This window comes from Agaribacillus sp. DX54, from assembly GCF_056858335.1.
On the sequence record NZ_JBXEQE010000002.1, the window covers coordinates 285,787 to 342,455 of the forward strand.

At 40.8% G+C, this 56,669-nt stretch carries 62 protein-coding genes, 1 tRNA gene and 1 pseudogene (1 of these 64 running past the window's edge); 37 read left to right on the forward strand and 27 right to left on the reverse strand.

The annotated features are described in order from the left end of the window. Positions 1-135: 135 nt before the first annotated feature. Positions 136-444: a PepSY-like domain-containing protein gene (locus AC04NP_RS03900; RefSeq protein ID WP_482858141.1), complete on the forward strand. Its 309-nt coding sequence runs from the start codon at positions 136-138 to the stop codon at positions 442-444. A 115-nt stretch (positions 445-559) separates the two neighbouring features. On the opposite strand, the gene AC04NP_RS03905 is transcribed toward AC04NP_RS03900, so the two are convergent. The 5 genes and pseudogenes from AC04NP_RS03905 to aroQ all read right to left on the reverse strand — a co-directional run bounded on the left by AC04NP_RS03905 (position 560) and on the right by aroQ (position 5,378). Continuing rightward, positions 560-2,764 (reverse strand): ATP-binding protein, encoded by a 2,205-nt coding sequence (locus AC04NP_RS03905; protein ID WP_482858143.1) that lies wholly within the window; start codon positions 2,762-2,764, stop codon positions 560-562. 346 nt (positions 2,765-3,110) lie between these two features. Then, a pseudogene (locus AC04NP_RS03910) lies at positions 3,111-3,245 on the reverse strand (tRNA1(Val) (adenine(37)-N6)-methyltransferase); the annotation flags it as partial. A 1-nt stretch (position 3,246) separates the two neighbouring features. After that, on the reverse strand, positions 3,247-3,696 hold the full coding sequence (rnhA, locus tag AC04NP_RS03915) for a ribonuclease HI (protein ID WP_482858144.1): 450 nt from the start codon (positions 3,694-3,696) through the stop codon (positions 3,247-3,249). Between the two features lie 193 nt (positions 3,697-3,889). After that, positions 3,890-4,951 carry an aminotransferase class V-fold PLP-dependent enzyme gene (locus AC04NP_RS03920; protein WP_482858146.1) on the reverse strand — a complete coding sequence of 354 codons (1,062 nt, stop codon included), beginning with the start codon at positions 4,949-4,951 and terminating at the stop codon, positions 3,890-3,892. Between the two features lie 4 nt (positions 4,952-4,955). Then, positions 4,956-5,378: a type II 3-dehydroquinate dehydratase gene (gene aroQ / locus AC04NP_RS03925; RefSeq protein ID WP_482858148.1), complete on the reverse strand. Its 423-nt coding sequence runs from the start codon at positions 5,376-5,378 to the stop codon at positions 4,956-4,958. Positions 5,379-5,422: 44 nt separating this feature from the next. On the opposite strand from aroQ, the gene xerD reads away from it, so the two are divergent. Then, complete coding sequence (gene xerD / locus AC04NP_RS03930; protein ID WP_482858149.1) at positions 5,423-6,322, forward strand: site-specific tyrosine recombinase XerD; 900 nt, start codon at positions 5,423-5,425, stop codon at positions 6,320-6,322. Here the strand turns inward: xerD and AC04NP_RS03935 are convergent. Beyond that, entirely contained in the window at positions 6,319-6,720 is a 402-nt protein-coding gene (locus tag AC04NP_RS03935) for a hypothetical protein (protein WP_482858150.1), read from the reverse strand. The two genes, xerD and AC04NP_RS03935, sit on opposite strands and share 4 nt — an antisense overlap. A 129-nt stretch (positions 6,721-6,849) precedes the next feature. Here AC04NP_RS03935 and AC04NP_RS03940 point away from each other — a divergent pair, with 129 nt between their 5' ends. From AC04NP_RS03940 to AC04NP_RS03975, 8 genes are all read left to right on the forward strand, one after another. Next, positions 6,850-7,887, forward strand: coding sequence for a quinone-dependent dihydroorotate dehydrogenase (locus tag AC04NP_RS03940; protein ID WP_482858151.1), 1,038 nt, complete (start codon positions 6,850-6,852; stop codon positions 7,885-7,887). A gap of 131 nt (positions 7,888-8,018) precedes the next feature. Then, on the forward strand, positions 8,019-10,496 hold the full coding sequence (locus AC04NP_RS03945) for an FtsK/SpoIIIE family DNA translocase (protein ID WP_482858152.1): 2,478 nt from the start codon (positions 8,019-8,021) through the stop codon (positions 10,494-10,496). A gap of 79 nt (positions 10,497-10,575) precedes the next feature. Beyond that, positions 10,576-11,220: an outer membrane lipoprotein periplasmic chaperone LolA1 gene (gene lolA1 / locus AC04NP_RS03950; RefSeq protein ID WP_482858153.1), complete on the forward strand. Its 645-nt coding sequence runs from the start codon at positions 10,576-10,578 to the stop codon at positions 11,218-11,220. 30 nt (positions 11,221-11,250) lie between these two features. Further along, positions 11,251-12,069 carry an orotidine-5'-phosphate decarboxylase gene (gene pyrF / locus AC04NP_RS03955; protein WP_482858154.1) on the forward strand — a complete coding sequence of 273 codons (819 nt, stop codon included), beginning with the start codon at positions 11,251-11,253 and terminating at the stop codon, positions 12,067-12,069. A 57-nt stretch (positions 12,070-12,126) separates the two neighbouring features. Further along, positions 12,127-13,404 (forward strand): DUF2851 family protein, encoded by a 1,278-nt coding sequence (locus AC04NP_RS03960; RefSeq protein WP_482858155.1) that lies wholly within the window; start codon positions 12,127-12,129, stop codon positions 13,402-13,404. Further along, complete coding sequence (locus AC04NP_RS03965) at positions 13,401-14,705, forward strand: hypothetical protein (RefSeq protein ID WP_482858156.1); 1,305 nt, start codon at positions 13,401-13,403, stop codon at positions 14,703-14,705. Before AC04NP_RS03960 ends, AC04NP_RS03965 begins: the two co-directional genes overlap by 4 nt. Before the next feature lie 143 nt (positions 14,706-14,848). Further along, positions 14,849-15,487 (forward strand): NeuD/PglB/VioB family sugar acetyltransferase, encoded by a 639-nt coding sequence (locus AC04NP_RS03970; protein WP_482858158.1) that lies wholly within the window; start codon positions 14,849-14,851, stop codon positions 15,485-15,487. 95 nt (positions 15,488-15,582) lie between these two features. Then, positions 15,583-16,440, forward strand: a complete 858-nt coding sequence (locus AC04NP_RS03975; protein ID WP_482858159.1) for a nucleoside phosphorylase — start codon at positions 15,583-15,585, stop codon at positions 16,438-16,440. Here AC04NP_RS03975 and AC04NP_RS03980 read toward each other — a convergent pair. The 8 genes from AC04NP_RS03980 to AC04NP_RS04015 form a co-directional block, all read right to left on the reverse strand. After that, positions 16,437-16,871 carry a hypothetical protein gene (locus AC04NP_RS03980; RefSeq protein ID WP_482858161.1) on the reverse strand — a complete coding sequence of 145 codons (435 nt, stop codon included), beginning with the start codon at positions 16,869-16,871 and terminating at the stop codon, positions 16,437-16,439. The genes AC04NP_RS03975 and AC04NP_RS03980 overlap by 4 nt on opposite strands. 211 nt (positions 16,872-17,082) lie before the next feature. Beyond that, entirely contained in the window at positions 17,083-17,217 is a 135-nt protein-coding gene (locus tag AC04NP_RS03985; protein WP_482858162.1) for a hypothetical protein, read from the reverse strand. Then, positions 17,193-17,486 carry a hypothetical protein gene (locus tag AC04NP_RS03990; protein ID WP_482858163.1) on the reverse strand — a complete coding sequence of 98 codons (294 nt, stop codon included), beginning with the start codon at positions 17,484-17,486 and terminating at the stop codon, positions 17,193-17,195. Before AC04NP_RS03990 ends, AC04NP_RS03985 begins: the two co-directional genes overlap by 25 nt. A 171-nt stretch (positions 17,487-17,657) precedes the next feature. Then, positions 17,658-18,419: a LytR/AlgR family response regulator transcription factor gene (locus AC04NP_RS03995; RefSeq protein WP_482858164.1), complete on the reverse strand. Its 762-nt coding sequence runs from the start codon at positions 18,417-18,419 to the stop codon at positions 17,658-17,660. Beyond that, on the reverse strand, positions 18,416-19,453 hold the full coding sequence (locus tag AC04NP_RS04000; RefSeq protein ID WP_482858165.1) for a sensor histidine kinase: 1,038 nt from the start codon (positions 19,451-19,453) through the stop codon (positions 18,416-18,418). Before AC04NP_RS04000 ends, AC04NP_RS03995 begins: the two co-directional genes overlap by 4 nt. Positions 19,454-19,466: 13 nt before the next feature. Continuing rightward, entirely contained in the window at positions 19,467-20,666 is a 1,200-nt protein-coding gene (locus AC04NP_RS04005) for a hypothetical protein (RefSeq protein ID WP_482858166.1), read from the reverse strand. A gap of 260 nt (positions 20,667-20,926) precedes the next feature. Beyond that, positions 20,927-21,376: a hypothetical protein gene (locus AC04NP_RS04010; RefSeq protein ID WP_482858167.1), complete on the reverse strand. Its 450-nt coding sequence runs from the start codon at positions 21,374-21,376 to the stop codon at positions 20,927-20,929. Positions 21,377-21,547: 171 nt separating this feature from the next. After that, on the reverse strand, positions 21,548-23,095 hold the full coding sequence (locus tag AC04NP_RS04015; RefSeq protein WP_482858168.1) for a hypothetical protein: 1,548 nt from the start codon (positions 23,093-23,095) through the stop codon (positions 21,548-21,550). Between the two features lie 181 nt (positions 23,096-23,276). On the opposite strand from AC04NP_RS04015, the gene AC04NP_RS04020 reads away from it, so the two are divergent. Continuing rightward, positions 23,277-25,157 carry an ABC-F family ATP-binding cassette domain-containing protein gene (locus AC04NP_RS04020; protein WP_482858169.1) on the forward strand — a complete coding sequence of 627 codons (1,881 nt, stop codon included), beginning with the start codon at positions 23,277-23,279 and terminating at the stop codon, positions 25,155-25,157. After that, positions 25,157-25,741, forward strand: a complete 585-nt coding sequence (locus AC04NP_RS04025) for a CPBP family intramembrane glutamic endopeptidase (protein WP_482858170.1) — start codon at positions 25,157-25,159, stop codon at positions 25,739-25,741. Before AC04NP_RS04020 ends, AC04NP_RS04025 begins: the two co-directional genes overlap by 1 nt. 57 nt (positions 25,742-25,798) lie before the next feature. On the opposite strand, the gene AC04NP_RS04030 is transcribed toward AC04NP_RS04025, so the two are convergent. After that, a complete protein-coding gene (locus AC04NP_RS04030; protein ID WP_482858172.1) occupies positions 25,799-26,227 on the reverse strand; it encodes a hypothetical protein in 429 nt (142 codons plus the stop codon). Next, positions 26,224-26,796, reverse strand: coding sequence for an RNA polymerase sigma factor (locus AC04NP_RS04035; protein ID WP_482858174.1), 573 nt, complete (start codon positions 26,794-26,796; stop codon positions 26,224-26,226). Before AC04NP_RS04035 ends, AC04NP_RS04030 begins: the two co-directional genes overlap by 4 nt. A gap of 175 nt (positions 26,797-26,971) precedes the next feature. Here AC04NP_RS04035 and AC04NP_RS04040 point away from each other — a divergent pair, with 175 nt between their 5' ends. The 6 genes from AC04NP_RS04040 (at position 26,972) to cls (ending at position 32,516) form a co-directional block, all read left to right on the forward strand. Further along, on the forward strand, positions 26,972-27,331 hold the full coding sequence (locus AC04NP_RS04040; RefSeq protein ID WP_482858176.1) for a DUF6249 domain-containing protein: 360 nt from the start codon (positions 26,972-26,974) through the stop codon (positions 27,329-27,331). Positions 27,332-27,447: 116 nt separating this feature from the next. Next, a complete protein-coding gene (gene icd / locus AC04NP_RS04045; protein ID WP_482858178.1) occupies positions 27,448-28,674 on the forward strand; it encodes an NADP-dependent isocitrate dehydrogenase in 1,227 nt (408 codons plus the stop codon). Positions 28,675-28,934: 260 nt separating this feature from the next. Then, a complete protein-coding gene (locus AC04NP_RS04050) occupies positions 28,935-29,564 on the forward strand; it encodes an LON peptidase substrate-binding domain-containing protein (RefSeq protein ID WP_482858180.1) in 630 nt (209 codons plus the stop codon). 441 nt (positions 29,565-30,005) lie between these two features. Next, the gene (gene greA, locus AC04NP_RS04055) at positions 30,006-30,479 is read left to right on the forward strand and encodes a transcription elongation factor GreA (RefSeq protein WP_482858182.1); all 474 of its coding nucleotides are present in this window, start codon (positions 30,006-30,008) and stop codon (positions 30,477-30,479) included. Then, a complete protein-coding gene (locus AC04NP_RS04060; protein ID WP_482858184.1) occupies positions 30,480-30,875 on the forward strand; it encodes an HIT family protein in 396 nt (131 codons plus the stop codon). A 21-nt stretch (positions 30,876-30,896) separates the two neighbouring features. Continuing rightward, entirely contained in the window at positions 30,897-32,516 is a 1,620-nt protein-coding gene (cls, locus tag AC04NP_RS04065; protein ID WP_482858186.1) for a cardiolipin synthase, read from the forward strand. A 13-nt stretch (positions 32,517-32,529) separates the two neighbouring features. On the opposite strand, the gene ruvC is transcribed toward cls, so the two are convergent. Next, entirely contained in the window at positions 32,530-33,102 is a 573-nt protein-coding gene (gene ruvC / locus AC04NP_RS04070; RefSeq protein ID WP_482858188.1) for a crossover junction endodeoxyribonuclease RuvC, read from the reverse strand. Positions 33,103-33,182: 80 nt separating this feature from the next. Between ruvC and AC04NP_RS04075 the strand changes: the two genes are divergently transcribed. The 15 genes from AC04NP_RS04075 to AC04NP_RS04145 all read left to right on the forward strand — a co-directional run bounded on the left by AC04NP_RS04075 (position 33,183) and on the right by AC04NP_RS04145 (position 43,680). Next, complete coding sequence (locus AC04NP_RS04075) at positions 33,183-34,103, forward strand: lysylphosphatidylglycerol synthase domain-containing protein (RefSeq protein WP_482858190.1); 921 nt, start codon at positions 33,183-33,185, stop codon at positions 34,101-34,103. After that, positions 34,103-35,236, forward strand: coding sequence for a glycosyltransferase (locus AC04NP_RS04080; RefSeq protein ID WP_482858191.1), 1,134 nt, complete (start codon positions 34,103-34,105; stop codon positions 35,234-35,236). Before AC04NP_RS04075 ends, AC04NP_RS04080 begins: the two co-directional genes overlap by 1 nt. 4 nt (positions 35,237-35,240) lie before the next feature. Then, positions 35,241-35,495, forward strand: a complete 255-nt coding sequence (locus tag AC04NP_RS04085) for a transporter (protein WP_482858193.1) — start codon at positions 35,241-35,243, stop codon at positions 35,493-35,495. Positions 35,496-35,774: 279 nt separating this feature from the next. After that, positions 35,775-36,995: a PP2C family protein-serine/threonine phosphatase gene (locus AC04NP_RS04090; RefSeq protein WP_482858194.1), complete on the forward strand. Its 1,221-nt coding sequence runs from the start codon at positions 35,775-35,777 to the stop codon at positions 36,993-36,995. Positions 36,996-37,093: 98 nt separating this feature from the next. Next, positions 37,094-37,696, forward strand: a complete 603-nt coding sequence (locus AC04NP_RS04095; RefSeq protein ID WP_482858196.1) for a polysaccharide deacetylase family protein — start codon at positions 37,094-37,096, stop codon at positions 37,694-37,696. Next, the gene (locus AC04NP_RS04100) at positions 37,693-38,793 is read left to right on the forward strand and encodes a glycosyltransferase (RefSeq protein ID WP_482858198.1); all 1,101 of its coding nucleotides are present in this window, start codon (positions 37,693-37,695) and stop codon (positions 38,791-38,793) included. Before AC04NP_RS04095 ends, AC04NP_RS04100 begins: the two co-directional genes overlap by 4 nt. A 34-nt stretch (positions 38,794-38,827) precedes the next feature. Next, positions 38,828-39,598, forward strand: a complete 771-nt coding sequence (locus AC04NP_RS04105) for a TatD family hydrolase (RefSeq protein WP_482858199.1) — start codon at positions 38,828-38,830, stop codon at positions 39,596-39,598. Beyond that, complete coding sequence (locus AC04NP_RS04110; RefSeq protein WP_482858201.1) at positions 39,595-40,656, forward strand: asparaginase; 1,062 nt, start codon at positions 39,595-39,597, stop codon at positions 40,654-40,656. Before AC04NP_RS04105 ends, AC04NP_RS04110 begins: the two co-directional genes overlap by 4 nt. Positions 40,657-40,748: 92 nt before the next feature. Continuing rightward, a tRNA-Ser gene (locus AC04NP_RS04115) sits at positions 40,749-40,836 on the forward strand. 83 nt (positions 40,837-40,919) lie between these two features. Next, the gene (locus AC04NP_RS04120; RefSeq protein ID WP_482858203.1) at positions 40,920-41,771 is read left to right on the forward strand and encodes a MotA/TolQ/ExbB proton channel family protein; all 852 of its coding nucleotides are present in this window, start codon (positions 40,920-40,922) and stop codon (positions 41,769-41,771) included. 24 nt (positions 41,772-41,795) lie between these two features. Beyond that, the gene (locus AC04NP_RS04125; protein ID WP_482858204.1) at positions 41,796-42,125 is read left to right on the forward strand and encodes a hypothetical protein; all 330 of its coding nucleotides are present in this window, start codon (positions 41,796-41,798) and stop codon (positions 42,123-42,125) included. Then, positions 42,125-42,712 carry an ExbD/TolR family protein gene (locus tag AC04NP_RS04130; protein ID WP_482858205.1) on the forward strand — a complete coding sequence of 196 codons (588 nt, stop codon included), beginning with the start codon at positions 42,125-42,127 and terminating at the stop codon, positions 42,710-42,712. Before AC04NP_RS04125 ends, AC04NP_RS04130 begins: the two co-directional genes overlap by 1 nt. 1 nt (position 42,713) lies before the next feature. Beyond that, on the forward strand, positions 42,714-43,175 hold the full coding sequence (locus AC04NP_RS04135) for an ExbD/TolR family protein (protein ID WP_482858206.1): 462 nt from the start codon (positions 42,714-42,716) through the stop codon (positions 43,173-43,175). Between the two features lie 79 nt (positions 43,176-43,254). After that, positions 43,255-43,389, forward strand: coding sequence for a hypothetical protein (locus AC04NP_RS04140; protein WP_482858207.1), 135 nt, complete (start codon positions 43,255-43,257; stop codon positions 43,387-43,389). Positions 43,390-43,416: 27 nt separating this feature from the next. Then, positions 43,417-43,680, forward strand: a complete 264-nt coding sequence (locus tag AC04NP_RS04145) for an MFS transporter (protein WP_482858208.1) — start codon at positions 43,417-43,419, stop codon at positions 43,678-43,680. A 107-nt stretch (positions 43,681-43,787) separates the two neighbouring features. Here AC04NP_RS04145 and AC04NP_RS04150 read toward each other — a convergent pair whose 3' ends face one another. Further along, complete coding sequence (locus AC04NP_RS04150; protein ID WP_482858209.1) at positions 43,788-45,578, reverse strand: SLC13 family permease; 1,791 nt, start codon at positions 45,576-45,578, stop codon at positions 43,788-43,790. 164 nt (positions 45,579-45,742) lie between these two features. On the opposite strand from AC04NP_RS04150, the gene AC04NP_RS04155 reads away from it, so the two are divergent. Next, positions 45,743-46,207, forward strand: a complete 465-nt coding sequence (locus AC04NP_RS04155) for a type I restriction enzyme HsdR N-terminal domain-containing protein (protein WP_482858210.1) — start codon at positions 45,743-45,745, stop codon at positions 46,205-46,207. On the opposite strand, the gene ald is transcribed toward AC04NP_RS04155, so the two are convergent. Beyond that, positions 46,177-47,292: an alanine dehydrogenase gene (gene ald / locus AC04NP_RS04160; RefSeq protein ID WP_482858296.1), complete on the reverse strand. Its 1,116-nt coding sequence runs from the start codon at positions 47,290-47,292 to the stop codon at positions 46,177-46,179. The two genes, AC04NP_RS04155 and ald, sit on opposite strands and share 31 nt — an antisense overlap. Positions 47,293-47,397: 105 nt before the next feature. Further along, complete coding sequence (locus AC04NP_RS04165) at positions 47,398-47,550, reverse strand: hypothetical protein (RefSeq protein WP_482858298.1); 153 nt, start codon at positions 47,548-47,550, stop codon at positions 47,398-47,400. On the opposite strand from AC04NP_RS04165, the gene AC04NP_RS04170 reads away from it, so the two are divergent. Then, positions 47,500-47,631: a hypothetical protein gene (locus tag AC04NP_RS04170; protein ID WP_482858211.1), complete on the forward strand. Its 132-nt coding sequence runs from the start codon at positions 47,500-47,502 to the stop codon at positions 47,629-47,631. The genes AC04NP_RS04165 and AC04NP_RS04170 overlap by 51 nt on opposite strands. Before the next feature lie 102 nt (positions 47,632-47,733). On the opposite strand, the gene AC04NP_RS04175 is transcribed toward AC04NP_RS04170, so the two are convergent. The 7 genes from AC04NP_RS04175 to AC04NP_RS04205 all read right to left on the reverse strand — a co-directional run bounded on the left by AC04NP_RS04175 (position 47,734) and on the right by AC04NP_RS04205 (position 54,797). Next, positions 47,734-48,117, reverse strand: coding sequence for a hypothetical protein (locus AC04NP_RS04175; protein ID WP_482858212.1), 384 nt, complete (start codon positions 48,115-48,117; stop codon positions 47,734-47,736). Between the two features lie 138 nt (positions 48,118-48,255). Continuing rightward, positions 48,256-49,026 carry a LytR/AlgR family response regulator transcription factor gene (locus AC04NP_RS04180; protein WP_482858213.1) on the reverse strand — a complete coding sequence of 257 codons (771 nt, stop codon included), beginning with the start codon at positions 49,024-49,026 and terminating at the stop codon, positions 48,256-48,258. A 30-nt stretch (positions 49,027-49,056) separates the two neighbouring features. After that, on the reverse strand, positions 49,057-50,178 hold the full coding sequence (locus AC04NP_RS04185; protein WP_482858214.1) for a sensor histidine kinase: 1,122 nt from the start codon (positions 50,176-50,178) through the stop codon (positions 49,057-49,059). Between the two features lie 9 nt (positions 50,179-50,187). Beyond that, a complete protein-coding gene (locus AC04NP_RS04190; RefSeq protein WP_482858215.1) occupies positions 50,188-51,999 on the reverse strand; it encodes a fasciclin domain-containing protein in 1,812 nt (603 codons plus the stop codon). Positions 52,000-52,679: 680 nt separating this feature from the next. After that, the gene (locus tag AC04NP_RS04195; RefSeq protein WP_482858216.1) at positions 52,680-53,165 is read right to left on the reverse strand and encodes an SRPBCC family protein; all 486 of its coding nucleotides are present in this window, start codon (positions 53,163-53,165) and stop codon (positions 52,680-52,682) included. Further along, positions 53,165-53,665: an RNA polymerase sigma factor gene (locus AC04NP_RS04200; protein WP_482858217.1), complete on the reverse strand. Its 501-nt coding sequence runs from the start codon at positions 53,663-53,665 to the stop codon at positions 53,165-53,167. The genes AC04NP_RS04195 and AC04NP_RS04200 overlap by 1 nt, the downstream gene beginning before the upstream one ends. 250 nt (positions 53,666-53,915) lie before the next feature. After that, on the reverse strand, positions 53,916-54,797 hold the full coding sequence (locus AC04NP_RS04205) for a MerR family transcriptional regulator (RefSeq protein ID WP_482858219.1): 882 nt from the start codon (positions 54,795-54,797) through the stop codon (positions 53,916-53,918). 379 nt (positions 54,798-55,176) lie between these two features. On the opposite strand from AC04NP_RS04205, the gene egtB reads away from it, so the two are divergent. After that, entirely contained in the window at positions 55,177-56,421 is a 1,245-nt protein-coding gene (gene egtB / locus AC04NP_RS04210; protein ID WP_482858220.1) for an ergothioneine biosynthesis protein EgtB, read from the forward strand. A gap of 22 nt (positions 56,422-56,443) precedes the next feature. Further along, positions 56,444-56,669, forward strand: partial view of an L-histidine N(alpha)-methyltransferase gene (locus AC04NP_RS04215; protein WP_482858221.1) — the 5' end (the start) only. The gene runs 722 nt beyond the window's last position; the window shows 226 of its 948 coding nt (coding positions 1-226); it begins with the start codon at positions 56,444-56,446; the stop codon falls past the right edge of the window.

Below are 56,669 nucleotides of genomic sequence, written 5' to 3' on the forward strand. Positions count from 1 at the left end.
AAATTTTAAAAGAGTAATGTTTGGAATGGAGCTTAAATATATGATAATCAATTGATTATAGATAATTCTATTTTTTGGTACAATTTTTCGCTTATCTAAAGACAAATCAAAATGAAAATCAAAATAAAAACTGTTATGAAAGCTAAACTCTTGTTATTATTCATGTTGCTTTTTGCATACGCCTATGCACATGAGCAATCGAATGTTTTAGTTCAGGAAAGTAAAACCGAGATTACCAAAGAACAATTACCTGAAGCGGTAGCTACTGCTATGGAACAAAGCGATTATGCTGCCTGGACCGTTGGAAAAATTTATGAAGTAGCCCCTCAGCAAGAAGGTGGTACCAAACTTTATGAGATTCACGTAACAGGGGATGATAAGGCCATTGCATTGACTTATGATCCTGAAGGTAACCTCCTCAAAGCAGAAGAGCAGGAAGGTTAAGGATAAAATATTTAATCTGCACAAATGTTAAATAGGTGAGGGAGAATATGGCTGACAGGCCATTTTCCCCCTCATTTGTATTTTTGACCTTTGTCATTCAAAAGCATATCTTCATTTAAACAGGTAAAGTGGGCATCGGTTCTTCCACCAGTTCAAAAAGCACTATAAATTTGGCTCCGTGGCCGAATTGACTTTTACACAAAACTTCACCTCCCATAGCGTTGGCATATTTTTTTACAATAGCTAACCCCAGACCTGTTGATTTTTCTTTATTAGTTGGTTTTGCACTTAACTGCTGGTAAGGGATGAACAGCTTTTTTTTATCCGTTTCGCTTAAACCGGGGCCTTCATCGATAATTTCCAGTTTTGCCCTGTTATCTTCCTGATACACCAGCACCTCCACCTTTGATTGCTTGTTTGAGAATTTGAGCGCATTACACAATAAATTTTCAATAATTTGGATGGTATAATTCCTATCGACATTCACGAAGCAGGAATTTTTAGCCAATTTATCGAATATGGTGATTTGTTTTTCTTCCGCCGCTTGCTGCTGGTTATCTACCACACACTGGGCCAAGGCGGCCAGGTCGACAATTTCCTTGTTTAAGTTTATTTTTTTTGATTCGATAGCCTGTAAGTCCAAAGTACGATTGACCAGTACTCTTAGCCTGTCTGTTGAGCCATCAATTTTTTCAATAATTTCTTTACCGCTAATATCCGTTTTGACTGTGATCTTCAGAATATTGATTAAACCTTTAATTTGATTCAGCGGGCTTCTCAGATCATGGGCTACCATGCCGATAAGCTCATTTTTGTCTTCATTCAGTGACTCAAGGTGCTTGTTTTTTTCCATCAAAGCCACCTTTTGCATTTCTATTTCTTCATTTTTTGACCGGATTTCAACAGATTGTTGTTTTAAAAGCCTGTTGGCCTTGGCCTTATTGTTCCTGGATATCAGTAAAATGAGACTTACAAGCCCCAGGGTAATCAATCCTGAAGTTAGCAAATAACTTAAAGTACGTTTTTTGTCCTCATTGAGTATTTGAATTTGTCTTTCTTTTTCAAGTAGCGCCACTTCTTTTTCTTTTTCCTTTAACTGGAGTGTGGTCTTCAACATCCCAATTTGCCGGGAGTTTGCGCTATTAAACAGGCTGTCATGGTATTTTTGATATTCCTTAAGGGCCGGATAGGCTTTTGCGGGTTCCCGCATATCGTTATAGATGCCGTGTTTAATACCCAGGGCCTCTTCAATAGTCTCGGTAGAGGAAATTGCTTTGCTTATGGCGATGGATTTATCAATGTGAGAAAGGGCCCTTTCATGCTTGCCTTGCTTTTGACATATCTTGGCAAACTGAATATGATTTTTACATTTAACCCGCTGGTAATTATATTTATCTGCCAATGCCTGTGATTGGTTCAAATAATACAAGGCGCTGTCTATCTGGTTATCGTTTAAATATACTACGCTTAAATTATGGTACAACTGGCTATGCGAGTAGTAGTAATCTGTGGTAAGGAAAAACTTCAATGACTCTTTTAACAATGTTCTGGCGCTATCCAGTCGATGATTATCCTTGTGAATCAATGCGATGTTTGCATTGGTTACAGCGATCATAATTTGGTTATCAAATCTTCTGGCTATTTCCAGCGACCTGTTGTAATAGGTCAAAGCATCCTTGATATTTTTTTGTTTTTTGTAAATAATAGCGATGCTATTGTAGATATCAGATAGAGATCTGGTATCATTCATAGACTCTATTATTTCAAGTGCTCTGAAATTGTTTTTTAATGCCTCCACATATTCACCCTGGTTACTGTATAACATGCCTGTTCTCTTATATGCCTTGATCAACTGATGCTGATCATCTGCCTGTATGAATAGTTTTTGGGCATTTTTATAGCTGGTAAGGGCCAGGGTGGCATCATCGGTATAGGCATAATAATTACCCAGTTCCAGGTATTGTGTGCCCTGACTGGCCAACAATTTGAATTTTACGGCGGCTTCTATGGCCATTTGATAATGATCGACGACCTTTTTCTTATCATTGAGGTATTCGTAACCGCGGGCCATAAGACCGTAAGCATTTACAATGCCCTGTTCGTAACGGAGTTTATTGGCCAAAGCCAAGGATTGTTCAAACACCCTGATAGCGGAGTCAGGTTTACTACTCATGACGGCATACCCAATATCCTGCAGTACATTTACCCTCGTGGTGTCCGTTGCGGTTTGCAGTACCTGATTAACGCTATTGAGCCGCTGGGCATAGACCAGAATCGGAAAAAACAGTATGCCCCAAACAAGTGAAAAAAATCTATTCATATGATAATGAGGTACTTGTATTATTAAATTTAGGAATGCCAAGATAATAAATGAAGGTTAATTGGCAGCAAAACTTACAACCGATAAATGTCATAAACTGAGATAGTAGGGTTGTAATAATCTTTGAAATCCGGGACTATAATCACCATTTGGGCTTTTAATAAAAAGATGCCATTCGAAGGATTCGACTTTTACATGCTGAATTCTTAGAATTACCCTTAAAACATTACTTCTTTCACGATCCCTTATTAACAATTTTTCATTGACAAACAATTGACAGTCTCCGGCTGTTTTTTCTAATTGCTTACTTTCTTTTTCCGGCAACATGATGTAAAAATTTCCTTGTTCCGATATCAAGTATTCGATTCGCCACTTTAGTACTCACCCAGGCCCCCAGAATGCATGAGTCTGTGCAAACTTTCATGGCAGTTTTGTTTTGCCATACAGTGAATTTTTTGAATTGAAAATAATCGTTAGGCATATTAATTTTGCGTAAACCCACGGTCTTCCAATAACCGGTTTCCTTGCGCAGCCGCCACCGCCAGTGCATCACACCTTTCATTTTCCGGATTACCGGCATGTCCTTTTACCCATTTGAATTTTACTTTTTGTTTTTTATAGGCGGGAATAAACCGTTTCCATAGGTCCTTATTTTTTTTGTCTTTGAAATCCTTTTTAACCCAGCTCCACAACCAGCCTTTATCTACCGCATCCACCACGTATTTGGAGTCAGAATAGATCGTAACCGGTAACTTTTCTTCTTTCAGGGCCTCCAAACCTACAATCACTGCCAGAAGTTCCATTCTGTTATTCGTTGTTTTTTTGAAGCCTGCGGATAATTCTTTGCGATGTTTTTTATATTTTAACACCACCCCGTACCCCCCGGGACCTGGATTTCCCCGTGAAGCTCCATCAGTGTAAATGGTGATCATTGATAAAAAATTAGATTAATATAATAGTGATTGGTTATACATTTCAACTCTCAAATTACAGGAATATTGTATATAGTATCAAGAGAGAAGGACAGGATTAATAATTCCGATGGCATCTTCTGAAGCCGGATTATACTTAAATAATATTTTAAGGTCACTAAATCCCAGCCTTCTACAGACCTTGTCAAAGGTATTATTCAAAGGTTCGTTTAAAGAACTTTTGACAAATTTTAATTTCCCTTTCTTTTATAGCGGGAAAATTGGCGACTCTAATGGTACTTTCTTTTAATTCCCCATATCCTTGTCCTAAAATAATTCCGGCCTGTTTAGCGTTTTGATGTACTTTTTCAATCAGTTTTTGGTTGCCCTTGATGCCTATTACAGTATGTGACTGAACCTCCGGGTTAGGGTTCAACAGCTCGAATGCTTCGAATTTTGACAAAAAATCCATCCAGTCGTTGAATCGCTCCAGTGTTTTTTTATGGGTAATATTTACGTTAGGAGCTGCTTTCATAACACGTTTAAGCAGGTAGATATTTAAAACATTTGGCGTGTGCGTGGTTTGATAAGCAGCCATTTTTTCAACCATGGCCAACAGGCTGTTATAGTGTTTTTGACTATTGATGTTTTTAGCGTGTTCGATGGCTTTTGGCGAGCAGATCATGAGTCCCAAACCGGCAGGAAGACCAAAGCATTTTTGTACGGAAGCGAACCATACATCGGCATTGTCAATACTTAGCTTAATGCCTGCCAAAGAGGAGGTGGCATCTACCGCTATCAGTTGGTTATTGTATTTTTCCCTGATTTTACTGATTAAATGGTTGGGGATCTGAGTGGCGTTGGAAGTCTCGTTTTGGGTTATGCAGATGACTTCAGCGTGATCAGGAACGTTGATATCACTGATTGGCAGTAGGTTGCCAAAAGGGAAGTGATACCCGGTTGATTTAGGATGCAGCTTTTTGGTGTAGGTAAACCATCTTTGCCCGAATGCCCCATTAAAGATGTGATAGCTACTTTTTCTAATCAATGACTGGGCAATAATTTCCCAGGTTTCTGTGGCTGATGAAGTATAAAAAATGCTGTAATCGCCCGGTATGTTTAGTTTCTTTTTCAGTAGTTTGATACAGAATTTGGATATTTCTACAAATTCCGGACTCCGGTGATTGATACTAACCACGCCCTCCCTGTAAGCATCGAGCATATATTTTGGAATTTTGGCGTTTACCCGCGAGGGACCTGGATAGAAGTTAAGCATACATTTATTTTTGGTTTACAAAATACAACAAAGCTGTTTCATATCCATCCAGGCCAAGACCTGAAATTATGCCAACGCAATTTTTGCTTAACAGGCTTTTGTGTCGAAAATCCTCGCGGGCATAAATATTGGAGATATGCACTTCAATTACGGGTGTGTCGATAGCTGCTATGGCATCGGCAATAGCCACGGAAGTGTGGGTATAACCACCGGCATTTAGAATGATGCCGTCATAGTCAAAACCTGTAGCATGCAATTTATCTATTATCTCTCCCTCAATATTTGATTGAAAGTAGGCAAGGTCTATATCACTGTATTTTTGACTGATTTTTTCAAAAAAAGTATTGAAACTATCCGCACCGTATATACTTTTTTCCCTTACCCCCAATAAATTCAGATTAGGGCCATTTAAAATAAGGATCTTCATAGCGTTTCATTAAAATGTTAAAGCAATTTGCTAATTTTATCATCATGGAATGGAATTATAGTATTAAACAATTTGAACATTATCTAAAACTGGAGCGTTCGTTGTCAGCTAATTCCATAGAAGCCTACCTTCATGATGTTATAAAACTAAAACAGTTTCTCGAAATCTCCAATTCCGGTCTCGGTCCCGATGCAGTAAGCAATACAAATATCAGGGAATTTATTGAATACATCAATGAGATGGGCATGTCGGCTCACAGCCAGGGGCGCATCCTTTCAGGGCTTAAAGCATTTTACAAATATCTTTTGCTCGAGGAAATCATCGATGAGGACCCCACCACCTTTATTGAGGGCCCCAAATTGGGCCGTAAACTTCCCGATACCCTCAGTTATCATGAAATCGAGCAGATTTTGAATGCCATTGACCTTTCCACGCCTGAAGGGGCCAGGAACAGGGCCATGCTGGAGACGCTTTACAGTTCCGGGCTGCGGGTTTCCGAGTTAATTGACCTGCGGATATCGAACCTTTACCGGGATATTGGATTTATCAGGGTATTTGGTAAAGGCAACAAAGAACGTCTGGTACCTGTTGGCAGCGATGCTTTGAAGTATATGACCGTCTATCTGGAGGAGGTCCGTTGTCATGTAACCGTACAAAAGGGCTTTGAAGATTTCATTTTCCTGAACAGAAGGGGGCGGAAGCTGAGCAGGGTCATGGTTTTTACGATAATCAGGGATTTGGTGAGCAAACTTGGCATGGAAAAGAAAGTGAGCCCGCATACTTTTCGCCATTCTTTTGCTACCCACCTGATTGAGGGGGGGGCTGATCTGAGGGCCGTACAGGAGATGCTGGGCCATGAGTCTATTACCACAACGGAAATTTATACACATCTCGACAGGGACTACCTCAAACAGATTATCCGGGAATTTCATCCGAGAAGTTAGATTTTATCAGCCTGCACGACGATTTGATACTCCTCTTCCGGCAGCGTGACCTGAGAGCTTGGAAAAGGCAAGACATCCGGAAGGGTAATTTTTAAGTCGCCTAAGATTACAGAAGACTTTTCAGGTTCGCCTTCCTTTAAAACCAGGTTAAATGTACCTGTTATGTACAGGTCACCAATGGTTCTAACGGCCACCTCAACCCGCCCTTTATCCCCACAATTTGCATCTGAAGGACACCGGGAATCCTCGACAAGTTCCTGGAATTTAATAGAGAATCTTGTGTTTTTGAGGTTGGCGTTCTCATTCAATGCTAGATGTGTCTTTTCACCTGCTTTCCAACCCTTATCATTTTCTTCACAGGCAAACGTGAAGTAAAACAACACAATTACCATCATCATGCAAAAACTAATTTTGTACCTCATAAAACCCACAGGTTAAGTTACTTTTCCAGCAGACACCCGATAATTACATTTGGTTGCCGTAATTGGTGTTGATTTTTCCTATTTTTGAGCAAACTTTTATAAAGCGTGTATAAAACACTTTTAAGGCCTTTACTTTTTCTTTTTGACCCGGAAAAAATTCATCACTTTACCCAAATGCTGGTGAAGTTTTTATTTAAAATCCCCGGAGTCAGTTGGATATCCAGGCAAATTTGGTGCGTTGACGATCCGAAACTAAAAAAAGAAGTTTTTGGTTTGACCTTTCCTAATCCGGTGGGTCTTGCCGCCGGGTTTGACAAAGATGCCAGGTGGGTGGATGAATTAGCAGACATGGGTTTTGGCTTCATAGAAATCGGGACCCTCACACCCAAACCACAACCCGGCAACCCAAAACCCAGGTTGTTCAGGTTACCGGAAGACATGGGATTGATCAATAGAATGGGCTTCAACAATGAGGGGGTGGAAATGGCTGTCAGACGCTTAAAAAAGCGGAAAAGCAAGGTGATCGTTGGCGGAAATATCGGTAAAAACAAAACCACCCCCAATGATATGGCTATCAGTGATTATCTGACTTGTTACCGGTCCCTTTATCCTGTAGTAGACTATTTTGTAATTAATGTAAGCTCTCCAAATACCCCGGGTTTAAGAGAATTACAGGAGAAGGAACCCCTCAAACAGCTCCTGAGGTCCATCATGGAGGAAAACAGTAATATGCCTTCGCCAAAACCGGTTTTATTGAAAATTGCTCCGGATTTGAATAATGAACAGTTGGATGATATCGTTGACATAGTAAATGAAGTAAAAATAGATGGTATCATTGCGACCAACACCACCATCGCCAGAAATGGCCTCGTTACCGATAGTGTGGAGATTGAAAAGATTGGCATGGGAGGATTGAGTGGAAAGCCGGTCAAAGACCGGTCAACAGAGGTAATTGGCTATATTCATGAAAAATCACAAGGCTCGATACCGGTTATTGCGGTGGGAGGTATTTTTTCCGGCCAGGATGCGCTGGAAAAGCTTGAGGCCGGTGCCTCTTTGGTTCAGGTGTATACCGGTTTTATCTATGAAGGACCTGCTATTATAAAAAAAATAAACACTTTTTTGCTCGCCAATAAGTGTTAACTTCGAATTTGCGCCCAATTACGTTGTAAATCATTAGCCATATATCACAGAAGGTAATTCCGGGAATTAGCAGGCATATACTTTATTTTATATCACAGATTTCATTAGTTTTGTAAACAGAAGTGCGATAAATGGCCAAAAATACCTATAAATCCAATACTTTTAAAAAATCTAAAAAGCAAAAAAAGTCCGTAAAACTGAAGCCTGGCTTTATTTCAGATAGAAGGTTTCATCTTGCTTTTGGGTTTTTGTTACTTTCGGTGTCCGTCTTTCTGCTGGTCTCCTTTATATCCTATTTATTTACCGGCAAGGCAGATCAAAGTGTCGTGGAGGCTATCGGTGAAACCGGCCTGATTAATTCAGGCGTTGAAACGGAAAACTGGTTTAAATTGCTCGGGGCACTGGCTTCACATTATTTTATCTTCAAGTGGTTTGGCATAGCATCGTTTCTTATTTCGCCGATTTTGTTTTTGATAGGTTATAAAGTAGTTATTGGAAAGGAGATTCTTCCGATATTCAAATTATCGAGGTTTGCCATATTTTTTCTGCTATGGCTGAGCACCTTGTTGGGGTATCTGGTGAAAACCACCGAGGGTGTCAGTGAATGGAGTTTTCTGGGAGGAGGAATAGGATTTGAAATTGCTGTGATACTGGATAATTTAATGGGTTGGGGAACCTTTCTGTTGCTTGCCTTCCTGCTCATTATATTTATTATCTATTTTTTTAATATTACCACAATTCTCGGTTTAGATATGAAGGTTAAGGATGGAATCAGGGACCTCGACCATCAAATTGGCCGCAGCATCAGGGAAGCGGGAATAGACAGGGATAGGGAACCTGAGTATGCTGAAACCGGGGATTCTGATGAAAAAAAGATCAAAGGTAAAGAGGTGGAACTTACTGATACGGATTTGGACCTGGAACCGTTTGTATATGATAAAGCGGCACCCCGTGATGGAAAACCCAGGTTTGAAGTAGATTTGCCGAAAACAGACCAAAAACTCCCGGGTTCAGGGGCTGAGCCTGTTCAGGAGCCTGATTTTCAGATCAACCGGCAGGTAACCAATGAAAAGCTGGCTGACAAGGTGGAGAACTACGATCCCACCCTCGATTTACCACAATACCAGTATCCTACACTGGAACTGCTAAATGCATATAACTCGGAGAAAGTGCAGGTAACCAAGGAGGAACTCGAGCAAAACAAAGAAAAAATCCTGGATACACTCACTAATTTTAAAATAGGGATTTCCAGGATTAAAGCGACTATTGGCCCCACGGTCACACTTTATGAAATCGTACCTGAAGCAGGTGTCAAGATCTCCAAAATCAAAAACCTGGAGGATGACATTGCCTTAAGTCTGGCAGCGCTCGGTATCAGGATTATCGCCCCTATTCCCGGCAAGGGAACCATTGGGATTGAGGTTCCGAATAAAAACCGGGAAATGGTTTCTATCCGCTCAGTTTTAAGAACGGACAAATTTTTAAAAAGCGACAAAGAGTTGCCGGTAGTTTTGGGAAAAACAATTTCCAATGAAGTGTTTGTAACTGATCTGGCTAAAATGCCCCACCTTTTAATGGCCGGGGCTACCGGGCAGGGTAAATCTGTGGGCCTTAATGTAATCCTGGCGTCCCTGATTTACAAGAAACATCCTTCGCAACTCAAGTTTGTACTGGTCGATCCGAAAAAAGTAGAGTTAACCCTTTTCAACAAAATAGAAAGACATTTTCTCGCCACACTTCCGGATTGTGAAGAACCCATTATCACGGACACAAAAAAGGTTATCTATACTTTAAATTCCCTGTGTATAGAAATGGATAACCGATACAATCTCTTAAAAGATGCCGGTTGCCGTAACCTGAAGGAGTACAATAATAAGTTCGTCAACCGCCGGTTGAACCCCGAGAAAGGCCACCGGTTTTTGCCTTACATTGTGCTGGTTATCGACGAATTGTCAGATCTGATGATGACTTCAGGCAAGGAAGTGGAAACACCCATAGCCCGACTCGCCCAGCTTGCCAGGGCTATTGGGATACATTTGGTGGTAGCAACGCAAAGACCCTCTGTGAATGTGATAACCGGTTTGATCAAAGCGAACTTTCCCGCCCGCCTGTCGTTCAGGGTTACCTCCAAGGTGGACTCCAGAACTATTCTGGATACTGGTGGTGCGGAGCAGTTGGTGGGACAGGGAGATATGCTATTGTCGCAAAGTTCGGATATCACACGGTTGCAGTGTGCTTTTATAGATACCCCTGAAATTGAAGCCGTATGTGATTTTGTAGGTGAGCAAAGAGGATATGACTCCGCTTATCTGCTGCCTGAATTTGTGGGTGACGAAGGTGGGGATTCAGTTACTGATATCGATCTTGTGGAACGGGACACCCTCTTTGAAGATGCGGCGAGATTAATTGTTTTACACCAACAGGGCAGTACCTCTTTGATACAAAGAAAGCTTAAATTGGGCTATAACAGGGCAGGCCGGTTAATCGATCAACTGGAAGCCGCAGGAGTGGTCGGCCCTTTCGAAGGTAGCAAGGCCAGGGAAGTCTTAATACCCGATGAATACAGTTTGGAACAGTTATTGAATGAGATGAACAGTAATGGTAATTAATCAATTAAAAAAATAGTAAATTAAACTGTCAAATAAATTTTTTCCGGATTAAGCTGGAAATGTATAAATGTACTGAACAATGAAAAAAATAATGATGATTGTATTGTTGCTTGTAGGATATGCAGGTGTGGCCAATGCACAATACGATACCAAGGCTAAGAAAGTATTGGACGCAATGAGTTCTAAATACAAGTCTATTCCGTCCTTCAAAGCCAAAATTTCTCAACATTTGGAAAATGAAGAAGAAAATATCGACGAAAAGTTTAATGGCGAAATTACGGTAAAGGGAGAAATGTTCAAACTGGTATTGGCCGGTCAGGAAATTTATAATAACGGAAATACGGTTTGGACTTACCTCGAAGAGGTAAACGAAGTAAATATTGACAACTACGACCCGGAGGAAGGAGAGACTAATCCATCTACTATTTACAACGCCTACAAGGACGGTTATAAATATGTATATCTCAAATCCCAAAGCATGAGTGGCAAAAACTATGATGTTGTAGACCTTATTCCGGAAGATAAAAACTTGCAGTATTTTAAAATAAGAATGGTTATTGACCAAAAAGACAAGCTGCTGAGAAGTTGGAAAATGTTTGACAAAAACGGGAACAGATACGAATATTCAATCACATCTTTTGATCCGGAATATGCTGTAAACAGCGACTATTTTAAATTTGATCCTAAAAAATATCCGGGGGTTGAAATCATAGACCTGAGATAGGCGATCGGGCCTGTTTTTATTACTGTCACTATGACCAAAGAAACCCTGAAACGGGAAATCCTCGATAAAAGATCGTATTTATGTGTGGGTTTAGACACAGATATCACCAAAATACCTGTCCACCTGCTTAAATACGATGATCCGGTCTTTGAATTCAACAAGCAGATCATCGACGCCACGCAAGACTTGTGTGTGGCTTACAAGCCGAATATTGCATTTTATGAGGCGTATGGTGCCAGGGGTTGGGAAAGCCTTGAAAAAACCCTGGCTTATATCCCGGATAATATTTTTACCATCGCAGATGCCAAACGTGGTGACATTGGAAATACTTCGAGGCTTTATGCCAGGGCTTTTTTTGAGCAAATGGATTTTGACGCTGTAACGGTAGCCCCTTATATGGGATGTGACTCTGTTTCTCCATTTCTTGAATTTCAAGGGAAATGGGTCATACTTCTGGCACTTACGTCCAATGACGGAAGTGCGGATTTCCAGCACCTGCCGATGGCTGATAGTAAAGGCAAACTGTATGAGCAGGTGCTGGAGGTCAGTCAGCAATGGGGCAGCAATGAACAATTGATGTACGTGGCAGGTGCCACTCAATCCAGCCATTTCGAAAATATCAGAAAAATTGTGCCTGATCATTTTTTATTGGTTCCTGGCGTTGGTGCCCAGGGAGGGAGCCTGGAGGAGGTTTCCAGGTTTGGCATGAATAAAGATTGTGGATTATTAGTTAATTCAACCCGTGGCATCATTTATTCCGGTACCGGTACCGGATTTGCCTCTGAGGCCAGAAAATCAGCGCAGGAAATTAGCCATCAAATGGACAATTATTTGGAAAAATTTCTTTAAATTACCTTCACATTTTTTAGGAAATCCCCCAAAGTCATTTTTTAACCTTTATGAGATATGAAAGAGGATTTTCCTGTTTTTTTATGGAAGTACCAGTACTTTTCCAAAAACCGACTTACCACCACTCACCATGAGCAGGTAAACATTTTTAACCCGGGCATTCAAAACCATGATGCCGGACCGGATTTCAGTCAGGCGAAAATTAAAATCGATGGCATCAATTGGTTTGGCCACGTTGAGGTTCATGTTAAATCCTCACACTGGAAACAGCATAAACACCAAACCGACCCTGCCTACAACCGGGTTATCCTTCATGTGGTTTGGGAAGATGACATGGCGGTTTATCGTAATGATGGCAGCCTGATCCCTACCCTTGAATTAAAAAACAGGGTAGATTTCGATCTCTACAGAAAGTATAAATACCTGACGCAAAACCTGGAAACAATACCCTGTAACCACGTTATCGGCAAAGTTGATGCTATAATTATCCGCTCCATGTTGGACAAGACGGTGATTGGCCGACTTGAAAGAAAGGCAGGTGATATCATCCGGTTAATTGATAACAAGCTCACCTGGCAGGAGGCTACTTATCGGTTACTGGCCCAAAACTTTGGTTTTAAAACAAACAAGGAGGCCTTTTTAAGATTATCCGAAAATCTGCCTTTAAAGCTGCTCCTCAAGCATCGCAACAATATATTTCAGGTTGAAGCATTACTTTTTGGTGTGGCCGGATTTCTGAATGATCCTTTAAAAGATGAATATTTCAGAAGATTAAAGAATGAATATCAGTTTTTGGCCCATAAATATTATCTGAAGGGTAAAGAGTTAAACAAGGTAGAATGGAAATTTTTAAGAATGAGACCTGGCAATTTCCCTACCATCAGAATAGCACAATTTGCGCAGTTTTTCCACCGGAATAAAAATTTGTTTTCTGTTTTTAAAGAAGTAAATTCATGTCAATTTTTAATAGATAATTTGTCCGTAAGCCAGTCGGCATATTGGCATAATCATTACTCTTTTGGCAAATTTTGCCGGTCATCAATTCCGGGTTTGGGTAAGGAAAGTATCTATAATATCATCATCAACACGGTGGTCCCATTGAAAGTGGCTTATGGTCTGATTAAAGAAGACCGGTCCCAAATCGATCATGCGGTCCGGTTATTGGAGAAATTGCCACCGGAAACCAACAAGGTGACCAAACTGTGGAAAAATCTGGATGTCAAAATCGAAAGTGCTTTTGATTCACAAGGGTTGATTGAATTATTTGATAATTTTTGTCTTGGTAATAAGTGCTTAAATTGTAATATTGGGATTTCAATAGTTAAGACTACATGAGTTTCTTAAAGATCCTGGCTTATATTTTCAATCTTACCTTACTGGGATACATTACCTATTTAATCTACAACAAGGTGAAAACCTACCAGTTGGGCAGGTATTTCATTCCGGGTTTAATAATCAAAGTAGCTGCAGGTATTGCTGTTGGCCTCGTATATAAGTATTATTATATATCAGGTGATACATATGCATTTTACGAAGAGGCCGTGAGACTGGTAAATATTGCCTACCGGCACCCTGTCGATTACGTTAAGATTCTGCTGGTGAATGAAATTCCTGATCAGTTTGCTGAGTTATTAGTAATGAAATTTCAACCCAGGGCTTTTTTTACCGCTAAATTGGCAAGTATTGTTAATCTCATTACCTATAACAATTACTGGTTGACAGGAATCTATTTTTCATATTTTAGCTATTTGGGTATGTGGTATCTGGCAAACATGCTGGCCAGCAAATTTGAGGATACCAAATTTTATTCGGCAATTGCTTTTCTGTTTTTCCCTTCGGTGCTATTCTGGAGTTCCGGGGTGACCAAGGAGAGCCTTGTGATGGGCTGTTTGTGTTTTATTGTCGGTTTTTCTATTCCATATCTTATTATATCCCAGAAAATATCCTATCCCCGGATTATACTGATGGCTTTGTTTCTGTGGATTTTGTTAAAGTTGAAATATTACTATGTCGGCGTTTTGATACCGGTTATGGCAGCCAATTTTATCGTGGCTTTCCTCAGGCTTAATTTTAAGTTCGTACAAAAAAACTACTATACCCACTTTGGCTCATGGCTCCTTGTTTTTACCTTAATATTGCTATTTGCCTCTACCATTCATCCTAATTTAAGGGCTGAAAATTTTTTGCAAAGTGTCGTTACCACCCACAATCAGATTTATGAACTGTCCTCCCCTGAGGATTTGATTGCTTATAACAAACTGGATCCGACGGTTTCAAGCATTTTAATCAATTTGCCAAAAGCACTATATTCCGGCTTATTCAGGCCCAGCCTGCTCGATGCAAGGACCATATTTCAATATTGGGTCGGCTTCGAAAACCTTGTGCTATTGATACTCACCATTGGCGCCCTTTTCCGGATTTTTAGGAACCGGGAATTTCCGCACAGAATACTGATTTTTTCCATGGTGGTCTACATATGTATTCTGGCAGCTTTTATGGCCTTGTCATCACCTAATTTCGGTACCTTGGTCAGATACAAAATAGCCTTTCTGCCCTTTTTTATTTACCTCATCATTCTTAACAATCCCATGGTGGATAAACTTTTCCAGCTTTTCAAACTGGCACCTAAAACCTGAACTTTTCCCTTTGAAAGTACAAGCTGGCATTAGTCTGAATTGCCACGGTCAGCCATTCGTTTCAAAAATATGCACAGGACATTTTTTTATTTTGCAGTATGTGTTAGATCATCTTACCTTTGCCTTCTTAATTATCACTTTCAATGGAAAATCCTGTAATAATATTTGGCGCAAATGGAATCGCCAAGGCTGCCCTGGAAATCTTTAACAGCCATGAAGTGGTTGTATTTGGTTTTCTGGATGATGATGTGTCATGGCATGGTAAAGAAATCAACGGCGTGTCGGTGCTCGGTGCCACTGATGACCACGGGTTCCTTAAACTGATTGGTAAAAAGACCGAAGCATTTGTAGCTGTTGATGAAAATGCATACCGGAAAGGTCTGGTAAAAATGATTAATGAAAAAAGAAAAAAAATGCCGGTTAACGCCATTCACAGCTTTGTCCATATTCCTGAAAGTGTTTTTCTGGGGCATGGCAACTTCATCAATGCCGGTGTGGTGGTTGGTGCCAGTGCCAGGATTTCGAATCACTGCCTTATCAACTCGGGTGTTGTGATTGATCATGATGTCGAATTGGGCGATTTTGTCCAGGTCGGTGCCGGAAGTGTGCTGAACGCCGGCGTAAAGGTTGAAGCCGAAGCATTTATCGGATCAGGAGTCACCATTGTTTCCGGTGTAACCATAGGTGAAGGTGCCAGGGTAGGGGCCGGGTCGGTGGTAGTTGCTGATGTGTCGAAGGGTCAGACCGTATTTGGTAATCCCGCCTCTCTGGTTGCCGGTTAGACCGGTATCAATTCGTAATGATAATTTAAACCATTGTTAATTATTTATTATCTATATTAAGTTTTGATTTAGTTATACAATTTTTACTTTTATTCATGAGCAAAGTTTCCCAAGCAGATTTAATCATCAACCCCGATGGTTCGATTTACCATCTTAATTTAAAACCTGATCAAATAACCGATTTTATCATAACAGTCGGCGATCCGGGAAGGGTTTACCGGGTGAGCCAGCATTTTGATGATATTGAATTTGAAATGAATAAAAGGGAGTTTATCACACATGTCGGTAACTATAAGGGAAAAAGAGTAATGGTAATGAGCACAGGCATGGGTACCGACAATATAGAAATTGTGCTCACCGAACTGGATGCGCTTGCGAATGTAGATTTTAAAACCAGAAAGGTAAAAGATAAGAAACGCAAACTACAGATTATCAGGATCGGTACTTCCGGCAGCCTGCAGATCGATTTAAAATGCGGCAGTTATCTGGTGTCAGATTATGGTGTGGGTTTTGATACATTGATGAGTTTTTATGACCTTCCACAGACTGAATTTGAAAAGCTGATCGTAAAAGAACTCAAGGAAAAGATTGACCTTCCTTTTCTGCCTTACTGTGTGAAAGGTTCTGATGAGTTAAAAAGGAAATTTGCTTTTGATATGATTGAAGGAAATACCGTTACCTGCCCCGGGTTTTATGCGCCGCAAGGCAGGTATATCAGGGTAAAGTCAAAATTTAACAACCTGATCGAAGACCTTAATTATTTTCATTACGACAATTTCTGGCTAACAAATTTTGAGATGGAAACCGCCGGTTATTACGCACTGGGCCGTCTGTTGGGACATGAAATCCTGAGTGTCAACGCTATCCTGGCCAACAGAATTGAAAACAAGTTTTCTAAAAACCCTGCGAAAATTATTGACTCCCTGATTGTGAAAATCCTGGACAGAATCTAATCTTTGGTGGCTTCTTTAGCACGTGCTATGGCTTCATCCATGGATTTGCTCACGGCCAGAATTTTTTCTTTCTGGTCTTTATAATAATTCAGGCTTTCCTCGGTGTCATCGTTTTTATATTTCGTTTCAAATTGTGCCATCCATGACATCATGGCCTCATCAGCTTCTTCTAATTGTTCCATTAATAGTATAAACTCTTTTTGAGATACACTATCTACCAGGCCTACCTTAAATAAACTGTCATTTTTTTTGGTTAAAGACTTTTTCAGGGTATAAATTTCACTCATTCTTGCCATCGCCACATCATGTAAATCCATGGTCTCTTCGAACAGCGTCGTAGTTGGATTTTCCTTTTTTTGCTGGCATCCGTTAAAATGCGCGATTAATATGATTACAAAGCAGGTTTTTATGAGGGTGATAATCTTATTCATGATTAATTGATTGGTTAATTTGATAGGTGCAAATTAATAAAGGAGAATCAATTATGATTGAATTGGCGAAAATAAAAATTTCCTGAAACCTTTCGGTCCCAGGAAATTTCGATCATGAAGTTTGTTTTAAACGCTAGTCAAAATCTGTATTCGATTCTCACAAACATAAAACGGTACATTGTTGCTGTTGAGGGTTTTATTAATTCTCTTTTTAATTAAAATTTATCTTGTCCACATCCTCCCAGGGAATATAGGTCGGATCACCTTTGCCGTTGAAAACCAATATGCCGTCATTATCATCTGTTACATCCTGGGAGTCTGTCAGTAGTATTTTCTTGATGACCATGTTTCCCTGTTGCGGTTCAGGTAATCCCGGTTCTCAGCCGACAGATACCTTAGATTCTCGTTCCCGGGCTTGGAAGAATTAAACATGTCAAACCAGAATACCTCTTCCTTACCCCACCTGATGTTGCCCGTGTAGGTATTATCATCGATAGTAGTAACCTTACCATAAATGAAACCGGCGTCGGATTGTGCCCTTACATGCATCAATGGGTTTAAAAGAAGTAATGTGATGAAGGATAGAAATAAGTCGGGTAGCGTTTTGATCCTCATAATCGGCAGCTTTTTTGATTGGTTACTTTAAAAATGTGAAATGCCTTCGGTATATAGAAGCGAAGCCTGACCTAGCCGAACATATTACCACTGAAACGGGATATGCAGGGGTCGAGTTTGAGTTTGAGTTTGAGTGTGGGTGTGGGTGTGGGGGTGGGGGTGAGGGTAGGTTTACCTGTCAAGCCAGGCTTTAAATGACGGGGTTTTTTCGGAGCTGATGACGATATCATCGTCAATATGTGGGGTGAGATTTATTTTCAGGCGCCCTTTAAAATACGGATGAATTTCGTTGACCGCTTCTATATGAACTACGTATTTCCGGTTGACCCTGAAAAACTCCTTGGGGGCCAGTAATTTGTCGATCTCCTCCAGGGTATGATCCACAGGATACTTTTTGCCGTCTTTGGCCACGATATAAGTCATCTTGTCATGGGTGAAAAAGTAACCAATCTGATTAACAGGGATGGATTTTATTGTGGTACCTACTTTAACCAGAAATCTCGATTTGTATTCTTTATTGGACTGGCTAATAATATGGGCAATTTTATCGAGATCGGGAAAAGCTATTGCATTTTTCGCCTTTAATTCATGGAATTTATCGATGCTGTTTTTTAGTTTCTCTTTTTGAATAGGTTTCAGCAAATAGTCGATGCTGTTTACTTCAAAGGCCTGGATGGCATACTGGTCATAAGCAGTGGCAAAAATCACCGGACATTTCGGTTTTAACCCCGTAAAAATGTCAAAACACAAACTATCGGAAAGATGTATGTCGCTGATAATCAAATCCGGTTCGGGATTCGTCTTTAACCAGTGCATAGAACCCTCAACAGATTTGGTAATTCCGGCAATTTCAAATTGTCGATCAATTTCCTTTAACATTGCCTCCAGCTTTTCAGCAGCCAAAGCTTCATCTTCAATGATTAATACTCTCATAATTCTTCAATTTCCAATAAAGGAATTTTGATGGTAAAATGGGTAGCGGAACTTTCCACTTGCAATTCCTGATCGGTAAAATAACCGTAGCGGTTGCTAATGTTTTCCAGGCCACTACTTTTTTTGTTGCCCGTGTTTTTTTTGGGTTTTAGATTATTTTTAACAACCAAATATCGATCATTCTCGGTAAATATATTAATGATCAAGGGGCTGGTTTCTGTGATAGCGTTATGTTTGATACAATTTTCTATCAGCATCTGAACACTTAAAGGTGGTATCATTTTCATTTTCAGGTAATCGCTCACCTCCAAATCAATTCTTATATCGCCCTGAAAGCGTATTTTGATAAGATAAAGATAAGATTTAATGAAATCAAGCTCTTTTTTAAGTGTAATCAACTCCGACACCTCGTTTTGCAGAATAATTCTGTATACCTCGGCGAATTTCTCCAGATATTCCTTTGAGAGGTCTTTGTTTTTATCTATTAAGGAGGAAAGGATGTTTAGGTTATTAAACAAAAAATGAGGATCGAGGTGGTTCCTAAGGGCTTCCAACTGGGACCGGACACTCTCTTTCTGAAGTTTTTCTGTCTCCAGTTCTGATTTTTTCCAGGCTTTCAAAAAGTGTATGCCAAAGTAAATAGAAAAGACGGGTAAGATTAACAAAAGGCCATAGATATTGGTAAGCACGACCTGTTCCCAAATGGGAGGATCATTGGTAAACAAATGCTTAAACAGGAAATAGGAGGTATTGATACAAAACAGGGAATAGATAATGGTTAAACCCAGTTGAATAAAAAACCTGGCAGTGACATATTTTCGCCAGGGCAGTTTTTTGTCTAAAAACCCTGAAATCAAACTGTTACCCAGCCACAGCAATAGCGTCAACAACAGGAACCAGGAAATGGTGATATAAAAAGCAACAGGAGGTTGAAGTCTGATTAACGTAAAAATTACAGCACCCCCCAACAACAGGCCGAGGCCTGTGAGAATCCATTTTTTTATTGTCAGGTTTAACCGAAAGACTTTAATCACTAAAGATAATTAGTTAATCTAAAATAATCTCATCAATTGTTTTCCATTTAACGTATACAGGTTCTTCATTTTGTCTCACATATACCAGCAGCCCGTCGTTATCTTCTGATACATCCCTTTCATATCCTAAAAGCAGTTCATCACCATTCTTTAGCAGAATAATAGAGTAATTGTAGTTTTTAGGAATGATCTTTTTAATATTTCTGAAAGGTATCCGGTATTCAAGCTCATCATCTTTTCCATCCAATAACTCGAAATCCCAGGATTCGTCTAAGTCGTAAACGATTAACCCCTCGAGGGTTTCGCCATCAATAACCCTTACCTTACCCTTTATAGCGCGGGGGATATTGTATGACTGGTAACTTGCCCCGCTGTGAGGAGGGCGGTCGAATGTGACTTTCCTGAATGCTTTCCACGGTATATCAATTTTGCCAAGCGATTCGGTGGTTACGATGACACCCCTGTTTTCCCTGTTGACATCATTTGAGCCGGTAAGATACAGCTCTCTGCCGGATTTTAAGGCCACAATACTTCCATTGTTTTTGCTTTCTATTGATTTTACATGGCCAAAGGGTATTTTCAAATCGCCCTCGCGACTGTCGCCATTCAGGATGTCGGTGCTGATGCGTTCATCATGATCCCACTGGATAAAACCTTCAAACTTTCCTTTTCTGAACGTTTCCACTGTGCCGTATAGGGGCTCACCGAATTTGTTTTTCAGGGTGGCCGGGGTAGGGCTGAAGTCAACTCGTTTGACCTGGCTCCATCGCAGGTCGAGCTGGCCTATTTCATCATCATATACTTTTATCTTTGCCCCAATGTCATTGGATCCACCTCTTACAGCCATATTAACACCGTTTTTGAAAATTACATTTACCTCTTTCTCCCCCCTGATTACCATAGACCCGATATCCCCAAACCTGCAGGCAAAACTGTGGGAAGTACCCGAATATTTATCATCCCAAATACTCAAAAACTCCCAGTCAAAGTCCAGCCAGCTATTTTCTTTTTCATCGTTATTCTCCTTACTCTGTGATACATTTCTGAAGTTTGTTCCTGAGGTTTTGGTTGAATTGAAAATGTCATTCCAGAATATCTCTTCATCCCCCCATCTTACTTGTCCAAAGTAAACATTGCCGGACCTGGTAGTTATTTTCCCATAAATAAATCCCTCATCATTTTGGGCGCTGGTATGTGGTGATACCAAACCCATGCAAATAGTTATGATGGAGATTAGTACTAAACTTGTGCTACCTTTCATCTGCATTTCCTTGCTTCTGCAAATAATTCATTAATTGTATTTATTGGATTACTGATGATCATCTGTCCTGAATCTGACTGGTGATCCGACCTTTCATTCAGATTACCATATTACAAAGATGAACGGAATTTTGCTAATATGGAAAGTAAAACCGACCTGCTTAAATAATAGTTAACTGAAGTGGGATATTTGGTTGCTGAGGGTGAAAAGGGTTAATTTTCCCCGCCGAAGATCATGTCTGTACTGGTGTAGGTAGTGCCATAGTTTTTAACCAGGGCAAAAACCTGATACAAGGCATCTATGATCTGCTTTTCACGGAGTTCACGTAACGGATGCACATAGACAGCCCAAAGAATATTATCGGAAATGGCATATTTTGCGTCCAATGCCCTGTCATAATTTGCTTCCATCAGAATATCCAAATCCTCCCGTGAGAGTTTGGCCGACTCCACTACTCCGGCCATAAGACGCATCCGGTTGGCGTTTTCATCTGTGATAAGGTAGATTTTCAGATCGTTCAATTCATATTCCACAGCATTTCCCACCTCCTGAATAACCACGGCCTCCTTAGCGAGTACAAGTTTAAGCTTTTTGAAATCCATATCCTGAGCCTTGGCCATTACCGGGATTACCAGAAAACACAGTATCAATAACTTTTTCATAATCTTATGTTACCGGAGGGAGGATGAAACGATGACCATGCAAGAGGGCATCTGTTTACTAATTTACATCTTATTTTTCGTAAATTGAAGATAGTTTACCGAATATTTGATGAAACAAAAGAGGTCATGGCCAAAGGCACGACCTCTTTAGTCATTGAAAACACTAAACACCTATTTATTACGGCTTATAGGTACGCCGGATAAATCTCTTGTACGGATGTAAATTCCAACATTGTCTTTTCTGTCCAAATGAATGTCTTTGGTAGGGATCTCAATTTGATTTTGCCCTTTTTCAACCATTATCTTTTGTGAGCTGGCTAAGATCCAGTATTCCAAAGAGTTGTCCTTGCCCTCATCCATATTCCTTTTGTAAAATACCTCCACCAGTTTGGCTCCTGGGTTTTCTACCGCCACTTCAAAGGCACTAATCTCCATTACTTTTTCTGCTAAAATTTTAAAAGTAGTTGATTCGGTATTTTTTTCATTGAAGATGTCCGGAATTTGGTACAGCCTGGCTCCCCCGGAATTGGAGAACGCGTATTGCTCCTCCTGGTTATACCGGTTAAAGTGGGAACTAAAGCCATCGATATTGATGGCATATAGTTCCACTTTATTATCAACCTGGATTTTACCTTTATTGGCTTTTGAAGATTTATTCAAAGCAAAATGGTTTAAAATCATATGCGTCGTATCATTTTTAGGATTACGGTCAATCCTTTTTGCGATGTATGCGGAAACCTTGTAGTTCCCATAAAGCAGGTTGTTTACATAGAACTCAATGGATTCGAACTGACAAGCTTCAAGGCCTTTATTAATCGTTTTATTCAAGGTTATCTTTTTATTATTATCCTGATTAATCAGCTCGAGGCCAACTGAAATTTCATCGCGGATTTCACCCCCTGAATTGGCAATAGTTACCTGAAATTTTCTTGAAGTAGGATTTTGTCCGTTTTCAGGTGATTTTAAGCTATAAATAGAAATATCTTTTCCACCTTTATATTTTCTTCTTGCGCAATATTGATGTATATCAGCTTCCACCAGCTTAGATACGATCACCTCCTGACCCTTCTGATTAATATGATTTTGATCGGAAGTCCTGAATTCTGCTTTTATGCCTCCGGTTTCCGTTGCCAGGGCATCCCAAATTTTCACCACAAACGGATGAAACCTTTCCTTGATCAATTCTTTCAACGCCTTATGATTTGCATTGTATTCGGGAGTGTCAAAAGTTTTCGGCTTCGGGGTGTTAATCCAGATGGGAATATTGTTGTTGTTGGCCTCGCTGGCGATCAGCATGAGGTTTACTATCTGCTCACTTGTCTGAAAATTCTCCAATATATCATTGTATTCGAGGTTTACAATGATAGCATCTGGCTTCAGCGAGATTGCCTTCGATATATTATGCTCCGGGTCGGCTTTAGGCCTGCCGTAGGGACTGGTCGATCCTGTGGGAACGATGTTGTAAGAGTTTAAACCTTTCTTCGTTAAGTTGATGATTTCATTATCAGTATTAAATGATTTCAGGTACTCACGGTACCTTTCAATCCAGAATACCTCACCCTGCGCGTTCTTGTCATGGTCGGCATCAGCACCAATTACCACAATCTTTACTTTTGATACAGTCAAACATGGCTCATTAACAGGTTTGGTAAAGCCATTAACGGCCAGGAAAAACATTATGATCAGGATATTAAGCGCTTTGATAGAATGCTTTTTCATGATGTCCAATATTTAAGTGTTTAGTGTATTTTCAGGATTTTTACGACAAGGCCTGTGCCACTGTTTCTAAGTATCTGATAGTTAGATTCTTATTGTTTTTTTTGAAGGTCAAATGTTCCCATTTTGGGATAATTTGAATTAATTTGAAACAGATGCCAGGTCAATTAGCTAGATTTGTGTAATGAATTATTTGTCTGTAGAATCGGTTAGCAAATCCTTTAATGAAAAGGATTTATTCACAAATATCTCCTTTGGATTGTCACAGGGGCAGAAAACAGGCCTGGTTGGGATTAACGGTAGTGGTAAATCGACCTTACTCAAAATTCTGGCAGGCATAGAGGCTCCGGAGACTGGCCAGGTGGTTTTCAGAAAAGGCATTAATGTGGCCTATCTGGATCAAAATCCTGTTTTACATGATGAAGATACAATCCTTGAAGCGGTATTTAACACTGAAGGCAATACCACTTTAGCGCTGATCGAGTCTTACGAATATCAACTGCGTTTGATAGAAACCGGTGAAGTGGCAGAAGATACCCTGCATACCCTGATTGAGCAATTGGATAATGCCAATGCCTGGGATTATGAAAGTCTTGTAAAACAGGTACTTGGAAAGCTGGGTATTGAACGGTTTGATCAAAAAGTCGGATCGTTATCGGGGGGACAGAAAAAACGTGTGGCCCTGGCCAGGGTATTAATTGAAAAACCCGACCTTTTAATCATTGACGAGCCAACTAACCATCTGGATATTGATTCTATTGAATGGCTGGAAAATTACCTGGCAAATCAACAGCTAACCTTGCTATTGGTCACCCATGACCGGTATTTTCTGGATAGGGTAACCAATGAGATAATGGAACTGGAAGGCGGAAAACTTTACCGTTATCAGGGAAACTACAGCCATTTTCTGGAGAAAAAGTTGGAAAGAACAATTCAGGAGAAGGCCGAAATCGAAAAAGCCAGAAATTTGATGAGAAAAGAGCTGGATTGGATGAGAAGACAGCCAAAAGCCAGAGGTACCAAGGCAAAGTACAGGGTCGATACTTTTTATGATTTGAAAGAAAAGGCTGGGAAAAAAACCGCTGACCAGAAAATCCGGCTAAATGTCAATACCACGCGCCAGGGTGGAAAGATCCTCGCGTTGAAAGATATCGTGTTGTCTTTAGGCGGTCACCTGCTAATAGACCGGTTCTCCTATATTTTCAAAAAGAGAGACAGCATTGGTGTTATAGGAAAGAACGGTGTTGGAAAAACCACTTTTTTAAATGTTTTAGCGGGGAAAATAAAACCGGATTCCGGCCTGGCAGACTACGGTCAAACCACCAAAATAGGCTATTATACTCAGGAGTCCTTTCAGTTTGATAGTAATCAGCGTGTCATTGATACGGTCAAAGAGGTGGCTGAAGTGATAAAAATGTCGGATGGCAGCGAATTAACTGCCTCTCAATTGCTGAACCTATTTTTGTTTCCTCCCGAAATGCAATACAATGTGGTAGGTAAACTTAGCGGTGGCGAAAGGAGGAGGCTTCAACTATTACGGGTGCTGATTCAAAACCCAAACTTTTTAATACTGGATGAACCTACCAATGACCTGGATTTACAGACTTTGAACGTTCTGGAAGCCTTTTTGGCAGGATTCAATGGAAGTTTACTGATTGCATCGCATGACCGGTATTTCATCGATAAGCTGGTTGACCACTCATTTATTTTTGAAGGCAATGGTGTGATAAAGGATTTTCCAGGTAACTATTCAGATTACCGGCAGCAGGAATCAGATACATGGGTGGACAAAAAACAAAGTGATCAGAAGAAATTAAAAAAAGAGAAAGCAAAAACATCTCCTGAAAAGAAAACCCGGTTGAGCTTTAAGGAAAAGAGGGAGTTTGAGGAATTGACGGTTGAAATTGAAGTAAAGGAAAAAGAGAAAGAGGCTTTAATGGCACAAATGAACAATGGGACCATGAATCACCAGGAGCTGACAGAGGCTGCACAAAAGGTGGCGCGACTGGATGAAGAAATTGAATTAAAAACGGACCGTTGGCTGAATTTATCTGAATATGTCTGATGATTAAAAGGGAAACCATCTTTTATCTGGCCCTGGCCACACTTTTTGGTTTTGGTGCGGCAGGTTGGCTTATTATGAGATATCTTCATGATATTTCCCCGGCGGTTTTTTTGGTGGGAAAAGCTGGTATAGGCTATCAGGTACTTGTCGGCGTAATCTATGGTTCGGGTGCGGCACTTTTGGGATGGAGAATTGTAGAATTACCTTATCTGAAGCCTACTATGAAGTTTTTTGCAGCCCTTATCAGGCCACTAAAACTCAATATTCCGGAAATTGTTTTTATTTCATTTTGTGCAGGCGTCGGCGAGGAAGTTTTTTTCAGAGGTGCTATACAACCCTATCTGGGGATATGGATTACCGCTGTATTATTCGTCGCTATGCATGGATACCTGAACCCTTTTAACCTCAGAATCAGCGTTTATGGATTGTTTATGACCCTGATTATTGCCGGGCTAGGCTATTTGACTATCAGGCTTGGGTTATTATCTGCCATTGTTGCCCATACCTGTGTAGACATTATCCTGCTCTACAAACTATCTCAGACACAATCGGACTATGAGGAAGAAAGCTTTGTTGACAATTGACAATGGGGAATTAAGGCAATCTTATCATTTGAATCGCCCAAAACAATCTGAATACACTTATTTCAGTGCCTTGAATATTTTAGATTTCAATAATTTCTGATCTGCTATCTGGATTACAATAAGGCTTACAATTCCCAATATGCTAGTGGCCACCATATTAGAAGACAGCGATAAAGTGGAAAGTTCCAGCTTGAGCTTAAAAAGCCAAAACACCCCAAAAGAGATTGACAACATCACGAGGATACCAACAAGCAAGGGGCGGTGGTCGGGATTTAAAAGTCTGCCTAATCCCTTAGGGTGTAATCTGGTAACGACACTATTGGCAAAATCCGGTGGTAGTGAATAACCGGGGTCATTTCCCAGCTCCCGGTAGAGGATACGGTATATCTTTTCATCCTCCCCTACCTCCATTTCAATTCTGAAATCAGCATTTTTAAGTTTTTTATCTAACCTTTGCTGAATACTTTTATCTTTTGAATTTTTCATGACTGCTCTTCCCTTACAATACAATTCTTTAGTTTTTCTTTTAACAATTTCCTGGCCCTGAATAAATAATTCTTGACAGTTCCTTCCGGCATGCCCGTAATTTCTACAATTTCCGGATAGCTCATTTCTTCGAGGTGGAATAAGGTCAATACCGTTTTATATTGAACAGGTAACTTTTCTATTAAACGGTGCACCAGACTTTTTGTGTCTTGTTGCGAAAACAAAGACTCCGGCGTTTGGTAATCGACCAGTTCCGGCTCCAACCCGTATACTGCTTCTTCATCAAGATCACTGGTAAATATTTTCTTTTTTTTCTTTAAATGATTAATGCTATATCTGTAGGCAATTGTGGCGATCCAGGTAGACAATTTAGATTGAAAATTGAAACCGGGAAGTTTTTGATAAACTTTTACAAAAATATCCTGACAGATTTCCTGCCGGTCTTCAACACAATCAACCATCCTGTAAACCATATGGGCCACCAATCTTTCATTTTGCCTGATAAGGGTTTTGAAAGCCTGCTGATTTCCCTGAATAACCTGATTTACTAGCTTCCTGTCATCTGTCATTGATGTATGAGACAATTTAGCGCCTTTAAGTGTTGCAGATAATTTTAATAATTTAAGAAATTTTGACGGTTTTAATTTAAGGTTATTGTGTGACCGGTTTATTTTCATGCCAGTTGCAACCTTTGAATTTGGTTCACTGTCAAACCGGATAAATAGTACATCAAAATTTAAAATTATGAGTCATCATTTCACAGAGGCCATAGCCGCAATCGGCATATTAACCGTTATATGGACAGGTATTTATTATGCAATAAGAGCCATCACCGAATACATATTAAAGAAGAAAATGATAGAAAAAGGCTATGTGGACGAGGAGAGCCAGGCTTTGTTTAAAAAGGAGCAAGCCATTTCCAGCCGGTATGCTTCCCTAAAATGGGGTTTGATCATTTTTTGTGCGGGATTATCTTTGATACTGCTTGAATTTATACCCTACTCAATAGAGCAATCCCCATTGCCTTTCGGTTTAATTGCCATTTTTGTTGCCGGGGGGTTTCTGATTTACTACTACCTGGTTAAAAGTAAGATAGGACAGTAGCCAGTGATTATGCTACTGTCAATTTTCCGGCTCATCTTTTTGCGGATTATAGGATTATCTTTCAAAATTGTTAAATTCGCCCTACAAATTTTTAACTGTAGAAAATTGAATTGACAATGACTGAACAAAAAATAACCATTTCCAATGGTCAGTTGAATGTTCCCGATAACCCTGTGGTCCCGTTTATCGAAGGGGATGGGACAGGTGTAGATATTTGGCCGGCTGCCAAAACAGTTTTTGACGCCGCAGTGGAGAAAGCCTACAACGGTGCCAGGCAAATACATTGGAAAGAGGTATATGCTGGTGAAAAAGCGTTCAATCAAACCGGCAATTGGCTTCCCCAGGAAACACTTGATGCTTTTAGCGAATATCTGGTGGGGATTAAGGGCCCGTTAACCACGCCGGTAGGAGGAGGGATCAGATCATTAAATGTTGCCTTGAGGCAACAGTTGGACCTTTATGCCTGTTTGCGGCCTGTACGATGGTTTCGCGGCACCCCTTCACCGGTAAAAGAGCCAGGGAAGACAGATATGGTTATTTTCAGGGAAAATACAGAAGATATCTATGCGGGGATTGAATTTCAGGAAGGCACCGAAGACACCCGGAAATTTGCGGAATTGCTTCAAAGCAACTTCCCCGACAGGTTCAGGAAGGTCAGGTTTCCACAAACTGCCGGCTATGGTATTAAACCGGTTTCTCAGGAAGGCACCGGCAGGTTGGTGAAGTCAGCGATAGACTATGCTTTTAAGCAAAAGCGGGATTCGGTAACCCTGGTGCATAAAGGAAACATCATGAAATTTACCGAAGGGGCCTTCAGGGACTGGGGTTATGAAGTAGCAAAGGAACAATTTGGAGCCAGCGATTACGAGGGGGGGGCCTGGCAGGTAATCGACAAAGACGGACACCAGATGATCATTAAAGATGTGATTGCCGATGCTTTCCTGCAGCAGATTCTTTTAAGACCTGCCGAATATTCGGTAATAGCCACCCTTAATTTGAACGGTGACTATATCTCTGATGCGCTGGCGGCTATTGTCGGTGGTATTGGCATAGCACCTGGGGCTAATATCAATTATGAAACCGGTAACGCCATTTTTGAAGCCACACATGGAACAGCCCCCAAATACGCCGGGCAGGACAAAGTGAATCCGGGATCGGTTATTTTATCGGGAGCGATGATGTTTGAATACTTTGGCTGGCAGGAAGCAGCCGACCTGATTTACAAGGGTTTGGAGTCCTCCATTTCTTCCAAGAGGGTTACCTATGATTTTCACAGGCTAATGGAAGGGGCAACATTGCTAAAATGCTCCGAATTTGGCAACGAGATCGTCGGCAACATGTAGTGTATAAGTAGAAAAATATAAAAAAGCCCTGGTATAAGAGCCGGGGCTTTTTTTATCGATTCGTTTTTTGAAGTCAAAAAAGGGATCCAAACGTCAAAAAAGCAGCGCATCCTGTTTTGAAATTCGTGGGTTGAGTATTTTGACAACGAAATACTAAATAAATTGCTGAAGGTAAAATAAATTAATGATTTGAATAATTTAAATTTATGGTCTGATAACAGGTCTTTTAAACCGTTTTACCTTTTGACTGTTATATTGCTATGAGTGCGATGGTTCCCTTGTTTCCTCTAAACATAGTTGTTTTCCCTGGCGAAAATCTTAATCTTCACATCTTTGAGCCAAGATATAAACAGTTAATCAATGACTGTATTGACGACAAGCGTACTTTTGTCATACCTGCTTTTGTCCACCAAAAAATTGAGCTTGGCACAGAGGTAAAAATCAAAAAAGTTGAAAAGGTTTATGACGATGGGCGTATGGATATATCCACGGTGGGATTGCATGCCGTGGAAGTGCTCGAATACAAAAATCCTCAGCAGGGTAAACTTTATGCGGGAGGATATATAAAAGTACTGGAAAATGTGAATGATGCCAGTAGCACCCAAAAGTATGAGCTCCTCGCGCTGGTAAAAGATCTTTTTACCAAAATCAACGTTGATTTAAAGATAGAAATCAATGAAATGGTTACCACCTTTGAAATAGCCCATAAAATCGGACTTTCACTAAAGCAGGAATACAAACTGCTCAGTATGATCAAAGACAGTGACCGGCATGATTATATGATTTCACACCTCAACGAGGCCATTCCTATTTTGCAACAGATCAATGAAGCCAGAGAGAAGATAAAAATGAACGGTCATTTCCGCCACTTCGACCCTCTTGATTTTTAAGGTTGTATTTTGGTGAATTATACCAAAAAAAAACAGCCAATAAGTCAAAAACAATCCTGCCTGGAGCCGGATAAGTTGATTTTGATATTACTTATCGGCTGTCTAATCAGATGCCAAAGTGTATTTGTGTTCTATTTTGGGTAAAGGTTTTGTTCATTTCCGATAGAATTTATGAATATTCAAATAACAATTTTGGAGAAGCTGTAAATTATGTATATTTTTGTAGTATTAGGTAACAACAAAACCAACGGCAATGGTTTTACGACGGTTTCAAAAGGTTGGGCCGTTTTTTTATTTAAGGCTTTGACAGCATGTTTTCATTAAATGGTATCATTGACATGGACAAGTTGTCATAGTTAAGACAACAAATCATCTAATTAATTTATCAAGAATTGACCATACCTATTTTGGTAACAGAGTAGGATTAAAATTTTTATAATTATGTCAAATGTTTCGTATTACACCAAAGAGGGTTTAGAAAAGTTAAAAGAAGAATTAGCGGACTTAAAAACCAAAGGAAGAGCAGATATTTCTAAACAGATCGCTGAAGCGCGTGATAAAGGTGATCTCAGTGAAAACGCGGAATATGATGCTGCTAAAGATGCACAGGGACACCTTGAAGCCAAAATCGCCAAATTGGAAGAAGTGGTTGGAAATGCAAGGGTCATTGATCAGTCAGCTATTGATACATCAAAAGTTTCAATCTTATCAACTGTAAAAATCAAAAACCTCAAAAACAAAGCCGAAGTTACCTATACGCTTGTTTCTGAGGAAGAAGCGGATTTAAAACAACAAAAGATTTCCGTCACCTCCCCTTTTGGCAAAGGTTTGCTGGGAAAAAAAGTCGGTGAAGTAGCCACCATCAAAGCGCCTGCCGGTGAATTGGAGTTCGAAGTGATGGAAATATCCTATTAAATGGCCAGTATCTTCACAAAGATCATAAACCGTGAAATTCCGGGTCACATTGTGGCTGAAAATGAGCGGTTTATAGCTTTTCTCGACATTCATCCGTTGGTCATGGGACATTGTCTTGTGGTGCCCAAAGAGGAAACAGACTATATCTATGACCTCGAGGATGACACATTGGCAGCTCTGAGTGTATTTTCCAAAAAAGTGGCCAGGGCCATTGAAAAGGTGGTACCTTGCCTGCGGATTGGCATCGCAGTTATCGGACTGGAAGTACCCCATGCCCATGTCCATCTGGTACCGTTAAACGCCATGGGAGATATCAATTTCAACCGTCCTAAACTTTCGCCCTCTCAAAGTGAATTGGGAGAGTTGGCACAAAAAATAGCCCAAGCTTACCGTTGATCGGTCAATAATTTCCTTTTTTTGCGTAAAATTGTCGGTGGTAAAGCAAATTTTTTTCCCTTGAAAGTATCTGCTAATTATGCTGCCAGATTAAGAAAGTCAGCACCGCTATTGTTGATTTTTATCATTTTTATTGGTATTACACTGACAATGAACCGCTACTTCGGGGTTTTTGACAGGATTGACTTCGGTGGTGCCAGGTTCCTCCAGTATTTGTTTACGGGCTTGTTTTCGATGACCATCATAGCCACCATCATCCTGATCATCCTGGAAAACGGCCGGCCGACAAAAACCATAGCCTGGATCCTCATTATGGTCCTGGTGCCATTAATCGGTTTTATGCTTTATTTATTTTTTGGGAGAAACTACCGCAGAAATAAAATTTTTTCGGGAAAGGGGCTGTCGGATTTAATTCGAATAGAAGAGCTGAGCCAGAACCAGATCAGGGAGCTGAGCAACCAAAGCCTGCTTGAAAACCCTTACATCAAATCCAAGGGAAACATTATGCGGCTATTACTTAACAACAGCAAAGCGCTGCTCACCGAAAACAATAAGGCTGAGATTCTTAACAACGGAACGGCCACATTTGAGAAGATACTGGAAGATCTTGGCAAAGCTAAACACCATATCCACCTGGAATACTATATACTTGAAGATGATAAGATCGGAAATAAAATTAAAGATGTGCTGATCGATAAGGCCCGACAGGGGGTTGAAGTAAGAATTATTTATGACAAGGTAGGAAGTTGGGGGCTGGGCAACAGGTATTTAAGGGAACTAAAGGCCAATGGAGTGGCGTTACTTGCCTTTATGCCGGTTCATTTCCCCTCTTTTGCCAATAAGGTTAACTACAGAAATCATAGAAAAATCATTGTAATTGATGGCTTCATCGGTTTTACAGGGGGTATTAACATTGCTGACAAATATATTGAAGGGGATCCGGATCTCGGATTTTGGCGTGATACCCACCTGAAGCTGGAAGGTGATGCGGTACATAGCCTTCAAGCAGTGTTTTTGACGGATTGGTACTTTGTAAGCGAGCGTGCTGTTATAAGTGACGACCTGTATTTTCCGGATCACAACATTACGGATAAGGTATTGGTACAGATTGCTGCCAGTGGACCCGATTCGGACTGGGCCAGCATTATGCAAGCCTATTTTATGGCCATTACCACTGCGCAAAACTATATTTACATCTCCACACCCTATTTTATGCCTAACGAGAGCATACTGACGGCACTCAAGACAGCGGCATTAAGTGGGGTAAAAGTAGTAATTTTATTGCCTGGCAAAACTGATTTTTTCCTGTATACCTGGACCACCCGTTCTTACCTTACCGAACTGGTGGAGGCTGGCATAGAAGTGTACATCTATAAAAAGGGTTTTACCCACAGCAAATTGATCATGGTGGATGGTATGTTTGCTTCTGTGGGCACCGCAAACATGGACATGAGAAGCTTCGACCAGAATTTTGAAGTAAATGCACTTATCTATGATAAGAAAACTACCCGTCAGTTAGAGACGGCTTTCGAAGAAGACCTTACCCACAGTGAACGCGTTTCAATAGACGCGTTAAACGACAGACCGATCACCACCCGTATCCGCGAGTCAGCAGCGAGGGTATTTACACCTTTATTGTAGGAAATTTACGGCTCTATCGACCTTTGAGCCTGTTTGGGTTTTCAGCAATATATGTTTTCCAGCTCCTGGAGGTAGCCTTGTTACTTCCCTTTTGAAAATGATGGCAAACAGCAACGGCCAGGGCGTCGGTTGCATCCAGGAGTTTAGGGGTGTCTTCGAAGTTTAGCAGTTTTTTCAGCATTGCTGCCACCTGTTCCTTGGAGGCATTGCCATTGCCGGTAACCGACTGTTTCACTCTTTTAGGAGGATATTCAGTGATTACTACCTCCCTGGCCAGTGCTGCGGCCATAGCTACTCCCTGAGCACGCCCTAATTTTAACATGGACTGTACATTCTTTCCAAAAAATGGTGCCTCCAGCGCCATTTCATCCGGATTATACTGATCGATCAAGCCGCTAACCCTTTCAAAAATTTTCTTAAGTTTCAACGCATGGTTTGTATATTTGCTTAAATGGATCACCCCGTACTGCAATAACTTAAAATTACGGCCATTGATTAAAATCAATCCATATCCCATAATGTTTGTTCCGGGATCGACACCCAGGATTACCTTGTCAGTTTTTTCTTTTCCGGCTTCCATTACCATCCATGCAATTTAATTATATAGAGGCGTTTAAAAAATTTCTTTTTCATAAGACTGCCATCAAAGTTTTTAAATGGACCATTATGGCTTTTATACTCTGGTATCTTATCGGGAGCCTGCACAACGAACGCCAACTGGGGTGGAGAATTTATCATGAAATGCAAGCTTTGGTGCACCGGGGGACGATCGTTTTATTGCTGATTCCCGTCGCTTTGGTTTTTTTGAATTGGTCATTGGAAGCGGTTAAATGGCAAATGCTATCTCTCAGGATAGAAAAGCTGACTTTCAGAGAGTCGTTAGCCGGGGTATTGGCCGGTCAAAGTCTGGCTTTTGTTACACCCCAAAGCCTGGGAGACTATGCAGGAAGGGTCTGGAATCTGAAGAATAGCGACAGGTTGGAAGCCATAGGTGCTGTATTGCTCGGGAAGTGGGTTCAATCCATTGTTACAGGTATGTTTGGATCGCTGGGTTTACTTTGTGTCCTGTCACGGGAATTATCCTGGACACTGAATGGCACCATTTTGGCAGGCATTGGTACCTGCCTCTTATGGGTGGGGCTGATTTTTTTGTTGATGAATAAAAGGAACCGGTTCATCGCTTTTCTTCAAAGTATTCTTGGAAAAAGACTGATAAAATACATTAACGTAGTAAGATTTTACCGGAGGGAGGAGATTGTGAAGATCATGCTACTTGCCACCGGACGCTATCTGGTTTTTAGCTTGCAGTTTTTTATGATCATTGAACTTTTCAATCCGGAATTGATGCCGCCGGTTATTTTAGCCGGAATTACCTGGATGTTTTTAATAAAATCAGTAATGCCGGCCATTAATATATTTACTGACCTTGGAGTAAGGGAGATGGCGGTTGTTTATTTTTTTAGTTATTATGAGGTAAATATGGCGGTCATCATATTGGCCAGTGTCTTGTTATGGATATTCAATATCCTGTTGCCAACTTTTGCAGGGCTGTTTTATGTTTACAGGTTAAAAATTACCAGTGCCTGATGATTGTTACCTTTTGGATCCTTATGATACTTTATTGCCTGATGACCCTGGTCTTATTATACGGTTGGGAGAAAGGTATGCCCGATAAGCCTTACGGAGATAAGAATAACAAGCTGCTGACCGTTTTAATACCTGTGAGAAATGAAGCAAAAAACCTGGAAGATTTATTACACGATCTTGAGAATCAAAATTACCCTGCTAATTGTTTTAATGTTATCGTAATTGATGATAACTCCGAAGATGAGACTGCCAGGATTGCGGAGCAGTACGGTTTAAGTTCAACCTATGACCTGAAAGTTTTGCCATTACAGGTACCGGCAGGATTTCGGGGGTCACACAAGAAACTGGCCATTAGTCAGGGTGTGAAAAATACAAGGTCGGAGTTTGTGGTATGCACTGATGGTGATTGCCGCCTGGGTCGGCAATGGCTGAGTGTCATTGAAGATTATTATAAACGCCACCAGGCACATTTTATCAGTGGGCCTGTTGTGCTGGAAGGGAGCAAAAAATGGTGGCATAACATTCAGATCATGGAATTTTCGAGTTTGATAGGTGCAGGGGCGGCTTCTTTAAAACTGGGAATGCCAAATATGTGTAACGGTGCCAATATGGGTTTCCGCCGTGATACTTTCGTAGCTTTAGGAGGCTACAAAGGTTTTGAACATATCCATTCAGGTGATGATGAGTTTTTGATGTATAAAATTTTCAGCAAACATCCCGAAAAGGTTCATTTCCTGAAAGATGCAAGAGCCACTGTGAAAACATCTGTGAAAAACTCACTTTCTGCCTTTATTCACCAAAGAAAAAGGTGGTCTGGCAAGTGGAAATTTCACCGTCAGATTAGCTCCAGGTTATTAGCTTTCTTTATATTTATTGTTAACTTGGTATTAATTGTCGCCTTGTTTTGGTTAATAGCGGGAAAAGCTACCCCTGTCGACATATTACCGTTGTTACTGCTGAAATTTTCAGTGGATTTTTTGTTTGTAAATGCAGTTTTAAAGTTTTTTAATAAAAAAGTCAACCTCCGGGATTTTTTAATTCTGGAACTTTTTTATCCGTTTTATGCCGTTTTTTTTGGATTGTTTTCAAATCTCGGCACTTACAAATGGAAAGGACGAAAATTAAATAATTAACCCAATGACCGATCAGGAGTTTGACATTTTGGATGAGCTTTATTTTGTACAGACATTTGATGCCTTGCTTCAATCGACCCATCTAAGTGAGCCGGAACTGAAACAATGGCTTAATCAATTAATTAATAAGGGGTGGGTTAAATGTTTAAATTCTCTGACCGAAGAAGTACTGACCCAGACGCCGGATTTTGAAGACCGGTATAAGAAATATTTTTATCTGGCCACTAAAGCAGGTCTTCTTGCGCACAATAGTGTTTAGCAATTGACAGTTGACAGTTTACAATTGACAATTTTAGGGGGAATTCAGTTTTGTAAATAGTGTGAGGGTAGTGTAGCTGTTGCACAACCGTACTATTCAACCACCTCACTCATCCATCACTGCCTATGCCTAACCATCAACTGTCAATTTCCCATTGTCAATTATATCCGCATTTTGCGGTATAATTTTTGCTTACAATAGGCTATATTAAGAAGCCATTGCCAAGTTGTCACCCATGATGGACTATGGTAATGACAAAACTGGTGAAATATTGACTTTATGGCCCCTGAAACCCTCAAAAACAAATTTGAGATAAAAGAGCTGGAACTCAATTCATTGCTCGAAATTACCCAGGCGATTAATAACAATCTGCCTGAATCTTCCTTGTATAAAATCTACCACTTTACCCTGAGGGCTAATCATAACATAAAAAAGCTGGCGTTATATGTTCTCGACGACCAATGGGAATGCAAGGCATTTCATGGCACGATTCATAACTATAACAATATTGAACTTGACAAAAAGTTTTTAACAGTCAAAGAAATTGATTATTTGGAGAATGATGACACTTCCATACCTTTCGGCGAATTTGATGTTTTGATTCCCATCGTACATAAAGACAGAATTCTGGCCTTTGTTTTTATCGATGGTATGAAACGGGAAGATGGCAGGCCTCATGAAGACTTCACCTTTCTGCAGGCACTAAGCAATATAATTTTAGTGGCCATCGAAAACAAAAAGCTGGCGAGAAAGGAGCTAAAACAAGAAGCCCTGAGAAGGGAAATGGAAATTGCCAGCAATGTACAAAAATACTTATTCCCTGAAAACCTGCCCAATGGCAGGCGGTTAAAGGTAGAAGCCAGCTACCTTCCGCATCATACGGTAGGGGGCGATTATTACGATTACATCCCCATCAATAGAAATCAGTTTCTGATTTGTATTGCCGATGTATCCGGTAAGGGCATACCTGCCGCCATTTTGATGTCAAACTTTCAGGCATCTCTCAGAACCCTGATACGGCAGACGCCGAATATTATCGCTATCGTTGAAGAGTTGAATTACCTGATACTTGAAAATGCCAAAGGCGAAAACTTTATCACTTTTTTCGGAGCCATTTATGATCATACCCTGAAAACCATGGTATATGTAAATGCCGGCCACAACCCTCCTATTATAGTAGATAAGAAAAATGGCTTGATGCTTTTAGATCAGGGCACTACCATATTGGGTAGCTTCAAAACTTTACCATTTTTGAATGAGGGATTTTTGACCGATCTCGAGGATTTCCTGTTTTTTTCCTATACCGACGGCCTTACCGAAACCTTGAATGAACAAGGTGAAGAGTTTGGCGTTGAAAGGTTAAAGGAATTATTAATGGAAGAAAAGGACAGCGAGTTGAAAGACCTGCATCAACGTGTTTTTGCCAGCCTGGATCGCTTCAGAGGCAACAATTCATACAGCGATGATATCACTTTACTTTCTTGCAAAATAAGTACCTGATTCGGCCTGATCCGATTATTAATAATTCAAAATATATTTTTTAATTTAAAAACCAGTTTAAATTTATTGGGTTGTATTTCTGCCGTACTCCATCTTTATTGCCATTGCTTTATCCTTCGTTGATATGGCATCAAAACCGAAAGGAGAAAAATGTTTTTCTTACTTTCGATGATGGCCCTGTGCCCGGGATCACTGAGTTTGTTTTGGCGTCTCTTAAAACCTACCATGCAAGGGCTACTTTTTTTTGCGTAGGTGAAAATGTTTCGAAACACCCGCAGATTTTCAGAAAGGTAATCGACCAGGGGCACTGTGTCGGCAATCATACATTCAATCACCTCAATGGCTGGAAAACACCCCATGGTGATTATGTGGACAACGTCAGCTTGTGTGCAGCAACCATGAGACAGCATTCAACCCGGCCTTTATCCAAACTATTCAGACCACCCTACGGAAGAATCACCAGAAAACAAATCAGCGCACTAAATGGGGAATACAGTGTGATCATGTGGGATGTTCTATCCGGTGATTTTGACCGGAAAATAACCGGGGAACGATGCCTGAGCAATACAATAAAGTATACCAAAAACGGATCTATTGTCACCTTTCATGACAGTCACAAGGCAGCGGATAATCTTCAGTACATCTTACCCCGTTTTTTAGATCACTTAACCTCAAAAGGATTTTCTTTTAAAACTTTATGAACTGGACTTATTTTATAGTGCTTGGCCTGGGCAGTATGACCCTGTTAACTAATTTGACCTTGATTATCAACTGGTTGTTTAATTTAAAGTCTTACAACAACCAACCGGCTACTTGTCCGTTTGTCTCAATTTTTGTGGCTGCCAGAAATGAGGAAAATCACATAGAATCCTGCCTTAACCAACTCTTACAAATGGACTATCCTTCTGACAAAATAGAAATATTGGTGGGGAATGACAACTCTACGGACCAAACTTTACAGCGGGCTAATTCGATAGCGGAAAAAGATAGCAGGATCAGGGTTTTTGACATTAGTACCAACCTTGGCCTGGCCAGGGGAAAGGCCAATGTACTGGCCCATCTGGCGCATCATGCCCGGGGCGCCTATTATTTTATCACAGATGCAGATACAAGGGTGCCGGAAAGCTGGGTTAAGTACCTCCTGGGCGCGGTAGAACAGCATACCGGTATTATTTCCGGCATTACGACTGTAACCGGAAAGGGTTTATGGGCCAGGTTGCAGAATATGGAGTGGTTAAATGCCCTCGGCATGTTGAAAATAGTAACTGATATGGGTATTCCGGTTACCGGGATAGGCAACAACATGATGATAACCAGGGAAGCTTATGAAAAGGTGGGAGGATATGAGCAAATACCTTTCTCGGTTGTAGAGGATTTTCAATTAACCATAGAAGTGCTCAAAGCCGGATTCGGTGTGATCAACCTCTTTGATCCACAGGTTACAGCCATTACCTACCCTGCTATTAAGGTTACGGATATCCTCAACCAAAGAAAAAGATGGATGAATGGCGCAGTTAAAATTCCCATTATCTTGAAATTGATTTTAGTGGTGCAGGTACTGGCCATCCCTTTATGTGTGGTCCTTTTATTTTACAATGTGGTAATGGCTTTTTCTTTTCTGGTTCTTAAAATACTCCTTCGTTCGGCCTTTTCTTTTTTTGTTTATAAAAAAGTTAAACAAAAGTTTAATTTTGACACAATTCTTCTATACGATTTATATGCCGGACTTCTGACCCTTATGACATTGATATACTATGTTATTCCGGTAAAGCTCGATTGGAAGGGTAGAAAATATTAAGCATATTAGCCGAAAAATTTCGAGGTTTACACTGATGCCAGATTTTATTGATACGCATGCCCATATCTATCTTGATGACTTTAAAGAGGATATAGCGCAGGTAATTGCTCAATGCCGGTCAGAAGGGGTAAATAAAATATTTATGCCCAACATAGATCCTGACTCCGTGGAAGATATGCTGGCCCTGGAAAGGGCATTTCCCGAAAGCTGTTTTGCCATGATGGGGCTGCACCCATGCTCGGTAAAACCAGGATTTGAAAAAGCCCTGGCACTTGTAGAAAGTTGGCTGGCCAGGCGGAAATTCATTGCGGTAGGAGAAATTGGTATTGACCTATACTGGGACAAGTCATTTCTGAAAGAACAGCAGGAGGCCTTTATCATCCAGTCCAACCTGGCCAAAAAGTATCGGCTTCCGATAGTGATCCATTGCCGTGAATCTTTTGATGAAACCATTGCATTGGTTGAGCAACTGAATGACGGTTCGCTCAAGGGTGTATTTCATTGTTTTACCGGGACAGTGGAGGAAGCGGAAAGAGTGATCCGGCAGGGTTTTTACCTAGGCCTCGGTGGTGTGACCACCTTTAAAAATGGAGGAATGGACAAAGTAGTCCCCTATCTCGATATGGACCATGTATTGCTCGAAACCGACAGTCCCTACCTGGCACCGGTTCCTTACCGCGGTAAAAGAAACCAACCCGGCTATATTCCTTTAATTGCAGGAAGGATTGCTGAATTGAAAGGGATAACCTTAGAGGAAGTAGCCGAAAAAACAACATCGAACGCAGAAAATCTATTTAAGATATGAAGTATAAGATTGTGAAGTTTCAAACCCGGAAAAACTCGCCTAAAGCCACCATCTTATTAATCTACACCGGTGGAACGATTGGGATGTTATATGACGATTCCGGGTCACTGGTACCTTTTAACTTTGGCCATATTATGGACAGAATCAGTTATCTGAGAGGCTTTGACATTAATATCACAGTGATTTCTTTCCCGGAACCCATAGATTCGTCCAGTATCCAACTGGAGCATTGGAATGATCTGGCTTATATAATTTTTGAAAACTATGACTCATATGACGGATTTGTTGTATTACATGGTACGGATACAATGGCCTACAGCGCGTCAGCTTTGAGTTTTATGCTGGAGGGATTGAATAAACCTGTAATTTTTACCGGAGCACAGCTTCCCATCGGGGCAGCGAGATCAGACGCCAGGGAGAATCTTATCACAGCCCTAGATATAGCCTCCTCCAAAGATGGGGAAAAGCCGGTGGTTTCTGAAGTTTGCATTTACTTTAGTTACCTGCTTTTACGGGGCAATCGTTCCAAAAAGGTTGAAAGTTCTCACTTTAATGCTTTTGAGTCTGAAAATTACCCTTCCCTGGCAGAAGCGGGGGTAGATATAGAATATGATTATTCCGCGCTGGGCGCATATCGCAAAGATGCCAGGCTCTCCTACAAAAAAATACTGGATACAAATGTGGCCATCCTGAAAGTTTTTCCTGGTATGACCCCCGGTGTGGTTGAAAATATCTTGTCTATCCGTGGCCTGAAAGGCGTGGTACTGGAGACGTACGGGTCGGGAACTGTTACTGCCGACCCTTGGTTTGCCGATTACCTGAAAAACGCTATAAAAAATAACATTATCATGTTCAATGTTTCACAATGTACCGGTGGAAGGGTTATGCAGGGCCGTTATCAAACGAGCAAAATGCTGGCGGATATAGGCGTGGTGAGCGGTAGTGATATAACCACTGAGGCGGCTATCACCAAAATGATGTATTTATTAAGTAATGAAGATTCGATTAAAAAAGTAAAAGAAAGGCTGAAAATACCATTATGCGGGGAAATGAGTTAACCGGTTAAAAATATGAAAAGTTATTTTAAAATTTGCATAAAGCGTTTTTTATTAATTTATTTGTTTCTCCAAGTAATAAAATAGCATTATTTGGAGAGGTGACCGAGTGGTCGAAGGTGCTCGCCTGGAAAGTGAGTGTGCCCCAAAAGGGTACCAAGGGTTCGAATCCCTTCCTCTCCGCTCAGACATACATGACAGAAATCTTTAGCTTATATATCAAAACTATTTAACCTTATAATCTGAGAATAATTAAAATTTGAATTATGAAAAAGTTAATTACCTTATTAATGCTTTCAGGTGTGTTGACCCTGGGTTACTCATCTTATTCTGTTGCCCAGGAAGTAGAAGCTGACTCTGCCCAGGCAGTCGCAGATTCTATCGCCGCCGCTGAGCAAAGGGCAGAAGAGGAGAGGATAGCTCAGCAGGAAGCAGAGGAAGCCGCTGCCGCCGCTGCTGCCGCAGCACAGGCAGAAGAAACCAGAACTTTCCATCGCAGGGTATTGAAATACTTTATCGATGGCGGATGGGAGTTTATGGGGATCGTGCTGGTTTGTTTAATTTTAGGGTTAGCCATTGCTATAGAGCGTATTATAACGCTTAATTTAGCAACTACCAACACCAAAAAACTGCTCGCAGGGGTTGAAGATGCACTGGCATCGGGCGGTGTTGAAGCGGCCAAAGATTATACAGCCGGTGTAAAAGGTCCTGTGGCTTCAATTTTTACACAAGGATTAATGAGGGCCTCCGAAGGAGTGGAAATGGTTGAAAAATCAATTATCTCCTACGGATCAGTAGAAATGGGAAGATTGGAAAAAGGATTGGTCTGGATTTCATTATTTATTTCATTGGCACCGATGTTGGGTTTCATGGGTACGGTGCTTGGTATGATCCAGGCTTTCGATGCGATTGAAGCAGCCGGTGATATATCTCCTTCGTTGGTTGCCGGAGGTATTAAGGTAGCGCTTTTGACTACAGTAGCCGGTCTGATTGTGGCCGTTATATTGCAATTATTCTATAATTATTTGGTGTCTAAAATTGATTCACTTGTAAATGACATGGAAGATGCTTCCATTTCTTTAGTGGATATTCTGGTAAGACATAATCTTTCCAAATAATTTTAACCTTAAATTATTAAGATTATGACCGGATTAGTAGAATTTGGCTTGTACTTAACCTATATTTTAGTAGGTGTGGCCGTATTGGCTGTTATCGTCCTGCCTTTGATCAACGCTGTTAGTAATCCTAAGTCTCTGGTTATCACAGGAATAGGTTTGGCGATCTTATTTGTGGTATTTCTGGTTTCATGGGGTTTGTCCAGTTATGATACTGTCAGCACCAAGGCGGCTGAACAGGGACTCACACCCGGAGGCGTGCAAAGGATTGGGGGAGTATTAACTATGATGTACATCCTTCTGGGAGGTGCCATCGTAGGGATTATTGTTACTGAAGTTAGTAAAATCTTTAAATAATGAGACGAACAAACCGGGGGGCGGGGCAAATCAATTCCGGTTCAATGGCCGATATTGCATTTCTGTTGTTGATATTTTTTCTCGTAACCACACAAATAGCAACAGATAAAGGAATTCTGATCCGGCTCCCTCCGAAACCTGACCCAAATGAGCCACCTCCGGATATCAAGTTTAACCAAAGAAACATTTTTAAAATCCTGATCAATTCACAGGATAAGCTGTTGGTGGAGGATGAACCGTTGTATGATGTTAGCCTGTTGAAAGACATGGTTAAAAAGTTTGTGCTAAACAATGGCAAGGACCCCAATCTTTCGGATAGCCCTTCTGATGCGATAGTTTCTATTAAAGCAGACAGAGGAACAAGTTATGACATTTTTATTAGTGTTTATGACCAATGCGAAGCAGCCTACAATGAAATGTACGGCGAAAAAGTGGGGCTGACTGCTGAGGAGTTCAGGAAATTGGATCGAGGCGATCCTGACCAGAAAAAACTCTATGACAGGGCCAGGGAGATAGATGAGAACGGTAAACCCCAGTTCCCGAAACAAATATCAATCGCAGAACCAACAAAATACGGAGGAAGCTGATATGTCAAAGTTTAAGAAAAGTTCGAAAGCCAGTCAGGATATACCTACTGCCGCATTACCCGATATCATATTTATGCTGTTGTTCTTTTTTATGGTAACCACAGTATTGAGGGAAGTCGAATTGTTGGTAAACCAACAGTTACCTTTGGCAACTCAATTGAAAAAAATTGAGAGAAAATCATTGGTAAGCTACATATACATTGGTAAGCCAAAAAATGCCAAGGAATTTGGTGTCGAGCCACGGGTTCAGGTGAACGACAATTTCATTGGTACCAAGGAAATTGTGCAGTTTGTTTTGACAGAAAAGGACAAATTGGATGAGTCCGAGAGGGATCAGATTACTATGTCGCTGAAGATTGATAAGGAAACCAAAATGGGTATAGTCACTGATGTACAGCAAGAATTGAAAGAAGCAAACGCACTTAAAGTGCTCTATAACACGCCGAGAAAGGTAGATATGTAAAATTTTAATTATTTGATACTTTACTAGAAAAGTCTTTTCATCCCGGAAAGACTTTTTTATTTTCCGGCAATTTTAATGTATGGATAAAAACAAGAAAAGCGTTATCAATGCCCGGGCCATGTATGATTGGGCCAATTCTGTTTATTTCCTGGTTATCACCTCTGCCATTTTTCCTGTGTACTATCACAACGTGGCCCTGTCATCCACCGGGTAGGCAGTAGTCAATTTTTTTGGATAGGAGATGATCAATTCTGTGCTTTATTCTTATGCCTTGTCGTTTTTATTTCTTTTGGTGGCCATGATATTGCCACTGCTTTCAGGAATGGCAGATTATACAGGGGAAAAGAAGTTTTTGATGAAGATATTTGTTTATCCGGGGGCCTTTTCCTGTATTGGATTGTTCTTTTTTACCGGCGAAAACATAGAATGGGGGATCATTTGCTGTATATTGGCCAGTGCCAGTGTTGGATGCTCTGGCAGTCTGGGGTTGGGCTTGGGGCAGTGAATTGAGACAGGTGGGTTTTAATTGACAATTGACAGTTGAAAATTGACAATGAATAGTTGGCAGTGGGCAATTGGTTTGGTGGTTGGTGGTGGTGGGTGAACGGGGTGTTAATTGATCAGGATTTCTCTGTATAAAAATATGATGCCGGCCATGGCTATGGTTAGATAAAGGATGGTGACAGGTAAACCAATTCTGAAGAAGTCTTTGAAAGTGTAGCCGCCAGGGCCATAGATGATCAGGTTGGTTTGGTAGCTGATGGGAGTCAGAAAAGTGGCGGAGGCAGCGAAGGCGATCGCGAGGTAAAACGGCATACCGTCAGTGTTTAAGTTTTGAGTAATCGATAAAGCCAGGGGAAATGAAATGGAAATTGCGCCGGCATTTCCTACCAGGGAGGTCAAAATATTGGTGACCAACACCAACCCCAATAAAATGGCGACCATGCCGAAAGGCTCCAGAACACCAATAAAGGCATTCGCCAACAGATTTCCGGCATTGGTTTTCAAGATAGCCAACCCGATTGCGAGGCTAAAAACAAGTATTGCGATAAGGTTGAGGTCGATTTCCCGTTTAATATCCCTGATAGTTACCATGCCGAAACCAATCATGGTCCCATAGATGATTAATGTTACCGGAAACAACGATATTTCTCCAAAAAAATACAACAGGGCGATTAAAGCCACCATCACCGCCAGGGCAATATACTTTTTAGCTGTGGGTTTTACAGCTTTTCGCTGGCTGGAGATAATGAACAGGTCGCGATATAAATCGACCCGCTCTTTGAAATTTGTTCCTGTATACAGCAATAACAAGTCACCTGATTTCAAGATAGTATCGCCGATTTTACCGCTCATTTTTTCCCCATCCCGATGAATAGCCACCACTGCAGCATCATACCTGTTCCTGAAATCTGTGTTACGTACCATTTTTCCTATCAAACTGGAACTGTTGCTGATCACACATTCGGTTACCTCAATTTCGGATGAAGGATATTCGCCATCGGTGTTTGACGGAAGTGTCAAGCCCTTATCCGAATTGATTAAATCTACGATGTTATTGGTATTGCCGGCGAAAATCAATTTGTCCTGATGTCTGATGATTTCTTCGGGACTTACTGGTGAAATCAGTTCATCGTTCCTGATTATTTCTACCAGATACACGCCGTTTAGATTTCTAAGGCCTGCTTCGATGATAGATTTGTCGACAAGGTTCGAGTTTTTGGTAAGATGTGTTTCCACCAGGTATTCCCTGGCATTTCTTCTGAATTTCTCAATAACATCCACGTAATTAGGAAGTAAACGATGCCCTACTAACCCCAGAAACAAAATACCTGTTACCGTTACCGATGCCCCCAGTATCAGTAAATCCAGGGATTGTATTTCCACGAGGTTATTTTCAGATAAAAAACCATTAAGCAACAGTGTGGTGGAGGTGCCAATGACCGTAATCATGCCTCCCATAATAGTGGCAAATGACAGCGGGATCAGCAGCTTAGAGGGGGCCACATTATTTATTTTTCCCCAGTTAAACACATAGGGGGTCATTAAGGCGACCACCGGTGCATTGTTGATAAGGCTGGAAATGACAGCCACCTGGGCCATCATTCTGAATAAAAAGGCCCTGTATGTCCTGGCGCTTTTGAAAATTTTGTCAAAAACAAGTTCTATGTTGTAGTTTTTTCTTAACCCGGCACTGATCAGAATTAATATAATAATGCTGGCGATTTTGTCATTGGAGAAGCCGGTTAAAACTTCCTGATAAGTCAAAACACCGGTTACCAGAAAGGTGAGCACAGCGAACAAAAAGCTGACAGATGGCCTCAGTAAATCCCGGTAGATGAAGTAAAAAATCAGGAATATTACAATTAATACAAAGAAAGACTGAAATTCGTCGGGGATCATAAAAAGTCAACACATTTAGGGAAGCCTTAATAAACCAAATGATGGGCAAATGTACAATAGTTTGTCAATAAATGTTAGTTTTCTTGAAACGTGCCTTAACCCTAACCATTTTTGATATATATTTATTGCGAATTACCTGTTGAAATCCCTAAAGTACCTGATTGATGATTCCCCTGAACCTTCCCGCAATTGAAGTGAAACTTAGCAAGGAGGAAGGCAAGGTATTCATCTTCGATACTTTCAGAAAAAAAAGGGTAGTACTAACACCTGAAGAATGGGTGCGCCAGCATTTTGCCCATTACCTGATCACTGAGTTGCACTATCCGCCATCTTTGATGAAAATTGAAAGCGGACTGAGATACAATAAACTGGCAAAAAGGTCTGATATTGTGGTTTACAACCGGGAGGGTCTCCCATTGATTCTGGTGGAATGTAAGTCTTACCGGCAAAAGCTCGATCAGAAAGTGCTGAATCAGGTCTCAATATACAACCAGACGCTGAAAGCACCATACCTGGCCGTTAGCAATGGCCTTCACCATTATTTTTTTGAAATTGATTTTGACAGGCCGGGATTCACATCATTGTATGAGCTGCCGGATTATACTAAATATTCTTCTACCTTGCGATAGGGAAGGCCAAAAGCTTCAGAAACACCTTTGTAGACAATCTCTCCTTTAACAATATTAAGTCCCAGCCTGAGCTCCCGGTTTTCCTGGCAAGCTTTTTCCCAGCCTTTGTTGGCCAGTTGCAGGGCATAAGGCAAGGTAGCGTTGGTCAGGGCCAGGGTAGACGTATAGGGTACCGCTCCCGGCATATTGGCTACACAATAATGTACAATGTCGTCAATGATATAGGTAGGGTTCTCATGCGTGGTGGGCTTACAGGTTTCGATACATCCTCCCTGATCCACGGCCACATCTACCAATACCGTTCCCGGTCGCATCAGTTTCAACATGTCCCGGGTAATCAGATGAGGGGCTTTGGCTCCCGGAATCAACACCGCCCCGACTATCAGGTCATGCGAAGGAAGCAGCTCCCTGATATTGTATTCGGATGACATATAGGTGTTCACATTGGCGGGCATGATATCGGCCAGGTACCTTAATCTTGGCAGGCTGATATCCATAATTGTCACATCGGCCCCCAGGCCTGCCGCCATTTTGGCTGCCTGCGTACCGACAATCCCACCCCCGAGAACGAGTACTTTGGCAGGCCTTACCCCGGGCACACCCCCAAGGAGGATGCCCCTGCCTTTTAGTGGCTTTTCCAGATACTTGGCGCCTTCCTGAACGGACATTCTTCCCGCTACTTCGGACATGGGCACCAATAATGGCAAACTATGATCTTCCTTTTCTACGGTCTCATAAGCCAGGCAAACTGATTTATTTTCAATCATAGCCCTGGTCAGTGGCTCATACGAAGCAAAATGAAAATAAGTAAAAACCAACTGATTTTCGTGAATCAGGGTATATTCTTCCTGAATAGGTTCTTTTACCTTAATAATCATTTCAGCGCGGTCGTATACAGATTTTATATCAGGGAGAATAGCTGCCCCTGCCTCTTCATATTGCGTATCTGAAAATCCACTCCCGGAACCTGCGTTGGTCTGGACGTATATGTCGTGGCCGTATTTGGCCAGTTCCTTGACACCTGAAGGCGTTAAGGCTACGCGATTTTCATTATTTTTGATTTCTTTGGGTACACCAATGATCATGGCTATGTTTGTTTTGTTGTCATTAATGCCCACAAATATAGAAAGGGTTAGGAGATTTAAAAGCATAAACCCCGAAGATTTCCCGACCCCCTCAGCCTGCCTTAATTACCGGATTTCACCGGGGATTACATTGAGATATTTCTTTTTTCCTCTTCTTAGAACCAGCACCGGTATGCGCTTCCCGATGGCTTTTTCATCAAGGAGTTGATGCAACTGATCAATGGAGGAAATTTCCTGACCATTGAACCCGACGATGATGTCTCCGGACTGAAGCTCACTATTGTAAGCAACACCATCCGGATTTTGTCGATGTTACTTATTAATCTGATCATGGAATAATCTGTTTTTGCCCAACAAATCACCCAAAAACATACCAGGCCTGATAAGGAACAAATTGTCAGTTACCTTGCAGTACCCACGGAAAAATTGACATAAAATCCGTTATCGGTTTCCGGTGGGCAATAGTTTGGCAGAAGAAAAGGCTGATGCGGACCTTTTTTTCTTTTTTTTGCTGGCGTGTTTTCCTGCAGCTTTCCCCAAAAACTTAAAAGAATCCAACAGCACAAAGGTGCCTCCTAGGCCGACCGCACCACCTGTATATAATAAGACCTGTCCCAGATCGTCATTTTCCCTGCCCAGCATCAGACCTCCTGCGATAGTGACTGAGTAACCCAGGGTGGCCAGTAAAATGCCTTTTTTGAATTGTCCGTGTGCCTTTCCCAGGTTCAGTTGAATTTCTGTCACATCGGTTTTTAATTTAATAATTTCGTTTTTTAAAGAGTCTGCATTGCCATATTGTTGTGCGGAGGTCATGTTAGCCAACATTGATAAGCAGATTAAGGACAAAAAAAATGTTTTCATAAACAGGCTTGGCAAAAAGGTAAAATCTTCATTCAATTAGACCTTGAATATATAAAATCTTTCTGTGTATCAGATCCCGGAGAAGCTGGAAATCTGTTAAAATTATTGATTTAACCATTTCTTAAAACTACTCACTTTTTCGCGGCTAACGATCATCTCCATGTCACTATCGACATGCAGAAATACTTTTAAACGGTTGTTAAGGTGGCTTTTCAACTCTTTGATGGCATCAATTCTCACAATGAATTTACGGTTGATCCTAAAAAAATCAGACGGGTCCAACAGAAAGCCCTCCAGTTCCTCCAGCGTGTGATCAATCAGGAATTTTTTGTTGTCATCATTTAAAACCATGTATACGATTTTACCTTCAGCGTATAGGTAAGCTATCTGAGAGGCTTCCTTAAACTGGATTTTGGAACCAAGTTTAACCAGAAATCGCTTTTTGTATGGCTTGTTAGCCATGCCCAGAATTTTTGCAATCTGCGAATAATCGTTTGGGATAAATTTATCCCTTGACTGAATGATCCGGTCGTATTTGATCAGGGACTTTTTTAAGTCTTCGTAGTCTATTGGCTTCAGCAGGTAATCGATGCTATTCACCTTAAATGCCTGAATGGAGTATTCCTCATAGGCTGTGGTAAAAATGATGGGTTTCACGATTTCGACATGGTTGAAAATTTCAAAGCTTAACCCATCAGACAATTGGATGTCCATAAACAGCAGATCGAAACTGTCATTTTCAAGCAGATAAGCCACGGAGTCTTCCACCGAGTCAAACTCTTCTATAATCTGTATATTGCGGTCGTACCTGTTGATTAAATCACGTAATCGTTCCCTGGCCAGTGATTCATCTTCAATGATAATTGCCTTCATTTTAGAAAAGAAAATTGTCATGTAAAAATATTATTCCATATCAATATGAATTAGTGGGAGCTTTACAACAAAGGCGTCGTCAGTTTTTTCAACCAATACGTTTTTATTACTGATAAATTCGTATCTTTTAATGATGTTTTTCAGGCCGACAGAGGTAGATGACTCTTGCATGGTTTTAAGTTGCAAATTGTTTTTAACGACCAGATAAGTATCGTTTTCATTAAATATATCGATGATCAAGGGCTTTTTATTGGAAACGATGTTATGTTTGATGGCATTTTCAATCAGCAATTGTAAACTGGCAGGTGCCATATACAGTTTGTGAGTCTCCGGAGGCAGGTTATTTTTGATGAAAAGATTTTCATCAAAGCGGATACTCAGCAAATAAATATAAGATTTAAGGAACTCCAATTCATCTTTTACCATCACCACTTTCTGCTCCTTATACTTTAAAAGATACCGGTAAACTTTAGATAATTGCTGGATAAACTCCGAAGAGGTATCGGGGTCTTTGTAGACGAGGTTTGACAGAACATTGAAGCTGTTAAAAAGGAAATGAGGATTAATCTGATTTTTCAAAGCCTCAAAACGTGCTTCCATGCTTTGCTTTTTGAATTCTTCTGCTTCTATCTGGGTCTGTTTTAGCTGTGACATGTAAAAAACTATGGCATTGATACTGTTCAGGAACAAATTGATCCTGAAGGCAAAACCCACCGAAAGTTTAGTGTGCAGATTGATATTGTCAAAATTCAAAGATTTAATAAAAATGATGGTAATGACCGGGGTAATGGCTGCTATAGCTACTACCAGCAGGCTTAGCCCGAAGTGTATCACCAGTGGATGGAATTTTTTGAAAAAATCCAGGTGCGTATTGTTGAGAATATATCTGGCTATCAACCGGTTTCCTTCCCACACAAAAATCACAATCACCAGTAAAATAGAAAAAAGATAATAGCCATTCAGGTCAAACCCAAAAATTCTGTCCCCTTCGGTAAAAAGAATGTTCAGGTAAGAATAAAGGGAAAGGAGCAGGATATATATATACCTGTGCCCTACCCAAAAAATATTATTTTTTTTGAGTGGTTTAATTTTCTTTAGATTGACAAATGTTCCCGGCACCTGAGTACCGGGAACTGTGTCTAATTTAAACATTTTATTTTATCAAAGTGTCACTGGCAGTAATACTGCATCGATTTCATGAATAACGCCGTTTGTGGCTACCTTATCGACAGGTCCCACTGTCGCATCAGCATTATTGGTATCTATATCTGTAATGGTGACACTTTCACCTATATTAATCGTAAATTGTGTCGGATCGGGAGCATTAGCATCCGATAATGTTGTCGCCTGCTGGCCATCCGATAGGCCGGAGGAGAAAATCCTGCCATCGAGGACATGGTACAACAATATATCTGTGAGCGTTTCTACCGGGAGGTCGGCAGGTCCATTGACTCCATCCAGCGAGGCGTACAGGGCATCAAATGCGGCATCCGTAGGGGCAAATACTGTGAAAGGTCCATCACCTTGTAAAGTCACAACCAGGCCTGCCTCGGTAAGGGCATCAACTAATCTATCGTACCCCTGACTACTGGCGAGTTCCACAAGATTTCCGGGAGGGGGCGTGAGTGCCCGCCCAATGGTATGAACGACACCATTTGAGGCCTGAATGTCAGTTGCTGTTATGGCCGCTCCGTTAATGAAAGCATTTTCACCATTGACGCTGAAGTATACGTTGGCCGTATTCAGGGTTTGCTGCGTCTCGCCGAGGCCATCGGCCAGGAATTCTCCACCTAACACATGATATAAAAGAATAGGATCTAATTGTTCCTTCGTTAGGGTTCCGACATCGGTAATGCCGGCAGCTTCAAAAGCCGCATTGTCCGGAGCAAATACTGTATAGGGCCCATCCATTAATAAGGTTGGAATGAGTTCGGCTGTGCGTAAGGCTGTTACCAGGGTTGTAAACTCACTGTTGAAGTAGGCTACACCGACCACTGTTCCGGCAACGGCTGCTGGCTCTGATGGTAATAACACGCCACCAATGACATGCACCACCCCATTAGATGCTTCGATATCTGCTTGCACTACGTCGATATCGTCTATCCGTATCGGATCTAAAGTTACTGTAACGCTTTCACCTTCCAGCAACGTCGGATAACCCTGCGCCATCAGAGCCGATGAAGGGGCAGCTTGGGGTAATATGTGATATTCTATGATATCCCGTACGACTTCAGGGGTTAACTCAGCCAAAGTTAATCCCAGCGTATTCAACAAGCTGATAAAAGCTGCATTGGTCGGGGCGAAAATGGTGAGAGGATCTGTCCCCGTACTTGCGGCGGTTAATAAATCTTGATATCCATCGGAGGAAAGTATACCGAGTAAAATACTTAATCCGTCGTCGCCTGTATCTGCTCCGGCAATAGTAAGTGCCTGCGCGAGGGTAGGAGCAGGTGGTATCAATACTTCATCGATGATGTGAATGACACCATTCGTAGCTTCGAGATCAGGAGTAGTTACACTGGCATCATTGACTGAAACACTGCCGTCATTACCAACAGTAATAGAAACTGTTCTGAATTGAAGCAAGGTGTTTAATTCAGTAGTTGATAAGGCAGTACTTAGCCTTTTATTCTCCACGACATGATATCTTAAGATGTTAGCCAATTCTTCCTGGTTTTCCGGTAGCAACAAATCGTCGAGTGTACTACCCAGCGCGGCAAAGGCCTCATTGGATGGTGCGAAAATTGTAAAGTCATCAGTTCCGGTGAATGCGTTTACGAGGTCAGCGGCTGTCAGGGCGGTTACAAAGGTTTCAAGATCGGTTCGGTCTTGTGCCACCTGTACGATGTTTTGATTTACTGTGGGATCGCCGGACCCATCGTCATCATCATCGCATGACGTAAATAAAAAGGCTGCCATACAAAGCATGAGTAAGGTCTTATAAATACTCCTGCCTAATTTCAGATTGTTCATAATATTTGGTTTTAAAAGTTTATTGGTTTTAAAATTTACTTTAGTCAGTAATTACCCTGCATAAACGCCGTAAAGAGAGGTTTTTACGTACATATGCGTTTAAACATTAATTAATCGGGTATGAATTGTTAATTATCCGGAGTGAACCGGACAACCATAATTAAATCCATAACATGTTCAGTCATAGTATGACTTGGAGTCATACTATGACTAATGTCCATACAATTGCTTATTATTTGCTTCCGACAATAAAGTTTGGGAACCGTCCCATGGCGCGAGCGTCCGTAGGTGTTGCACAACTTAAGCATATGCTTGTATTTTTAATTTTACAGGCGAAAACGGCTGTGTCTCTTTGTGTCTTGGTGCCTCTGTGGTTAACCATTTTTCACCACGGAGGCACCAAGACACAGAGAGACACCAAGAATTTTGTCGAAAACGTTGTGTAATGCCTATGGACGCTGGTGCCAGGTTAAGAATTCAATTCTATGAGGGTCACGAAGATATACAAAACCAGGGATCAACAGATGTAGTGTACTGTAGATTTTGCGTTACAAAATGGTTATAACGCGTGTTCCTTTTTAAGAAGTGGACAAAATCAGGGGTCAGGCCTGGCTCAGTTTAGGGTAGTTTTGTGGTAGTCCATTGCCTGCATACCGAGCATTCGGGCTTTGCGTGCTGGTTTACACCAGAATACCTCCGGAAGTGGTGGATTGAAAATAGTTGGCCAACGTCTCATAGCGGTGGTCAAAAATTTCATTAAGCTGCTTTTTAACGAACGCCCAGTGTGCAATTTTACCGAGAATGCCCAGCGGCAATGCATAGTTAACCTCATCTTCCATAAGAACACCGTTACCTGCAGGCTTAAATTTGTGCTGGTGGTGCCAGAAGGCGTATGGACCAAACCTTTGTTCGTCAACAAAATAATAGGGCCTTCCGACATGTGTAATTTCCGTGACCCAGTGAATAGGAATATTCAAGGTTGGTCTTACCATATATCTGATGATCATACCAGGATACATTGGTTCGTCGCTCCCTTCGGAAATAATGTCGAACCCCATTTTTGCCGGTGTGATTTTTTTCAGATTGCCGGGAGATGAAAAGAAATCCCACGCTTCTTCTAAACCGATAGGTAACTCCTGGACTCTTTTTAAGTTATATATTTTCATTATGCTGACTTCATTCTGTCTTTTAAAAATTGCCTGGCATAAAAGATTCTTGTTTTGACGGTGCCGAGAGGAATATTCATTTCTTCAGAAATCTCATGGTACTTATAACCGTCAAAATACATTTTAAAGGGAATCAGATAAATATCTTTCAATTCATTCATCAGCGCCATTATTTCCTTGTACTCCATGCCTGAACCCGGTGAACTGAAAGTATGTGTATCCGCAACATTGAGGTAATACAAGTCTTTTGTGTTGTCGAGTTGCGTTTTGGTTTTTGAGTCCTTCCTGTATTTATTGATGAAGGTATTTTTCATAATGGTGTAAAGCCAGGCTTTGATATTTGTATTTTGCGTAAATTTCTCTTTATTACTTAAAGCTTTCAGGATGGTATCTTGCAACAAGTCTTCGGACTCCTCTTTGTCAACCGTAAACCTTCTGGTGTAAAGTTTTAGTGTCGGTTGTAATCCTATTATTCTGTGATTAAACTCTAAAGCTGTCATGCTTATTTTATTTTGCTTTCTCTTACTTCAACGTATGTTACAACAAATTGTTTAATGAATATAATAAAACATTAAACAAGTAAATATATAAAATAATGAAAATACGACTCAATTGCCCATTTAGTTTCCTCAAATGTAATATTTAAAGAATGAACTGTTTAATTTTTTTTCTATTTAATTAAACAAAATTTACTTCTGGTACTGATGCGTATTTGAAATTTTCGATAAGGATTGTCGCTTATCAGAAAATTTAGCAGTTGCTTAAAATGAAGTGCTTAAATTCTTCTGTATTCTCTATTTTGATGATCTTCTCCGGGAGGGTGAATTTGTTTTGGGTAACCTGATAGCCACTGATTAAGATCGTTTTATCACCGAAATCACGGGTAAGCCGACTCATGTGTTCTTTAAACTCTTTCGGGGATATAGGGGAAGTGTAAGAGGTAAATATAAAATCAGGATTGTGTGCCTTGTCAACGGCCAGTAAATCCTCATAGGGAACCGATTGTCCCAAATAAATTGTTTTAAGGCCATTTTTTTTGGCAATGTAATGGAAAAACAGCAATCCCAGCTCATGTAATTCGCCATCAGGAAGATAAAGCAGCAATTTGTCCTGGTTTTCATCTGGTGCAGGCAAGGCGTCGATGGCCACAATGATTTTTTGTCTTACAATATTGCTGATAAAATGTTCGTGTGCGGGACTGATGTTTCCGGTTTGCCACAACACACCAATTTTCTTCAAAAACGGGTAAACAATTTTAATGACAGTATCCTCAAAGCCAAACCTCATGATGAACTCTGAAAAAAGCTTTTCAAGTGTCTGTTCATCCAGTTCTATCATACACACAATCATTCTGTCAACGTTGCTTTCGGTAGCATTGTTGTCTCGGGATAACTGCACTACTTTTTCATGCAATTCTTCATCTGACATTTGGGCTATGGTGGAAATTTTTAACCCGTTGTTGTTTAAAATAGAAATATTCAGCACCCGTTTAAGGTCATAGTCATCATAATAACGGATGTTGGATAAAGTTCTTTTGGGCTCTATGACATTATGTCTTTTTTCCCAAATGCGAATGGTATGTGCTTTTATCCCTGAAAGTTTCTCTATGTCCTTAATGGAGTATTTACCCATTTGATCTGTAAATTATAAAGTCTTTGATTCCCCGATAAAATCTTAACATAAAATCGCATGATTTGTTCTAATCAGCCGCCCCAATCACCATAAACAGCCCCGAGAAACTGTTTATAGCAAAAATTTTTACGACAAATTATCTATTTTTTTAAAATGAAAAAAAAGAAAGTATTGCTTTAAAGGGTAAGTTTACCAGACCTGTTCAGATCAGGTGAGGGTTTATAACTGGTAATTGCGTATACCCCCATCACTATGCAATGCCGGTAAGTGAGTGGTTACACTTTTACCGGAAAGTACTTTAAATATTGAAATAATTTCTATCCTTAATCGTAAGTTTATATATTTACGTATCGCAAAACTCCTTCAATGAACCCACAAAATGAAAAATCTAACAAATAAGTTTGGAAGGGTAAGGCAGCAGTCTAAGAAATTGGTTTCAACTTTGAGTCCGGAAGATTTTGTTGTTCAGCCAGTGGTGGACGTCAGCCCGCCTAAGTGGCATCTGGCACACACTACCTGGTTTTTTGAGCAATTTGTTTTAGGCAATTTTGACAAAACCTACCGGGTGTATGATGAAGATTTCAACTATCTTTTTAATAGCTATTATGAAAGTGTAGGAAAACGGGTTTTAAGGGCGAACAGGGGAAATCTCACACGCCCCGGTGTTGAGGAGGTGTTGAAATACCGGACCTATGTCAATGAAAAAATGGTGGATTTCCTGGAAACCTATGAATTGACCACAGAAATCCATGACATCGTTGAACTGGGTTTGCAACATGAGCAGCAGCATCAGGAGTTGCTTGTTACCGATATTAAATATATTCTAGGTAATAATCCACTGTTTCCGACCTTTTGGAAAAACAAAGAAAACCAGCAAACCGGAGGGAATTTACAAGACCGTTACACTGAAGTAGAAGGTGGGGTCTATAAGATTGGTTATGAAGGAGATGATTTTCATTTTGATAATGAAAAGGGTGTGCATCAGGTATACTTGCAGCCTTATCGTTTTCAGAGTCGACTGATTACCAATGGTGAATACCTCGAGTTTATGGAAGCCGGCGGCTACCGGCATTTTGAACATTGGTTAATGGAAGGTTGGGAGTGGGTGAAGGCTGAAAAGGTCAGCGCACCTCTTTATTGGCATAAAGTTGATGACGAGTGGTACTACTACACATTGAATGGTTTTGAAAAAGTAAATTTATACGAGCCGGTGACCCATATAAATTTCTTTGAGGCTGATGCTTATGCGAGCTGGCGGGGAAAAAGAATTATGACAGAGTTTGAATGGGAAGTTGCCTGCAAAAAAGTCGCACCTCGGGTTGATGACCAGGGCAATTTTGTAAATTCAGAATATTTCAGACCAAAATGTAATGACAATGGCCATCACCAGATGTTTGGTGATACCTGGGAATGGACCAGCAGCGCCTATCTGCCTTACCCTTATTTTCAAAAAGCGCCCGGGGCTATCGGAGAATACAACGGCAAGTTTATGATCAATCAAAAAGTATTAAGAGGGGGATCATGTGCCACCCCTTCAGATCACATCCGGCATACCTATCGAAACTTTTTCCATCCACATTTACGTTGGCAATTTACGGGACTAAGACTAGCAGAACATATTTAATCTTTAATAAACTACCCTCATTATGAGTTTATCTTTTGCGGAGGAGGTGCGGAAAGGGCTTTCTTCAAAACCTAAATTTTTGTCTTCCAAGTATTTTTACAACGAGAAAGGAGACGAAATTTTTCAAGAAATTATGAAGATGCCCGAATATTACCTCACTCGCAGCGAATATGAGGTCTTCACTATGCACAAGGAAGCTATTTTAAACCTTTTTGGTGGAGGCGGAAAGCCTTTCCAGTTAATTGAAT

Excerpts from the sequence above, each read along its gene's own strand:
- AC04NP_RS04060 (WP_482858184.1), top strand. The coding sequence starts at position 30,480 with ATGGCCAGTATCTTCACAAAGATCATAAACCGTGAAATTCCGGGTCAC.
- AC04NP_RS04025 (WP_482858170.1), top strand. The coding sequence starts at position 25,157 with ATGATTAAAAGGGAAACCATCTTTTATCTGGCCCTGGCCACACTTTTT.
- AC04NP_RS04205 (WP_482858219.1), bottom strand. The coding sequence starts at position 54,797 with ATGGGTAAATACTCCATTAAGGACATAGAGAAACTTTCAGGGATAAAA.
- AC04NP_RS04175 (WP_482858212.1), bottom strand. The coding sequence starts at position 48,117 with ATGTTGGCTAACATGACCTCCGCACAACAATATGGCAATGCAGACTCT.
- AC04NP_RS04015 (WP_482858168.1), bottom strand. The coding sequence starts at position 23,095 with ATGAAAAAGCATTCTATCAAAGCGCTTAATATCCTGATCATAATGTTT.
- rnhA (WP_482858144.1), bottom strand. The coding sequence starts at position 3,696 with ATGATCACCATTTACACTGATGGAGCTTCACGGGGAAATCCAGGTCCC.
- AC04NP_RS03960 (WP_482858155.1), top strand. The coding sequence starts at position 12,127 with ATGAAAGAGGATTTTCCTGTTTTTTTATGGAAGTACCAGTACTTTTCC.
- AC04NP_RS03945 (WP_482858152.1), top strand. The coding sequence starts at position 8,019 with ATGGCCAAAAATACCTATAAATCCAATACTTTTAAAAAATCTAAAAAG.
- AC04NP_RS04190 (WP_482858215.1), bottom strand. The coding sequence starts at position 51,999 with ATGAACAATCTGAAATTAGGCAGGAGTATTTATAAGACCTTACTCATG.
- AC04NP_RS03935 (WP_482858150.1), bottom strand. The coding sequence starts at position 6,720 with ATGATGATGGTAATTGTGTTGTTTTACTTCACGTTTGCCTGTGAAGAA.
- AC04NP_RS04030 (WP_482858172.1), bottom strand. The coding sequence starts at position 26,227 with ATGAAAAATTCAAAAGATAAAAGTATTCAGCAAAGGTTAGATAAAAAA.
- lolA1 (WP_482858153.1), top strand. The coding sequence starts at position 10,576 with ATGAAAAAAATAATGATGATTGTATTGTTGCTTGTAGGATATGCAGGT.
- AC04NP_RS04110 (WP_482858201.1), top strand. The coding sequence starts at position 39,595 with ATGAAGTATAAGATTGTGAAGTTTCAAACCCGGAAAAACTCGCCTAAA.
- AC04NP_RS03995 (WP_482858164.1), bottom strand. The coding sequence starts at position 18,419 with ATGAGAGTATTAATCATTGAAGATGAAGCTTTGGCTGCTGAAAAGCTG.
- AC04NP_RS03985 (WP_482858162.1), bottom strand. The coding sequence starts at position 17,217 with ATGGTCATCAAGAAAATACTACTGACAGACTCCCAGGATGTAACAGAT.
- greA (WP_482858182.1), top strand. The coding sequence starts at position 30,006 with ATGTCAAATGTTTCGTATTACACCAAAGAGGGTTTAGAAAAGTTAAAA.
- AC04NP_RS04135 (WP_482858206.1), top strand. The coding sequence starts at position 42,714 with ATGTCAAAGTTTAAGAAAAGTTCGAAAGCCAGTCAGGATATACCTACT.
- AC04NP_RS04040 (WP_482858176.1), top strand. The coding sequence starts at position 26,972 with ATGAGTCATCATTTCACAGAGGCCATAGCCGCAATCGGCATATTAACC.
- AC04NP_RS04050 (WP_482858180.1), top strand. The coding sequence starts at position 28,935 with ATGAGTGCGATGGTTCCCTTGTTTCCTCTAAACATAGTTGTTTTCCCT.
- AC04NP_RS04120 (WP_482858203.1), top strand. The coding sequence starts at position 40,920 with ATGAAAAAGTTAATTACCTTATTAATGCTTTCAGGTGTGTTGACCCTG.
- AC04NP_RS04125 (WP_482858204.1), top strand. The coding sequence starts at position 41,796 with ATGACCGGATTAGTAGAATTTGGCTTGTACTTAACCTATATTTTAGTA.
- AC04NP_RS03920 (WP_482858146.1), bottom strand. The coding sequence starts at position 4,951 with ATGCTTAACTTCTATCCAGGTCCCTCGCGGGTAAACGCCAAAATTCCA.
- AC04NP_RS04145 (WP_482858208.1), top strand. The coding sequence starts at position 43,417 with ATGATCAATTCTGTGCTTTATTCTTATGCCTTGTCGTTTTTATTTCTT.
- AC04NP_RS04170 (WP_482858211.1), top strand. The coding sequence starts at position 47,500 with ATGCAACTGATCAATGGAGGAAATTTCCTGACCATTGAACCCGACGAT.
- aroQ (WP_482858148.1), bottom strand. The coding sequence starts at position 5,378 with ATGAAGATCCTTATTTTAAATGGCCCTAATCTGAATTTATTGGGGGTA.
- AC04NP_RS04140 (WP_482858207.1), top strand. The coding sequence starts at position 43,255 with ATGGATAAAAACAAGAAAAGCGTTATCAATGCCCGGGCCATGTATGAT.
- AC04NP_RS04035 (WP_482858174.1), bottom strand. The coding sequence starts at position 26,796 with ATGACAGATGACAGGAAGCTAGTAAATCAGGTTATTCAGGGAAATCAG.
- pyrF (WP_482858154.1), top strand. The coding sequence starts at position 11,251 with ATGACCAAAGAAACCCTGAAACGGGAAATCCTCGATAAAAGATCGTAT.
- AC04NP_RS04085 (WP_482858193.1), top strand. The coding sequence starts at position 35,241 with ATGACCGATCAGGAGTTTGACATTTTGGATGAGCTTTATTTTGTACAG.
- AC04NP_RS04150 (WP_482858209.1), bottom strand. The coding sequence starts at position 45,578 with ATGATCCCCGACGAATTTCAGTCTTTCTTTGTATTAATTGTAATATTC.
- AC04NP_RS04180 (WP_482858213.1), bottom strand. The coding sequence starts at position 49,026 with ATGAAGGCAATTATCATTGAAGATGAATCACTGGCCAGGGAACGATTA.
- AC04NP_RS03965 (WP_482858156.1), top strand. The coding sequence starts at position 13,401 with ATGAGTTTCTTAAAGATCCTGGCTTATATTTTCAATCTTACCTTACTG.
- AC04NP_RS04155 (WP_482858210.1), top strand. The coding sequence starts at position 45,743 with ATGATTCCCCTGAACCTTCCCGCAATTGAAGTGAAACTTAGCAAGGAG.
- AC04NP_RS04185 (WP_482858214.1), bottom strand. The coding sequence starts at position 50,178 with ATGTTTAAATTAGACACAGTTCCCGGTACTCAGGTGCCGGGAACATTT.
- AC04NP_RS04200 (WP_482858217.1), bottom strand. The coding sequence starts at position 53,665 with ATGACAGCTTTAGAGTTTAATCACAGAATAATAGGATTACAACCGACA.
- AC04NP_RS04195 (WP_482858216.1), bottom strand. The coding sequence starts at position 53,165 with ATGAAAATATATAACTTAAAAAGAGTCCAGGAGTTACCTATCGGTTTA.
- AC04NP_RS04075 (WP_482858190.1), top strand. The coding sequence starts at position 33,183 with ATGGCTTTTATACTCTGGTATCTTATCGGGAGCCTGCACAACGAACGC.
- AC04NP_RS03970 (WP_482858158.1), top strand. The coding sequence starts at position 14,849 with ATGGAAAATCCTGTAATAATATTTGGCGCAAATGGAATCGCCAAGGCT.
- AC04NP_RS04100 (WP_482858198.1), top strand. The coding sequence starts at position 37,693 with ATGAACTGGACTTATTTTATAGTGCTTGGCCTGGGCAGTATGACCCTG.
- AC04NP_RS03990 (WP_482858163.1), bottom strand. The coding sequence starts at position 17,486 with ATGAGGATCAAAACGCTACCCGACTTATTTCTATCCTTCATCACATTA.
- icd (WP_482858178.1), top strand. The coding sequence starts at position 27,448 with ATGACTGAACAAAAAATAACCATTTCCAATGGTCAGTTGAATGTTCCC.
- ruvC (WP_482858188.1), bottom strand. The coding sequence starts at position 33,102 with ATGGTAATGGAAGCCGGAAAAGAAAAAACTGACAAGGTAATCCTGGGT.
- AC04NP_RS04090 (WP_482858194.1), top strand. The coding sequence starts at position 35,775 with ATGGCCCCTGAAACCCTCAAAAACAAATTTGAGATAAAAGAGCTGGAA.
- egtB (WP_482858220.1), top strand. The coding sequence starts at position 55,177 with ATGAAAAATCTAACAAATAAGTTTGGAAGGGTAAGGCAGCAGTCTAAG.
- AC04NP_RS04080 (WP_482858191.1), top strand. The coding sequence starts at position 34,103 with ATGATTGTTACCTTTTGGATCCTTATGATACTTTATTGCCTGATGACC.
- AC04NP_RS04020 (WP_482858169.1), top strand. The coding sequence starts at position 23,277 with ATGAATTATTTGTCTGTAGAATCGGTTAGCAAATCCTTTAATGAAAAG.
- AC04NP_RS03900 (WP_482858141.1), top strand. The coding sequence starts at position 136 with ATGAAAGCTAAACTCTTGTTATTATTCATGTTGCTTTTTGCATACGCC.
- ald (WP_482858296.1), bottom strand. The coding sequence starts at position 47,292 with ATGATCATTGGTGTACCCAAAGAAATCAAAAATAATGAAAATCGCGTA.
- AC04NP_RS03905 (WP_482858143.1), bottom strand. The coding sequence starts at position 2,764 with ATGAATAGATTTTTTTCACTTGTTTGGGGCATACTGTTTTTTCCGATT.
- AC04NP_RS03980 (WP_482858161.1), bottom strand. The coding sequence starts at position 16,871 with ATGAATAAGATTATCACCCTCATAAAAACCTGCTTTGTAATCATATTA.
- AC04NP_RS04005 (WP_482858166.1), bottom strand. The coding sequence starts at position 20,666 with ATGGGTTTGGTATCACCACATACCAGCGCCCAAAATGATGAGGGATTT.
- xerD (WP_482858149.1), top strand. The coding sequence starts at position 5,423 with ATGGAATGGAATTATAGTATTAAACAATTTGAACATTATCTAAAACTG.
- AC04NP_RS03975 (WP_482858159.1), top strand. The coding sequence starts at position 15,583 with ATGAGCAAAGTTTCCCAAGCAGATTTAATCATCAACCCCGATGGTTCG.
- AC04NP_RS04130 (WP_482858205.1), top strand. The coding sequence starts at position 42,125 with ATGAGACGAACAAACCGGGGGGCGGGGCAAATCAATTCCGGTTCAATG.
- AC04NP_RS04105 (WP_482858199.1), top strand. The coding sequence starts at position 38,828 with ATGCCAGATTTTATTGATACGCATGCCCATATCTATCTTGATGACTTT.
- AC04NP_RS04010 (WP_482858167.1), bottom strand. The coding sequence starts at position 21,376 with ATGAAAAAGTTATTGATACTGTGTTTTCTGGTAATCCCGGTAATGGCC.